This window comes from Mycoplasma pogonae (assembly GCF_054170725.1).
On sequence record NZ_JBSWZS010000007.1, the window covers coordinates 1 to 57,671 of the forward strand.

The 57,671-nt window shown below is 28.3% G+C and carries 31 protein-coding genes and 4 tRNA genes (1 of these 35 running past the window's edge); 26 read left to right on the forward strand and 9 right to left on the reverse strand.

Annotation, left to right across the window (positions count from 1 at the left end):
- Positions 1 to 202: hypothetical protein (locus tag ACW95P_RS03005; protein WP_457961757.1), on the forward strand; the 202-nt coding region annotated here is incomplete at its 5' end.
- A gap of 89 nt (positions 203 to 291) precedes the next feature.
- Here the strand turns inward: ACW95P_RS03005 and gnd are convergent.
- Positions 292 to 1,209, reverse strand: coding sequence for a phosphogluconate dehydrogenase (NAD(+)-dependent, decarboxylating) (gene gnd / locus ACW95P_RS03010; protein ID WP_457961758.1), 918 nt, complete (start codon positions 1,207 to 1,209; stop codon positions 292 to 294).
- Between the two features lie 51 nt (positions 1,210 to 1,260).
- Positions 1,261 to 2,898, reverse strand: coding sequence for a PTS transporter subunit EIIC (locus ACW95P_RS03015; protein WP_457961759.1), 1,638 nt, complete (start codon positions 2,896 to 2,898; stop codon positions 1,261 to 1,263).
- A 152-nt stretch (positions 2,899 to 3,050) separates the two neighbouring features.
- On the opposite strand from ACW95P_RS03015, the gene ACW95P_RS03020 reads away from it, so the two are divergent.
- Entirely contained in the window at positions 3,051 to 3,860 is an 810-nt protein-coding gene (locus ACW95P_RS03020) for a MurR/RpiR family transcriptional regulator (RefSeq protein WP_457961760.1), read from the forward strand.
- Between the two features lie 275 nt (positions 3,861 to 4,135).
- Here the strand turns inward: ACW95P_RS03020 and ACW95P_RS03025 are convergent, their stop codons facing one another.
- The 3 genes from ACW95P_RS03025 to ACW95P_RS03035 form a co-directional block, all read right to left on the reverse strand.
- Positions 4,136 to 4,573: a PTS mannitol transporter subunit IIA gene (locus ACW95P_RS03025; protein WP_457961761.1), complete on the reverse strand. Its 438-nt coding sequence runs from the start codon at positions 4,571 to 4,573 to the stop codon at positions 4,136 to 4,138.
- Positions 4,574 to 4,699: 126 nt separating this feature from the next.
- Positions 4,700 to 4,775: transfer RNA gene (locus ACW95P_RS03030), tRNA-Lys, on the reverse strand.
- A gap of 7 nt (positions 4,776 to 4,782) precedes the next feature.
- A tRNA-Leu gene (locus ACW95P_RS03035) sits at positions 4,783 to 4,869 on the reverse strand.
- 319 nt (positions 4,870 to 5,188) lie between these two features.
- On the opposite strand from ACW95P_RS03035, the gene ACW95P_RS03040 reads away from it, so the two are divergent.
- Positions 5,189 to 6,187, forward strand: coding sequence for a YwaF family protein (locus tag ACW95P_RS03040; protein WP_457961762.1), 999 nt, complete (start codon positions 5,189 to 5,191; stop codon positions 6,185 to 6,187).
- Positions 6,188 to 6,247: 60 nt separating this feature from the next.
- On the opposite strand, the gene ACW95P_RS03045 is transcribed toward ACW95P_RS03040, so the two are convergent.
- Positions 6,248 to 6,323 (reverse strand) — tRNA-Thr (locus ACW95P_RS03045).
- Between the two features lie 151 nt (positions 6,324 to 6,474).
- On the opposite strand from ACW95P_RS03045, the gene mnmA reads away from it, so the two are divergent.
- Genes mnmA through ACW95P_RS03065 form a run of 4 tightly spaced genes read left to right on the forward strand, consistent with a single transcriptional unit; the run spans position 6,475 to position 11,139 of the window.
- Entirely contained in the window at positions 6,475 to 7,590 is a 1,116-nt protein-coding gene (gene mnmA, locus ACW95P_RS03050) for a tRNA 2-thiouridine(34) synthase MnmA (protein ID WP_457961787.1), read from the forward strand.
- Positions 7,583 to 9,367, forward strand: a complete 1,785-nt coding sequence (locus tag ACW95P_RS03055) for a hypothetical protein (protein WP_457961763.1) — start codon at positions 7,583 to 7,585, stop codon at positions 9,365 to 9,367. Before mnmA ends, ACW95P_RS03055 begins: the two co-directional genes overlap by 8 nt.
- Before the next feature lie 3 nt (positions 9,368 to 9,370).
- A complete protein-coding gene (gene gltX, locus ACW95P_RS03060; RefSeq protein ID WP_457961764.1) occupies positions 9,371 to 10,771 on the forward strand; it encodes a glutamate--tRNA ligase in 1,401 nt (466 codons plus the stop codon).
- Positions 10,762 to 11,139 carry a hypothetical protein gene (locus ACW95P_RS03065; RefSeq protein WP_457961765.1) on the forward strand — a complete coding sequence of 126 codons (378 nt, stop codon included), beginning with the start codon at positions 10,762 to 10,764 and terminating at the stop codon, positions 11,137 to 11,139. Before gltX ends, ACW95P_RS03065 begins: the two co-directional genes overlap by 10 nt.
- 59 nt (positions 11,140 to 11,198) lie before the next feature.
- On the opposite strand, the gene rpmE is transcribed toward ACW95P_RS03065, so the two are convergent.
- Entirely contained in the window at positions 11,199 to 11,435 is a 237-nt protein-coding gene (gene rpmE / locus ACW95P_RS03070) for a 50S ribosomal protein L31 (RefSeq protein ID WP_457961766.1), read from the reverse strand.
- 362 nt (positions 11,436 to 11,797) lie between these two features.
- On the opposite strand from rpmE, the gene ACW95P_RS03075 reads away from it, so the two are divergent.
- Positions 11,798 to 12,292 (forward strand): dUTP diphosphatase, encoded by a 495-nt coding sequence (locus ACW95P_RS03075; protein WP_457961767.1) that lies wholly within the window; start codon positions 11,798 to 11,800, stop codon positions 12,290 to 12,292.
- 120 nt (positions 12,293 to 12,412) lie between these two features.
- Here the strand turns inward: ACW95P_RS03075 and ACW95P_RS03080 are convergent, their stop codons facing one another.
- Positions 12,413 to 13,252: a MurR/RpiR family transcriptional regulator gene (locus tag ACW95P_RS03080; RefSeq protein WP_457961768.1), complete on the reverse strand. Its 840-nt coding sequence runs from the start codon at positions 13,250 to 13,252 to the stop codon at positions 12,413 to 12,415.
- A 32-nt stretch (positions 13,253 to 13,284) separates the two neighbouring features.
- On the opposite strand from ACW95P_RS03080, the gene ACW95P_RS03085 reads away from it, so the two are divergent.
- From ACW95P_RS03085 to msrA, 4 genes are all read left to right on the forward strand, one after another.
- Positions 13,285 to 14,766 (forward strand): PTS transporter subunit EIIC, encoded by a 1,482-nt coding sequence (locus ACW95P_RS03085; RefSeq protein ID WP_457961769.1) that lies wholly within the window; start codon positions 13,285 to 13,287, stop codon positions 14,764 to 14,766.
- Complete coding sequence (locus ACW95P_RS03090) at positions 14,756 to 15,844, forward strand: mannitol-1-phosphate 5-dehydrogenase (protein WP_457961770.1); 1,089 nt, start codon at positions 14,756 to 14,758, stop codon at positions 15,842 to 15,844. The genes ACW95P_RS03085 and ACW95P_RS03090 overlap by 11 nt, the downstream gene beginning before the upstream one ends.
- Before the next feature lie 52 nt (positions 15,845 to 15,896).
- A complete protein-coding gene (locus tag ACW95P_RS03095) occupies positions 15,897 to 17,870 on the forward strand; it encodes a hypothetical protein (protein WP_457961771.1) in 1,974 nt (657 codons plus the stop codon).
- A gap of 128 nt (positions 17,871 to 17,998) precedes the next feature.
- On the forward strand, positions 17,999 to 18,967 hold the full coding sequence (gene msrA, locus ACW95P_RS03100) for a peptide-methionine (S)-S-oxide reductase MsrA (protein ID WP_457961772.1): 969 nt from the start codon (positions 17,999 to 18,001) through the stop codon (positions 18,965 to 18,967).
- 66 nt (positions 18,968 to 19,033) lie between these two features.
- Here the strand turns inward: msrA and ACW95P_RS03105 are convergent, their stop codons facing one another.
- Positions 19,034 to 20,449 carry a hexose phosphate transporter gene (locus tag ACW95P_RS03105; RefSeq protein ID WP_457961773.1) on the reverse strand — a complete coding sequence of 472 codons (1,416 nt, stop codon included), beginning with the start codon at positions 20,447 to 20,449 and terminating at the stop codon, positions 19,034 to 19,036.
- A gap of 392 nt (positions 20,450 to 20,841) precedes the next feature.
- Between ACW95P_RS03105 and ACW95P_RS03110 the strand changes: the two genes are divergently transcribed.
- The 14 genes from ACW95P_RS03110 to ACW95P_RS03175 form a co-directional block, all read left to right on the forward strand.
- Positions 20,842 to 21,795, forward strand: a complete 954-nt coding sequence (locus ACW95P_RS03110; protein ID WP_457961774.1) for an L-lactate dehydrogenase — start codon at positions 20,842 to 20,844, stop codon at positions 21,793 to 21,795.
- A gap of 306 nt (positions 21,796 to 22,101) precedes the next feature.
- Positions 22,102 to 22,536, forward strand: a complete 435-nt coding sequence (gene rplM, locus ACW95P_RS03115; RefSeq protein WP_457961775.1) for a 50S ribosomal protein L13 — start codon at positions 22,102 to 22,104, stop codon at positions 22,534 to 22,536.
- 2 nt (positions 22,537 to 22,538) lie between these two features.
- Positions 22,539 to 22,931: a 30S ribosomal protein S9 gene (gene rpsI, locus ACW95P_RS03120; RefSeq protein ID WP_457961776.1), complete on the forward strand. Its 393-nt coding sequence runs from the start codon at positions 22,539 to 22,541 to the stop codon at positions 22,929 to 22,931.
- Positions 22,932 to 22,996: 65 nt separating this feature from the next.
- Positions 22,997 to 23,073, forward strand: a tRNA-Ile gene (locus ACW95P_RS03125).
- Between the two features lie 233 nt (positions 23,074 to 23,306).
- Complete coding sequence (gene rpoB, locus ACW95P_RS03130) at positions 23,307 to 26,867, forward strand: DNA-directed RNA polymerase subunit beta (RefSeq protein WP_457961777.1); 3,561 nt, start codon at positions 23,307 to 23,309, stop codon at positions 26,865 to 26,867.
- Positions 26,851 to 31,122: a DNA-directed RNA polymerase subunit beta' gene (gene rpoC, locus ACW95P_RS03135; RefSeq protein WP_457961778.1), complete on the forward strand. Its 4,272-nt coding sequence runs from the start codon at positions 26,851 to 26,853 to the stop codon at positions 31,120 to 31,122. The genes rpoB and rpoC overlap by 17 nt, the downstream gene beginning before the upstream one ends.
- A gap of 129 nt (positions 31,123 to 31,251) precedes the next feature.
- Complete coding sequence (locus ACW95P_RS03140) at positions 31,252 to 32,085, forward strand: MAGa3780 family membrane protein (RefSeq protein ID WP_457961779.1); 834 nt, start codon at positions 31,252 to 31,254, stop codon at positions 32,083 to 32,085.
- A 1,050-nt stretch (positions 32,086 to 33,135) separates the two neighbouring features.
- A complete protein-coding gene (gpmI, locus tag ACW95P_RS03145) occupies positions 33,136 to 34,650 on the forward strand; it encodes a 2,3-bisphosphoglycerate-independent phosphoglycerate mutase (protein ID WP_457961780.1) in 1,515 nt (504 codons plus the stop codon).
- 129 nt (positions 34,651 to 34,779) lie between these two features.
- Positions 34,780 to 37,704, forward strand: a complete 2,925-nt coding sequence (dnaE, locus tag ACW95P_RS03150) for a DNA polymerase III subunit alpha (RefSeq protein ID WP_457961781.1) — start codon at positions 34,780 to 34,782, stop codon at positions 37,702 to 37,704.
- Positions 37,705 to 37,716: 12 nt separating this feature from the next.
- On the forward strand, positions 37,717 to 38,613 hold the full coding sequence (locus ACW95P_RS03155) for a 5'-3' exonuclease (protein ID WP_457961782.1): 897 nt from the start codon (positions 37,717 to 37,719) through the stop codon (positions 38,611 to 38,613).
- Between the two features lie 46 nt (positions 38,614 to 38,659).
- Positions 38,660 to 39,319, forward strand: a complete 660-nt coding sequence (locus ACW95P_RS03160) for a hypothetical protein (RefSeq protein ID WP_457961783.1) — start codon at positions 38,660 to 38,662, stop codon at positions 39,317 to 39,319.
- Between the two features lie 406 nt (positions 39,320 to 39,725).
- Entirely contained in the window at positions 39,726 to 42,119 is a 2,394-nt protein-coding gene (locus tag ACW95P_RS03165; protein ID WP_457961784.1) for a hypothetical protein, read from the forward strand.
- Positions 42,120 to 42,160: 41 nt separating this feature from the next.
- A complete protein-coding gene (locus tag ACW95P_RS03170) occupies positions 42,161 to 50,074 on the forward strand; it encodes a hypothetical protein (RefSeq protein WP_457961785.1) in 7,914 nt (2,637 codons plus the stop codon).
- 639 nt (positions 50,075 to 50,713) lie between these two features.
- Positions 50,714 to 57,671: the 5' portion of a hypothetical protein gene (locus ACW95P_RS03175; RefSeq protein WP_457961786.1), read on the forward strand. It continues 743 nt past the right edge of the window; the window shows 6,958 of its 7,701 coding nt (coding positions 1-6,958); it begins with the start codon at positions 50,714 to 50,716; the stop codon falls past the right edge of the window.

A 57,671-nucleotide genomic window follows, 5' to 3' on the forward strand; every position in this document is an offset into this window, starting at 1 on the left:
AGATGCCGAACGTGACAAACGTGATGCCGAAAGAGACAAACGCGATGCTGAACGCGATCTTCGCGATGCTGCAAAAGCTAAAAATGATGAAATATTTCAGAAACATGTTCTTCAACGTCTGGATCAACAAGATCAAAAAATTGATGACTTAATAAAGCGAGTAACTATTTTAGAAAGTTATCATGAGTCAGAAAAAAATTAACTAAAATTTAAATCATAATAAATATTCACAAAATAATTATTGTTGTCTAGATTGAATAATTTTAAAAAGCATAAAAAAAATAGCTCAGGCTATTTTTTTGTTTTTGTTTGTACCGCATGACCCCCAAATTGTTGACGCAATTGCGCAAGCAATTTATTAGCAAAAGGATCATTTAGTTTGGATTGCTGACGCATCATTAGTGATAAGGCAATTACAGGTGTGGGAACATCTAATTCAAGCGCTGTTTCTAATGATCATTTAGCTTCACCTGTAGCATCAACTACTCCTGAAGTTTGGGTGAAAGCTTCTAAATTCTGCTTTGCGAAAACATTGGCAGTTAATTCGATTAATCATGAGCGAATTACCGATCCAGAATTTCATAATTTAGCCAATTTATTTAAATCATAATTGAATTCACTACTTTCTAACACCGCAAAACCCTCAGCGATAGCTTGCATCATACCGTATTCAATACCATTGTGAATCATTTTTGAAAAATGACCAGCTCCAACAGCTCCAACATGCAGATACCCTTCTGGTTGTGCTAAATCTAGAAATAATTGTTCTACTTTAGCAACCGCCTCATTACTTCCTCCAACCATGAAACAAGCCCCATTACGTGCTCCACTTGGTCCGCCACTAGTTCCGGCATCAATTAATTCCACGCCATATTCTGCGCATAATTGCGCATTTTCTTTAGTTGCTTTTCAATTATTATTCCCCATATCAAGAATAATTGCCCCTTTGTCTAGTAAAGGTAATAAAGCAGTAATGGTATCTTTTGTAGGTTTTCCGTGAGGAATTGATAATAAATATACTCCAGTTTTACCATTTCATGATACTAATTCAGCTAATGAATTAGTTAGTTCAATGTTTTGATTAAGTTCAGGGTTTTGAGTTGCTATTACATCATAACCAGCTACTTGATAATGATGTTGTTTGGCATTAAGTGCAAAACCTGAGCCCATTTTTCCCAAACCAATAACCGCAATTTTTTTTAACTTCATTGTTTTTATATTTCCATTTCTAACAATTAATTTTAATTAATTATAACTTTTTTATTTATCTTGTTTTTTCTCAGTTTCATCAGCAACATCTGATTTACGCCGATGTTTTAAAAGTTGCTCATACAAACTATTATATTCATTTTTATTTAAAAACTGTTTAACGGCATAAACGTTATTTTTACCAGTTTTATCTAAAGCTAATTTTTCAAAAACATTAGTTGTAACTACTAAATCAGCATCAGCGGGAATATCTTTTAAAGCAGCATTAGTTACTTCAACATCGATATTATTATCTTTGACTCACTTTTTAATAATTCCTGCAGCCATAGCACTTGAACCGACTCCAGCATCACAAGCTACAACTAATTTTTGCACTTTAGCAAAATCTAGATTTGTTGCATTAGCTGCTTCTGCAACTGATTTGTTAACAAATTTCATTCCTTCATCAGTGAATTCAACTGTGGTATCAAAACCAGTTGCAGTATTTTGGTGTTTTCTTTCTGGTCACAATAATAAACTTGCAACAATAAAACTTACTGCCGCTCCAGCAAATACCCCTAGTAAATTAATTCCTAGTGCATAGCCACTTGGTGAGGTAGAAATTACCGAAATAATCGATCCCGGAGAAACTGTAGTTGCAGTTCCACCATCAAGGAAGCTAAAAATTGCCATACTAGTTGCTGCTCCAGCAATCGTTGCTAAAATCATTTTCGGCTTAGCAATTACGTAAACATAGTAAACTTCGTGAATTCCTCCAATTAGTTGAATCACACTTGAACCTAAAGCATTAGTACGTTCTTGACCTTTTTTGAAAACAGCGTAAGCAATTAACAGCCCAAATCCCGGTCCAGCATTACCACCATATAAAAAGAAAATTGAACGCGCTGCTTCAGTTCCAGCTTCTTGCAAACCTTGTACTTGATTTAAACCAATCGGTGATAATACACCATGGTTTAAAGCGTTATTTAAGAATATTGTTCTAGTTGGTTCAGTAAATATTGTCATTAATGGAGCAATATATTTATTTGTTCCAAACCCTTTAATGATTGATGTTAAGACAAAAGTAATTCCAAACATCACTCAAGCTCATGCAAAAAACATAATTAATCCCAATGCAATTGCGATTAAAGCTAAAGAAAAGTTTTTAATCAACATTTCAAATCCAGCACGGATTTTTTCTATGTATAAGCTTTCTACTTTTTTAAAAATTCACACACTTAATGGTGCGATAATCATCGCTCCAATAATTTGATTAGGAGCACGTCCAGATAAAGCTTTGCCATCAATTTGAATTATATCGGGGTGCATTGCTCAAACTTGATCAGTTCCAACGATAATCACAAGCACCATAAAAGCACCGAATGCCGCCCCTCGAACTCCATAAATCATTTTTCCGGCATTAACACCAATTAATAATGGAATCAATCACTTAATTCCCGGCCCTACAATTCCGCCTAAACCATTAATCCATTCAGGCGATCATGTTTGACCACTAAATCACCCATGTGATCCGCTTTTGGCATTGTATAAAAACATCGAGGTTCACAATCCTCAAGCAATAAACACAGCAATTGAAGGCATAATCATCCCAGCCATAAATGAACCGATTTTTTGGATTTTTTGCCTAATCCCGCGTGTGGCATGTTTTTCAAGTTTTGAAAAACTGCTGTTTTTTTTCATTAAAACCATCGCTCAATCCTTTACAAAAATTAAATTAAAATCCAATAAAATTATCACTGATTGAATTTAAAAAAAATGCAAATAAAAAATATTTCAAATTTAGTAAAATATTTTACTAAATTTAGAAAATTAAATAACATTGCAACTATAATGTAATTACTATGTTGCAAACCCATTTAATTAAAAAAATAGAAACCATTGCTGAGCAAAAAATTAATTTAGTTTTTGCTTCAATTGCTAAAGTGTTGCTTGAAAACATTGAAAACCTAGAACATTTTAATATTAAACAATTTGCTTTAGCAGCAAATTGTTCACCTGCATCATTTTTAAAATTTGCTAAATACTTAGGTTATAAAGGTACTAAAGATTTAATTCCGGCTTTAATTTATGAAAAACAAACAATGTATCATGAAAATGAATTAACTAAATCACAAACTAGTGGTGATGTTATGTTTGATTTTTATTTAAATAAATATGCTGAGGTTTTGTTAGCAAATTTAAAAGCAGCCAATATCGCTAATCGCCGAGCAATTTTACAATTAACAAAATTACTACAAAAAAATACTCCCATTTTTTTAGTTGGCAAGGGCGCTAATTTAGATGTTTGCAATATTTTTAGTAATTATTTACAAAAAATGGGATATGTAGTTTATTTCAGTCAGGATTTTGAAATCCAGCAAAAATGACAAGAACTTTTTACTCACAAAGCACTTTGCGTGATTTTTTCAGCGAGCGGCTCAAGTCGAAGGATTTCCAACATCGCTAAAGCTGCTGTAAAAAAACGAAGTCAAATTATAAATTTCACTTTTAATGCTAATAGTGAAATTTATAAAGCTGCTACAATTAATTTTCTTGTTCAGAACAATGAAGAAATTTTTCATGAACAACGCAATGTGCGAATTACTTTTTTATTTTTGGCAATGCAGATTGTTTTGGTACTTGCAAAACGAGCTAATCATAAAAAAAAATAAGCTTATTTTTGTATTTTCTATCTCAGTTCTACATTAAGTTTTTTGTTTTTTGCTATTAAAATAAAAAAAATTTAATAAATTTAAAATTATGATTCTTAATCCAAAAAAACGTGTTGTAATTTTAGAAGACAATATTAAATTTTTGCAATAACATCATAAAGAATCATAATTCATTTTATTTTAACTTCAATAACCTTGATAATTATTGAGGTTATTGTTTTTGTAATTAAAAATAACAGCAGCAACAAAATTACTACTGTTATTTTTAAATAATTTTAAAGAGCTTGATTAATAAAGTCTAGAAAATCATGTGGTGCTAAATCGTTTTTGTTTAATAAGCTTTCAACAGCTTCTATATCACTAAAAGCAATTCCAGCAGCTTGAATTAAATCCATTTGTTTATCACCATGAAGTGCTAAAGCCATAACGATTTGACCTTGTTCGCCATCTCAATCGATTGGATTTTTTAAGTGCAAAATAATAACTTTGTTATTGATAATGCAATCACTCATTGTTTGAGTAGCGTGAGGTAAAATTAAATAATTTCCCAAAGCTACACTTGCTTCTTGATTTCTTTGTTTCATCGCTTCTAAAAAGCAAGGTTTAACTGCGCCAGCAGCTGTTAAAATTTCTTGCACCTTTGCAAAAACTTCAGCTTTTGTTTTTAAATCTTGATCTAAATAAACATCAGTAACTGTTAATAATTGTTCCATACTTGCTCCTTGTAGCATTAAAAAATAAAATGTAATTAATATTATATAAAAGATATCTGCTAAAAACAAAATAAAAAAAGTCTTATCATTTGGATAAGACTTGATGGTCAGTTAAATACTGATAAGTGGTACGCCCTAGAAGATTCGAACTTCTGACCCAATGGTTAAAAGCCATTTGCTCTACCTGCTGAGCTAAGGGCGCTTAAAAATGGTGCTCGAGACTGGACTTGAACCAGCACAGTGTTGCCACCGAGGGATTTTAAGTCCCTTGCGTCTACCAATTTCGCCACTCGAGCAATTAAGTTATTTTTAAATTGCTAGATTATTATAAACTAATTTTTAGAAAAACAAAGTAAAAATATTGATGTTTTTTTTATTTTGTTTATTTAAATCCATAATTTAATTTGATAGTAGCATTATTATAAACAAAAATAGCGAATTTTAAAAATGATTTTGTAATTTTTTTTACTAGTACTTGAAAAGCTTCTTATTGATCATTTTAATCATAGATTAAATAAACAGTTTTAGTTTATTAGAAATTAGTAATATATTTGCAATTTAGCTCAAAATCTTTTAAAATATAAATTTTATTAAAACAATTTAAAAGGAGAAGTCATGGGTTTAAGTTCGATTTCTTGGCGAGGAAATATTAATACCTCAGAACAATCGTCGTGATTGTACACGATTTTAACAGTCTTATGTTTTGTTGCTGTAATTGCCATCTTAATTGCAAAACAACCACTATATCGGGTGTGACAAAATAAAACAACAGTTTTTAAAATACCGCGTACTTGATTTGAGCGATTGGTTGGAATTGTAATTTTATTTTTTATGATTTTGCGAATTATCTTTTTTGAAATTGATGATGCACCTTATAAATGAGAGTATATTCCATTACATTTTTGTCGCTTTTTTATTGTAGTGATTGCTGTGTCATTAATTGTTAATCGTTCAGAGTGAATTCGTTATTATGGTTTTTTTGCTTTTGTCGGCGGGTGTATTGGTTTAATTTTTTCTGATGTTAAAAATAGCCCATCAAAAATTTTGTTAGATCAAACATATAATTCAGTTCGAAACCCAGCTACTGAACGGGTAGGAAGTAACTGAGGAATGGATAATTACTTTTGATGAGACTTTATTTTAGCTCATTCCTTTGCTATTATTGCTCCAGTTTTTTTATTTATTATTAATCGGGATAAAGCAAAAGTGACTAAAAATTCATTATTTTATGCTTGTGTATCGCTAAACTTACTAACTTTTTTAGTAATTGGATTAAATTATGGAGTTGCAACAAGTCATCATCCAGGTTGAAATCCTAATTGATTTTATATGGGTAAAGATGGAATTGGAACGCTGGGAGCTTTAAGCCGTCCACCACATTCATTATATTTATTTATTATTTTAGGGTGAATTGCTTCTTATGCTGCTTTTGGTGTTTATGCTTTACAGGATAAGCTATTAATTAATTTCAGCTCCAAAACTCCTAAAACAAGTGTGAAAATTATTAAATCACACAACTGAGAAGTTTTCAAACATTCAACTTTTACTTGAAGATTTTGAACATTACCTTTATTTCAAAAGTTATGCAATTTATTACATCCTCGAGCTAATTAAAGTTAATAAAAAACCAAGTTACTAACAACTTGGTTTTTTATGGACATTTTTACAATGAAGTGGTGCCAACAACAGGAATCGAACCTGCGACCCCATCCTTACCATGGATGTGCTCTACCGACTGAGCTATGATGGCGCTTGTAAAAAACTTTTAAATTATTTTACCATAAATTAATTTTTTTAAAATTTCAAAAAACTAAAATTTAGTGTTAAATTCAAGCGCTAATTTAGGTGGATAATTCCAAAGCTTTTAATTAGCAAAAGTTTAATTTTGATATAATGACATAATTATGGCAAAAATTATTGTAGGTTTATCAGGTGGTGTAGATTCCTCTGTGGCAGCATATTTATTAAAAAGTCAAGGTCATGAAGTCATTGGCTTATTTATGCGTAACTGAGATTCGCTAATTAATAACGATATTTTAGGAAATGCCAATATTTCTCAAGATATTTGCCCTCAAGAGCGAGATTGAGCTGATGCTCAAGCTGTAGCAGCAAAATTGGGTATCCCAATTCACCGGGTAGATTTTGTGAATGAGTATTGAAATGAAGTTTTTAGTCATTTCATTGAGCAATACAAACAAGGTTATACTCCTAATCCTGATATTTTGTGCAATAAATATATTAAATTTGATAAGTTTTTAAAGTATGCTTTAAAAACTTTTGAAGCTGACTACATTGCCATGGGTCATTATGCTAAAGTGATTGATGGGCATTTGTATCGAGCTAAAGATCACACTAAAGACCAAACTTATTTTTTAGCACAATTAAGTCAAGAGCAGTTACAACATGTAATTTTTCCACTTGCTGATTTGGAAAAACATCAAGTACGAAAAATTGCACAGGAGCAAAATTTAATCACAGCTAACAAAAAAGATTCAACCGGAATTTGTTTTATTGGAGAACGTAATTTTGCCCAATTTTTACAAAATTACATTCCTTCACAACCGGGTGATATTGTTGACATTACTAATCAAAAAGTTGTTGGACAACATGTAGGGGCAATGTATTATACCTTGGGACAACGTAAGGGTTTAAATTTAGGTGGCATGACCGAACCATATTTTGTTGTTGGTCATAATTTAGCTGAAAAAATTATTTACGTTGCGCCAGCTTCACAAAAAAAATGATTAACTTCAGATCAATTATTAGCAGAAAATTTAACTTTAAATAATCTAAGTTATGATGCTAACAACCTAACAGCCAAATTTAGATATCGTCAACAAGATGTAGCTGTAACAATTGAATTGTTGGATGATCATAAATTAGTTGTTTATTATCCTCAAGGTTTTGAAGCTGTTACGCCTGGTCAAGAAGTTGTTTTGTATGATGGCGAAAAATGTTTGGGTGGAGCCACAATTAAAGAAATTTATCGCAACAAAAGGAGAATTGACTATGTCTAAGTGAAAAAAAAGCAAACTTAAATATTTGGCATTAGTACCATTTGTAACTCCAGTTTTAATCGCCTGTTCAACTACAATAGAAGAAAATATTGATGATCAAATTGCGCAACCACCAGTTGTTTTCAAACCTTCAAGCGATGTTGAGAAAAACAAAAATCTCACCCCTCAACCATCACCAAATCCAGGAATTGGTTCATCAACACAAGTTCCAACCCAACCAGTTAGCCCTACACCAACAACCATTTCTGGTTCTAATGCAACGAAACAACCCATTCCTACTAACCCACCAAAAGTAGAACCAAAACCAATAAATCCTGAAAATAATTCACCAACAACAGATAGTGAAACAAAACCTAATCTACCAGCACATCAGCAACCGACTAAACCAGAAACTCCTTCGACATCGCCGCAACAGCTTGAGCCAACTCCAGTAAATCCCGAAAATAATAACCCAATATCAAGTACTGAAGAACCAGAAAATCCAACACTTCCTCCAGCAGAAGAACCTACTGATCCTGTAACACCTCCAAGTCCAGCACCCGAACCAACACCTGTCCCTAAGTCAGAAGAAACTGCAATAGCAAAAAATGCATCTTTTGCAGAAGAATTAAAAACTAATTCTGGAAAAGATATTAATGAAGCGGTTAAAGAACAATTAAATAAAATAGTAAATTTATTTGATGGAGATGAAGAAGGAAAAGCTGATGAAATTAGAAAAATAAACCAAATATTTAATATCATGGCAAAAAAACCACACCATTATTGACAAAGTAATATTGATAGATTTCAAAATAAAAATAGCCTTATATTTATAAATAATAATTTGGATGTTAATGACGAAAATAATTATCTAAATGTTGATGATTTAAATTTTTCTACTAATATTAATGATTGAGACTTTGCTTTTCCAGCTTCAAATGAAAATTTTTTAATAAAGGCTTTTAATCAACACCGTGAATTTTTTGTAGATATGGCAAGAAGTCATTTGAATCCAGGGCTGCAAGCTAAATTTGTTTCAAAATTTAAATCAGATGCTAATAGTATTTATCCACAAAACAGAAGATTTATTCCTTTCGATATGACATTAGCTTTTGTCAATAAATTTAATGGAGTTGATGTTTCAAGTTTTAGTGACAGATTCCAAGAAACAATGTCAGCAACTATTCAATTTGGATCTTTTTGACATAAAAATGATAGAAATAATAATCATTTATATGACAGAACAAAAATGATGTTATTAACTAATAATATTTTATTAAGTTTTTTTAAAAATTATCGGGAATATTTGGAATCTTCAGATAAAAATGATCAAAATTTAAAATTAAAAAATATGATTGTATTATTACAAGCATATTATCATGGAAAAAATGCTAAAAATATTTTCCAACAATTTTTAGGTTCAGATCGTTATTACAATATAAATCAAATGCCGCAACAACTAAAAATTTACTTTAGTAATAAAGAAGGTAGATATTTAGAACCTTTAGAAAATCAAGATGTTAATAAAGTTTATGAAAATATTCTTCAATATTTAAATTATTTAACTTGAAATGAAAAAAGTCAAATACAAACTAGTGATTTTGATGGTGTGCCTCGTGCTTCTTTTGGATATCATTCTTATTTTAAGTGAGTTGCAGGAGAATCGAGTTCTTATTGAAGAGAAAAAGATAAATCCAAATATTTTAATTTAGTATTTTTATATAAACTAATTTTTAATAATAAAAATCAAATTAGTGATTTACAAATTTTCGATTATGAAGAAGAGAGTGATATTTAATATATGACAAAAAAAATTCGGACAAGATATGCTCCAAGCCCAACGGGCTATTTACACATAGGCGGTGCAAGAACTGCTTTATTTTCTTATTTATTTGCTAAACATTTTAATGGGGATTTCATCGTTCGTTTAGAAGACACTGATGTAGCGCGCAATGTTGCCGATGGCGAAGATTCACAACTTGATAATTTAGCCTGATTAGGAATTGTGCCTGATGAATCACCAAGAAATCCCAAAGTAGAATATGGTAATTATCGCCAAAGTGAAAAGCTAGAACGTTATCAAGCTTTAGCTAATGAATTAATTGCAAATGGTAAAGCTTATAAAGCTTATGACACTTCAAAAGAATTAGAACAACAACGTGCAGAGCAAAGTGAAAAAGGAATTTTTAGTTTTCGTTATGACCGAAACTGATTGCAAATTTCTGATGAAGAAAAAGCAAAACGTGATGCATTAAAACAATATTCAATTCGTTTAACTTTACCAAAAGATCATATTTATAAATGAGTTGATATTGTGCGGGGTGAAATCATTTTTAATTCCAATGATATTGGTGATTGAGTAATCATCAAATCTGATGGTTACCCAACTTATAATTTTGCTGTTGTAGTTGATGATGTTGATATGCAAATTTCACATGTATTACGTGGTGAGGAACACATTACTAATACTCCAAAACAATTAGCAGTTTATGAAGCATTTAATTGGACACCACCAGCTTTTGGTCATTTGACAATCATCACTAACATGGAAGGTGAAAAACTTTCAAAACGTGATTTTTCAGTAAAGCAATTTATTGAAGATTATAAAAATAGTGGTTATTTACCGCAAGCTATTGTTAATTTCTTAGCTTTATTAGGATGAACAGCAGCTGATGCTACAGAAATTATGGATATGACTGAATTGATTGCTAAATTTGATCCCAATCGTTTATCAAAATCACCTTCAAAATTTGATATCAAAAAAATGGATTGATTTTCAAAACAATATTTCAAAGCATGTGATAACCAAATAATTATTGATAAATTAAATACAACTAAAGACACTGCTTGATTAGAAATTTTTGTGGAAACTTTTAAACAAAGTGCTACAACTTTTAGTGATATTCAAGTAGCATTGCAGAATTATGAAAAACCTCAAGAAAAGTTAAACTATCCAGTTGAACAACTTGATAAAGAAGTAATTCAAGTTTTTGCTCAAAATTTAGCAGCTGAAAAATTTGATATTACTGGAATTGAAAATGCAATTCATAAAACTAAAGCAGCAAGTGGTAAAAGTGGAAAAAATTTATTTTTACCAATTCGGATTGCAACAACATATCAAGAACATGGTCCAGAACTGGCAAAAGCAATTTACCTATTTGGAGAAACATTAATTCAGCAAAGGTTAGCAATATGAAAATAAAATTTCACTCTACAATTACAATGAATGAAAAAACTAATGATATTAGTTTTGATAGTGATGTAATAATTAGCAAATTTAATGATTTTGATGTTTATGAATTTTCTGAACCAAATAACAATATTCAAAATCGAATTGAAGTTAGCTCTTCCCAAATTAACATTTTTTCAGGTCCATCTTCATTATTTTTAGTTTTAAATAAAGAAATTAATGTTGAATATCAGTTACCAAATGGGTCAACAGTTTACTTTATTTCATTTTTAAAATCATTAGCAAGAACAGCAACAGAAATTGTTTTTGATTACACCTTAAGTGATTTAAAAAACAATTTACTCGGAAATTATAAAATTACTTTAACCTTATCAGAGTAAAATCATAACAAAAAAACCTTCACTTATAAATTGTGAAGGTTTTTTGATAATTAAAATGGTTATTTAGTAGTTTTGGTTGATGATTTTTCCATAATACGTTTAAATCTTTCAACTCTACCTGTAGCTTTTGCCATGCTTTTGTCTCCAGTGTAGAATGAATGACATTTTGAACAAGCGTCAACAGAAACATTAGAAGCAGTAGAACCAAATACGTGCTCATTGCTACATGTTGAACATGTTACTTTAATTTCTTTGTATTCTGGATGAATTTCTTTTTTCATCACAATTCCTTTCACATAAAGCGATTTACAACTTTATATTTTTAAATTTATTTCAAAATTTTACCACAAATCAAAAAATAAATTATTAACTTCAAGTCTTTTTAAAAATCTTATTTTTAATTTTAGAAATTTCAAAAAAAGATAACAGTATTTATAAATTTGGAGTTTAAATAAAGATAATTAAAACAAAATAAAAAAAGCTTAACTAGAATAAAAAAAGTGAATTACAAAAAATTAAACTTGTCTCAATATTCGATCAGGAAGGACTTGAAGGTCATTTTTTTGTCCAAGATTATTTAAAAAAATTTTAACAATTACAAAAACCAAATTCTAGTTTGAGCTTTTTTAGATTTTAATAAATAGTTTATAATACAAATATGAAATTAGACTTAACTGAAATTTTTATATCACAAAAACAATTGGACGAAACAATTCAAAAAACTCACAATATTAAAGTTAATGAGTCTATCATCGATAAACAAATTATTGCTTTAATTGTTGAAATTGCTGAATTTGCTAACGAAATCAAGACTTTTAAATATTGAAAAAAAGATTTGCAAAGAAATGAGCAAAAAGTTTTAGAAGAATATGCTGATGTTATGCATTTTTTTATTTCTTTATCAATTAAATCGGGAATTAGCTCAGAATTTGAAATTGATAAATTTAATCAACAAGATATTAATAAAGATTTATTAAAGATTTTTAGTTTAATAAATCAATTTTCAGAAACTAAAGACAGACAATTTTTACAGCAAGCTTTTATAAAATTTTTAGAAATTGCACAATGATTAAATTATGATTATCCAAAAATTGTTGAAGAGTATTATAAAAAATTACAAATTAACTTCGAAAGAATTTTAAACAACTACTAAAAAACAAAAATCCGAATTTAAGTATCGGATTTTTTTGTAATTTTTTTTCTATTTAAGAAGAAAAAATCTAAACTAACATTTTATTGATAAAGCTTTTTAAAATTAAATGTGGAATATTTTTTATTCCAATATTGAAGTTTGGGAAAAACTTTTTTGTTGCATTTGATAAAAGTTAATGATTTGCATTAACAAATAATTAAAAACTATGCGATAACTAGTGTGATTATTCAAAACATCTTCATTTAAGTGGGTTAAAAAAACTAAATCAGAATTTTTGAACATTAAGCTATGAGCATTAGCTGTTAAAGTTACAATTATTGCTTGAGAATTTTTAGCTTTAACCTTAGTAAAAATGCTATTAATATCAGCATTATTGCCACTAAATGAGAAAAAAATACATAATGTTTCATGAGTTACTTTGGCAATATATTGATGTTGCACATCCATATCAAAAGAATAATCAACAAAAAAATTAATTTTAGAAAAATAAGTTGCAAATATTTGAATTAAAGGTAAATTATTACCCTTGCCAAATAAAATTAGATGTTTAGTATTTTTCAATAATTCCACAAATTTAACAATGCTACTTTTATTAGTTTGGAAAAAATTTTCTAAATTATGAAGATTTTGAGCATGGTAAGTTTCAAGTTCTTGAAAATAACAAGATTCATTTTTACAAACTACTTGCTTTTGTTTTTCAAAGTTTGTTCAAGCATTTTTAAAAGTAATTTCTTGTGCTAAAGCTGGCAAAAAATCTTTTAAACCATTAAAGTTTAAATGCTTAACAAATTTGGATACGCTTCCTTGGGAACAGCTTGATTCAGCTGCGATATCTTTTAATTTTAATCTAGTAAAATCACGATCCAAATTATTTAAAAAAAATTGTGAAAGTGCTTTATAAATCGCATTTTTGTTTTGCAAAGCATAAACTTGTAATTGCTCAATGATTGTTTTTTTCATTTCAAAATTATAAATTACAAGGATGAAAAACTATGAAAAATATTTTATCGGTTTTAAAAACCAAAACCCAAAGTTTAGGCTCAACCTTGTCATCGATGATCATGCCAATTATTGGTATTTTCATTGCTTGAGGAATTTTAACATCCTTTTTTATTCCAACTGGTTGAGCACCAAATGAACAACTGGCTAAAATGGTCGGAATTGGGATTGATTATGTAATCCCAATTCTGATTGCATTTTTAGGTGGTAAAAAAATTTATGGTATTCGTGGAGCAGCAATTGCAGGATTAGTTTCAATGGCGACGATTGCAGCGGTTCAATCAGCTGCATTTGCTGAAATTGTTGGCAAATCAGGTAATGCTATTTTAGGAGCAATGATTTTTGGTCCGCTTGCAGCTTTAGTTTTAAAACATACAGAAAAATTCTGAATGCATAAAATTAAACCAGGATTTGAAATGTTGGTTAATAACTTTTATTTAGGTATTTTAGGTTTTGTTTTATTATTTCCAGTTTATTACGGAGCTGTTTATGGACTTGCATATGTATCAAAATTTTTAGGAACAATTGTTGGTGGTATGCGTGATTATAAACTTTATCCTTTAATTGCATTTATTGTAGAACCAGCTAAAATTTTATTTTTAAATAATGCAATTAATCATGGAGTATTTACTCCATTAGGAGCTGAAGAAGTACAACAAACTGGAAAATCAATTTTATTTTTATTAGAATCAAATCCTGGTCCAGGACTAGGAATTTTACTAGCTTATATTTTGATTAAAAAAGACAAGGCAATTAAATCTCAAGCAGCTTCATCTTCAATTGTGCATTTATTTGGAGGAATTCACGAAGTTTATTTTCCATTTGTATTAATGAAGCCGGTTTTAATTATCGCAGCCATTGCTGGTGGTGTATTTGGTAATGCAATGTTTCAAATTTTTGATGTTGGAGCTGTAGCTGCCGTATCACCGGGATCAATTATTGCTCAATATTTACAAGTCAATAAAACAGGAATGGATATTGCGGGTTTAACAATCGGAATTTTTGGTTCAGCTTTAGTGTCATTATTTACAGCTTGAATAATTTTTTCATTTTCAAGCTTAAAAAATAAATATTTTTTCAAAAAAAATGCAGCAAATACAGAACTAAGTATAGAAGTTGCGCAAAATCTTGTTAAAGAAGCAAAAGCAAAAAGTAAAAATCAAGAAATAAATGATCAGCAGAAAATTAATTATTCACAAATTGTTTTTGTTTGTGATGCAGGAATGGGTTCGAGCGTAATGGGTGCTGGAATTTTGAGAAACATGGTTAAAAAACAAGGTTTAACTAATATTGATATTTCTAATAAAGCAATTAATAATTTAGATGGAACTGAAAAAGTAATTATCACAATTCAAAACTTAGTTGATGTTGCTAAACAAAAAAATCCTCATGCCCACTTTTTAGTTTTAGAAAAATTTTTAGACAAATCAAGATATGAAGAAATTCTAAACAAAATTATTAAAAATGAAAAATAAAGTCATTCATTTTGGGTCAGGAAATATCGGAAGAGGATTAGTAGCTCAAATTTTTAAAAACAACAATATTGACTTAATTTTTGTTGATACTAATCAAAAAATAATTGATTTATTAAATCAACAACAAAAATACAATATCATTAGCATTGATCAAAATAACACTATTGAAATTACAGATTTTAAAGCTTATCATATTAATGATAAAGATTTAAAAGCAGAAATATTAACTGCTAATTATTTAACTACTTCAATTGGAGTTAATAATTTAACCCATCTTGCTAATTTTTTAAAACCCATTTTAAAAAATAACACAATTTCAAAACAAATTATTTGTTTTGAAAATGGCTATAAAGTTAGCTCTAGTTTTGCAAAAATGCTTGGCAATTTACCGAAATTAAATTTTGTTGATGTAATAGTTGATCGTATTATTGGGCAAAAACAAAATGACAATCTTGATGTAAATGTTGAAAACTATTTTGAAATTGTAGCTGATCAAAACCAAATTAATGATAAACAATTTTTAAAAGATATAGTTTATAGTCAAAATTTAGATGCTTATATTACACGAAAACTTTTATTAGTTAATGCGTTGCATTCTACAATTGGTTATTGAGGATATAATAAAAATATTGAACATATTCATCAAGTTTTTGAAATTCCAAATTTTCAAGCAATGATTTTTAATTTTAGTAAAGAAATAGCTGAGTTAATTGCAAAGAATTTTTCAGTTTTTACTCCAGAAGAAATTGAAATATATCGTCAAAAAACTTTAGCACGCTTTCAAAATCCGCTTTTTAATGATTTTTGTAATCGGGTTACAAGAAATCCAATTCAAAAACTTAATTTTGATGAAAGATATATGATTTTGTATCAACTTTATAAAAAATATCAAAAAAATCCTACAATTTTATTAGATGCTTTAACTAATATATTGCTTTATAATAATTTAGAAGATCAACAATCACAACAACTTCAAATTCAAATCCAACAACAAGGTTTTGATGAAGTTGCAAAACAGTATTTAAAAATTACTAAAACTGATTTAGACACGTTATTAAAAAAATATAATAAAAACTAAAATTTAAAAATATTTTGTATTGCTTTAAAGCATAAAGTTATAAAATATAGACATGAAAAGCAACAAAAGAATTTTGCTGTCATTAATTGCAACCCCATTTGTACCACTAGCTCTAATTGCTTGTGGTGATATTTCAAATGTGGAGCAAAAGCAAATTAAATTAGAAATTAAACAAGAAATTGATAAAAATAATACAAACCTAAGTTATTTTCGTTTTATTGTTACAAATTTACCCAACAGTTCAAAAGTAGGATTAAACATATCATCAACTGATGATATGTTTAGTTTTTCGAAAAATTTTAATATATCCGAAACATCATTTCAAGAAACTGTTGAAATTCCTAAAAATATTGCTGAAATTAGATTAATTATCAAAGTCGATGATATTGAAGTAAAAAATGAATTAGTTTTTATTGAACATAAACCAGAAGCCAAAATACCTGAAAATAAAGAACCAAAACCAAATGATCCAATAAAACCAAAACCAGTTGAACCTAATCCACGACCTGAAATTCCTAAAGTAAAACCAGAAATAGCTTCACTATTTACAGATTTTAGTATCCAAATTAACTCACAATTATATCCAAGCCAATTTTTAGAAAATGAATCAACACTAATTTTAAATAAAAACTTTTTTAACATCAAAGTAAATCCTGCAATTCAAAACCCAGTAATTGAACTAAAAGCTTTAAGTTTTAGTGATTATAATGGTAAATTAAAATTACAAGTAAAAATTAGTTCAGGTACCAAAACAGATATAAAAACATTTGAATTTGATGACAATTTAAAACTAAATATATCAACTCCAGAAATTGAAATGAAAATTTCTAATTTGAATCTTAAAAATAAAAATATTGATGACTATTTTAATTTTTTAAATGATAGTAACAAAACTAGTGATGAAAAATTAAATAAATTAAAAGAATTAGGTTCAATCGCAATTATTGATAAATCACCATTAATAAGACCAAAAATATTAATCAAAAAGGCTCAAAAAATAAATGATATTTTATATGTCTGATATTCTTATGAAGGAAAAATGAAAAAATTAATTGAAGGTAATTCAAAAATTAGCGAAGAGTTTTATAGTCTCTTTAGTGATAATCAGTTTGAAATTAATTGAGAATCACAATTTCAAGAAATTTTTAGTAAGATAGTTGTAAAAAGTAATTTTTCAAAAGGAACAGTTTTTCCTTCGTGATTTAAATATATTTTTGAATATCCTTTTCATGAACAAGAAAAATTATTTGATACATCTGAAGAAAAAAATTTACATTACCATGGAAAACGTTTCACTTTATTAGGCACTGGATTTTCCGATATCTCATTTATTTTTAATAAAGATTATTATAATCAAGATTTTATTAGTCAATTTATTGATGGTTTTTTTGATATTCCACCTGAAATTGATTTTCAAAAAAAATATGTTATTGCAGTAAAATCAATTGATGCTGTTGATGATAAAGCAGGAACAATAGATGTTACATTAACATTTTTGAAAAAAGTTGAAGATTCAAATGGTCATTATGAATCTGGGAGTGAAATTTATCAAAAATCTTATAAAATTACTGGATTAAATAAATGAAATGATGCAGAATTTAATAATTTTCATGTAATTTTTTGATTAGATGCAAATAATGATAGAAGTAATTCATATATTCACTCTCTTTTAAATTCAAGAGAAAACAAATCTCAGATTAATGCTAAATGAGATACTAATGAAGATTATGATTTTAATACATCAATTATAAATGCTAAAAAATATGGTGATATTTTTAATTTTTTATATAAAGGCTATTCTCTTTCGTTTTCGCGTCCAGATTTATACCCATTTCCGATTTATTGATGGAATAATTTTTATGAAAATTTTAAGTTAACAAGACTTTATATTCATAATAAAAAATTACGTGCAAATGTTACATATAAAATTAAAATTTCTGGATTTGAGGAAAAGACATTCACAAAAAGTTTTGAAGTCCCAATTTATAAAAATGGAGATGATGAAAATTACAAATTTAAAATTTAAAAATATTAATCATTTGAATTGATTAAAATTTTCTAATTTTTTTAGTTAAAAAACAAATATTTTAAAGACTTAGTTAGTTATTACTTACAATGTTATTTTTAATACAAAAAATAAAAAAGGTGTAAATTGTGCAATTTAAAATGAATTCAGAACAAAAAAAATATTGAAAAATTGGAAAAGAATTTTTAGATCAACAAAGTTATGATGTTTTATATAATAACTTTACAGAATTACCGCGTCAAAATAAATATTGAAATTTTAGTGAAACTGGAATTTATGTTGATCCAGTAGATGGTACAATCTTGTTTACTTCTTATGATAAATATTTTTCAAATTGTGGTTGACCAGCTTTTTTAAAACCACGTGATAAAGCTGATTTGTTATATGTTAAAGATACGAGTCACAATATGATTCGAACAGAAGTGCGAACAAAGTCAACAAATTTACATTTAGGTCATGTTTTTAATGATTTGTCACATGATTTATTAGCAGAAGGTTATCAACGTTATTGTATTAATTCAGCAGCAATTAAATTTATTAGTGCAATAGAAATTCTTGATTCATCAAATCAATTGTTACAGAAAGCTTGACAAGAAATTATTAGAATGCATGAAGGTAAAATTTTTGATCTCTATTTAGCTGGAGGATGCTTTTGAGGATTGGAATTGTTATTCAAACAATTGCCTGGAGTGTTAAAAACACAAGTTGGTTATGCCAATTCTAATAAAGCAAATCCAAGTTATAAAGAAGTTTGCACCGGCACAACTGGAGCAACTGAAACTGTATATGTTGAATTCAATACTGAATATGTAACTCAAGAACAATTATTAGATTTAATGTTTAATAATATTAACCCAACACAATTAAATTATCAAGGTAATGATGTTGGAAGTCAATATCGTTCAGGAGTATATTTTGTTGATGAATATAGTGGCACTTTATTAGCAAAATTGTTTGTTAATAAATACCAACCTAGCATCCCAAGAATTGTGACTGAGTTATTACCATTGCAGAACTTTTATCCAGCTGAAATTTATCATCAAGATTATTTAATTAAAAATCCCAACGGCTATTGTCACATTCCCTTTAAGTACTAAAAAATTTAATTAAAGATATGAAAAAACAGTCACAATTATATGACTGTTTTTTGTTGTAAAATCCAATTATTTATTTTTAGATTTTTTAGCCATTTCAGCTTTTAGATCTGGTAGATAAGGAGCATTAGGCTTTGTTTCTTTGATGAAGAATCAAGCAATTGGAGCAAGTAGCATAAGCAATGTTACTCCGATAGTTCACCCCATTGCTCCTGTATCAGGAATATCTCTAACAAATGATAGAATAATTGTTGCAAGAGTGAAGAAAAAGTAACCAAATCCTCAAATTAGTGAAAACTGTAATCCAACTTTTTGTGGGTTAGTTCCTTCTTGTTCATGGGGGTTATTTAAAAATACCCCTTGAATTCCTCAAAGTAATAATCCTTTAATAAATCCTAAAATGTAGAATAATCATCCTCCAGCTCACATGTTTGAACCGGCTTTGTGAGCTGGTACAACCATGTAAAGAAAAGCTAAGATTGAAAAAACTCAGAAAACAATTCCTAAAAAAGTAATTCCAATAATAAATGGTTTTCTTCGTGCATTGAAACGGTTTCATAGTCCTACACTATATGGCGCAAATAAATTACTTACATGGAAGAAAATTAATCAAATAACTAATGTAACTCTTAATTGATTTGCATCTATTCCGGCAAGGGCAGGCAAAGCTGAACGCATCATAATAAATGGCATAACAACCGCCACTAATCAACCACCATAAAATAAGATTCAAATGTATGTTTCTTTTTGCTTTAATAAAGTTTTCATACTTGTTTTTGGGGTTGGTCCATTTTTATCTTCTAAAGCTTTTCTTTGTTCTTCTTGTGCTTTTTTAACTTCTTCAAAAGTATCAAACTTTTGACCAATTAAAAAGTAAGCAGCAAAAGGAATTAAAAATAATGCCGCAAGAACAGTTAAAATTACTTGCCATTGGTTTACAATTGCTGTATTTGCAACAGCATCACCTAAAAATGGCGCTAAAGTAATAATTGTTCCCAATGTATATCCTTGAGTTGAGAATAATGATAATTTCCCTTTAATTATTGGTGGAAAATAAGCAGAAACAACAGGTTGTAATAAAATAATTAAGGTTGTTGCTCCAATTGCAAAAATTGTTCTAAAACCAATAAATAATCCATAATTTGGCATTCATGGTGCCGGGATTGCGAATAGCACTAATGTAAGAGCGATCATTGTGGCTCATTTATGTGTAAATTTCACAATTAATCATCCAATGATGATTGAACCAATTCCCCGTCCAATTGTAATAGCTCAGTTAATGGCTTGGGTGAAAATTGCTTCTGGTTTTTGGTCAAAGTAACTGTTAATAATTCCCTTGTCACCGCTTCCAAAATTTCCATTTAATCCCGATGCCATTCCTCAGTTAACAATGAAAAGACAATATGATAATAATAAAATTGCTCACATTGCATAACCCTTTCATTTAACTAGGTGTGTATCGGTTTGTGTTTTTATTTTTCACATTTTTCCTTCTTTAAAATTTATAAAATCTAAAATTCAAAATTAATGACTAAAAAGAAACTTCTAATCAATATTTTTAATTTTTTTGAATTTTATAATTTAAATTATATCTATTTTTAAATCTGAAAGGTGAAAATAATTTTTAAAACTAATTTTTTATAAAAGAGCATATTTTTTCAAATAAAAATAAACTAATATGTTACTTTTTTAATAAATATGAATTTTTCTAAATCTTTACAAATAGCTATTAACATTATGATAAAATTAAAGCATATATAAGATAAAGTTATATATAAATTTATTTTCAATAAAATAACAAATTTGGTAGCTAACTTAAAAACTGTTATCAAAGTTATTTATTATTATAAGTTAATTAAATTTAGGAGAATTTTGCAATGCAAAAAAAACATACATCAAGAAAAATTGTTTTAATCGGAGCAGGAGCTGTTGGAACTTCATTTTTATACTCAGCAATGAATCAAGGATTGGCTGCTGAATATGGGCTAATTGACATGTTTGAAACACCGCTTGAAGGTAATGTAATGGACCTTGAAGATGCCTCACCTTCAGTGCCAGAAAGTTATCGTGTTTATAAAACGGATTATGACCATATTGGTGATGCTGATTTAATTGTTATTACCGCAGGGCGTCCACAAAAAGATGGCGAAACAAGGTTAGAAATGGTTGCTGACAATGTTAAGGTGATTGAAGATATTGCAGAAAAAGTTAAAAAATCAGGGTTTAAAGGAATTACACTAATTGCTTCAAACCCAGTTGATATTATTACTTATGCTTATTTACAAAAAACAGGATTTGATCCAAAACGTGTAATTGGTTCAGGAACTGTTTTAGATACAGCAAGATTAAAAATGGAAATTGCTAAACGTTTAGATATTTCTCCAAAATCAGTTACAGGTTATGTAATTGGTGAACATGGAGATAGCTCATTAGTAGTTTATTCAAAAATTAATGTTTCAGGAGTGCCATTTGATAAATTAAGTGCTGAATCAGGAGTAACCGCGGATAACTACGAAGCTGAGTTAGAAACATATGTTTATAAAAAAGCTTATGAAATTATTAAAAGAAAAAGAGCAACATTCTATGGAATTGGTGCAGCTTTAGCACAAATTGCTCGTAATATTTTTGCAGATTCGCATGCAATTATGGTTGTAGGAGCGAATCTAAACGGTGAATATGGACATAGTGGTTTAAATATTGGTGTACCAGTTGTATTATCAGGTAATGGAATTGAAAGAATTATTGAATTAGATTTAAATGAAAAAGAACAAGCGAAATTTAATCGCTCTGTTGAAATTGTTAAAAAAGTTTACCAAGACGCTAAAAAATAATAGTTTTCTACAAATTAATTTTTATGAACAAATCCTGCCCAGAGGATTTGTTTTTTATTATTTGTTTTATTTTGAAACACTTTATTATTTATATAAGTTAAATTTTGCATTATTTTTTCAAGTGAGTAGCAAGGAAATTATAAAACTAAAAATGGAGCAAAAATTTCCACTTTTATATTTGTTTTTTATTTAAAAATGTTATAATTCAAAAACAATTATTTAATTGCCAGTCCTGTTACATTAAATTAATTCTAATAAAAGAAATAAAACCAAAATCTAAAATTTTGAATGAAAGGATATTATTTCATGAGACAAACCACAATTGTGAAGCATCTTGAAGTTAACAAAAAGTGATACGTAATTGATGCTGCCGATGCTGTCTTAGGTCGTTTAGCAACAGTATCTGCTACTTATTTAAGAGGGAAAAATAAACCTGATTTTACTCCAAACGTTGACATGGGTGACTATATTATTGTTATTAATGCTGATAAAGTTGTTTTAACAGCAAATAAAGAAGAGGATAAAATGTATTACTCTCACTCAGGATACCCAGGAGGGTTAAAAGCAAGAACAGCTAAGGAAGTTAGAGCGCGTAAACCGATTATGCTTGTTGAAAAAGCAATTAAAGGAATGTTGCCAAAAACTAAATTAGGTCGTAAACAATTTAAAAATTTATTCGTTTATGCAGGTCCAGAGCATGCTCATGAAGCGCAAAAACCTGAGAAATTAGAGGTTAAATAAGTATGGCTGATGTAATTTATAGAGGTTTAGGAAGAAGAAAAGCTTCTGTTGCTAGAGTTATTTTAACTCCAGGTTCAGGGAAATTTACTATTAATAAGCGTACTGCAAAAGAATATTTAATGTCAGATATTTTTATTAAAGATGCATTACAACCGATTGTTTTAACAGAAACTGAAAACTCATGAGATATTCGTGTTAATGCTCATGGTGGTGGTTTATCAGGACAAGCTGGAGCAATCCGTTTAGGAATTGCTCGTGCATTATTAGAAGCATCATTGGATTACCGTCCAAAATTAAAAGTTGCTGGAATGTTAACAAGAGACGCAAGAATTAAAGAACGTAAAAAATATGGTTTACGTGCAGCACGTCGTGCAAGACAATTCTCAAAACGTTAATTTTTTTCACAAATTATTTGCTCATTAATACAAAATGTTGTACAATTAATAGAGCATTTTATTACGGGAGCGTAGCTCAGCTGGTTAGAGCACACGACTGATAATCGTGAGGTCGATGGTTCGATCCCATTCGTTCCCACCATATCATTGTAAAATGACCTTTGAAACACTTGAAAAAGTGTTTTTTTCTTTTTTTTATCCAAAAGTGAAAAACGCAAAATTTGGAAAAAATATTTTGCAAAAAATAATTTTTTGATAAAATTAAATAACTTTAAAAACATATCAGTATTAAGAAAGGAATCAAAGCTAGTTTGATAAAATAGCTTTTTACTTTCTTTTTTACATTTTGTTTTATCTTATATTCAAGGGGTTAAAGTGAATAAAGCAAAATTTGAACTTAAACAATTTGGACCAAAAACATTTCGAAGAAGCTATTCAAAAACTGGAACAATTTTTGAAACTCCAGATTACTTAGAAAATCAAAGAAAATCATTTAATGATTTTTTAGAACACGGAATTGATGAAGCTTTAAATCAAATTTATCCAATCAAATCAAGTAATGGTAAAGTTGAAATTCAATATATGCGTAATCGCAAGTTGAAAATTGAAAAACCTAAAAATGAATTTGAAGCAGTAAAAGAAGCTAAACAAAAAGGTGATTCTTATGTTTGCAAAGTTTATGCTTACTTAAGAAAATTAAATGTTGAAACTTCTGAGGTTGGTGAACCACAAGCGGTATTATTTGGAGAAATTCCATTAATGACTTCAGCTGGAACATTCATTATCAACGGAAGTGAAAAAGTTATTGTTTCACAATTAATTCGTTCATCAGGGGTTTATTTTGGATTAAATGTGCGTAATAAACAAGCTGACGATTTATTCAACAAGGTTGAAATCCTGCCACAACTTGGTTCATGAGTTGAAATTTACCATCGGGTAACTGGGAATACAATTGATAATGTTAAAGTAAGAATTGATAAAAACAAAAACATATCACTTGCTGTATTTTTGAGAGCTTTAGGAATTTCTGATGAAAACGGTGTAATTCATCAGTTATTTGGTAATTCACGTGTTTTACAAGAAACATTGAAAAAAGACAAAACTAACTCAATGAAAGAAGCGCAAAAAGCTATTTATCGAATTATTCGTAAAGGAGATCGTTTAACTGATGATGCAGTAGAAAACTTATTGCCAACAACATTATTTAATGATCGTCGTTACAATTTCTCAAAAACTGGGCGTTTCATGCTAAACCGAAAATTAAATTTAATCGAAAGAATTACAGACACTTTTTTAGCTGAAGATTTAATTAGTGCTCATAATGGTGAAGTAGTTTTTAAAAAAGGAACTTATATTGACAAGCATCTTGCTAAAGAAATTCAAACTGCATTTAATAACGAAATCTTAGCAAGTGTTGATATTCCCGGGGTAACTGCTGATGTTTATAAAAAACAATTAGAGCATCATCCAGAATTAAAAGACAGAATCAAAGTTATTATGGTTAAGGTTTGAGCTTCGAAAAAAAGCATGGAACAAAATGCTGAACCCATTTTAGTTATTGGTAATGATCCAAAATCAGTAGAGACTCATTTATTAATTTCAGATATTGTTGCCATTGTTTCTTACTACTTTAATTTAATTGATAATATCGGAAAAGAAGATGACCCAGATTCGTTAATTAACAAACGAATTATTGGAATTGGGGAATTATTACAAAACCAATTAAAAATTGCCTTAAGCAAGTTAGAAAAAAATGCTAAGGAAAGAATTTCATCAAAAGAAATTGATAAAATTACTCCAAGAAATATTACTAACAATAAGCCAATTTATAACCAATTCAAAACATTTTTCAACTCATCAAAACTTTCACAATTTATGGATCAATATAATCCGCTTTCAGAAATTGCTAATAAAAGAAGGGTTACTTCTTTAGGTCCTGGTGGATTGAACCGTGAAACTGCGCAGTTTGAGGTGCGGGATGTGCATCCAACTCACTATGGAAGAATTTGTCCAATCGAAACTCCTGAGGGGCAAAACATCGGGTTGATTCTTAATTATGCAACATACGCTAAAACCGATGATTATGGATTTATTCAAGCTCCTTATTTCAAAGTTAATAATGGTGTCGTTGATTATTCACAAGTAGTGTGATTAACTGCTGCTGAAGAAATTGGTTTTTCATTTGGGCAGTCAACAATTTCAGTTGATGAAAATGGTAGAATCACTGATAATGCTGTTACAGTAAGAAAAAATTCAAATTATTTAATTGTTAAACCTGAAGAAGTGGATTTTGTTGATGTTTCTTCGAAAGAAATGACTTCAATTTCTGCTTCAGCAATTCCTTTCTTAGAAAACAATGATGCTAACCGGGCATTAATGGGTTCTAACATGCAGCGTCAAGCTGTACCGCTTGTAAAAGCTGAAGCACCACTTGTAGCAACTGGAGCTGAAGCTGACATTGCTAAATATGCAACAACTAACATTCGTGCTACCACTGATGGTGAAGTTGTTTATGTTGATTCTGAAAAAATTCAAATCAAAGATGCTGAAGGTAACATTAAAAAATATGTTTTACGACTATTTGAAAAATCAAACCAAGGAACATTAATTACCCAACGCCCAATTGTAAAAATTGGTGATGTTGTTAAAGCTGGTGATTTAATTGCTGATGGCCCTTCTTCAGATGTGGGTGAACTTGCATTAGGAAAAAATGTTTTAGTCGCTTTTTCTACTTGAAAAGGTTACACCTATGAAGATGCGATTATCATTAGCGAACGTTTAGTGCGCGATGATGTCTTTACTTCGATTCATATTGAAGAACAAACAATTCAATTTCGTTCATCTAAAGCTGGAAATGATGTTTTAACTAGCGAAATTCCAAACGTATCTAACCATGCTAAGCGTCACTTAGATGCTAATGGAATCGTGATTGTTGGTTCTGAAGTTTCAGCTGGAGATTTATTAGTTGGACGTACTTCACCAAAATTAGAAGACAATCCCACTCCCGAAGAACGACTAATGAACGCTATTTTTAGTCAAAAATTATCAAGTAAAAAAGATACTTCTTTAAAAGTTAAACATGGTCATGCTGGAACTGTTATTGATGTGCAAGTGTTATCACGTGCACAAGGTGATAATTTAGAAGATGGAATCGAGCAAATTGTTAAAGTTTTCATTGCACAAAAACGGAAAATTAAAGTTGGGGATAAAATGGCGGGACGTCATGGTAATAAAGGGGTTATTTCGCTTGTATTACCAGTTGAAGATATGCCACATTTAGCAGACGGAACACCTATTGATATCATCCTTAATCCACAAGGGGTACCTTCACGGATGAATATGGGACAAGTTTTAGAGTTGCACCTTGGAATGGCTGCTAAGGCGCTGGGTGTAAAGTTTGTTTCACCAGTATTTGATGGGGTTAAATATGACCAAATTCAAGAATTATTAGAAGATGCTGGACTACCTAAAGATGGTAAAGTTGATATTTATGATGGTGTAACTGGAGAAAAATTTGATAATAAAGTTTCTGTTGGTGTCATGTATATGTTAAAACTGTACCACATGGTTGACGACAAGGTGCATGCGCGAAGCGTAGGACCTTATTCGTTAATTACCCAACAACCGCTTGGAGGAAAATCTCAAAACGGGGGACAAAGATTTGGAGAAATGGAAACATGGGCGATCGAATCTTATGGAGCTTCACATATCTTGCAAGAATTACTAACTTATAAATCAGATAACATTGATGGGCGAAACCGTTTATATAGCGCCTTATCTCAAGGTGGAAAAATTCCAACTCGGGGAATGCCGGAATCATTTAGTGTTTTAGCTTATGAGCTACGAGGATTGTGTATTAAATTAGAAATTCACGAAAAAGAAAAATCACATTTACAACAAAAAGGAGATTTTATTAATAATGAAAATATTGTCTAGAAAATATTCATCAATTGATGAAAATCAAATTAAAAAAATTTCCTTGGCATTAGCAACTAGTGATGAAGTTTTACAATGATCACATGGTGAAGTTACTAAGCCTGAAACTGTTAACTATAAATCTTATAAACCAGAACGTGAAGGTTTATTTGATGAATTAATTTTTGGTCCAACAATCGATCATAAATGTCCAGTGTGTGGAAAAAAATACAAGAAATCAAACGAAGGCACAATTTGTACTGCTACATCACAGTGTGAAGAAATTAAACCAGAAATTTTACCAAAAATTTCGCGGCGTTCAAGAATGGGTCATATCCATTTAAATGCACCTGTTGTCCATTTTTGATATTTTAAAATTGATCACTCAATTTTAGCTAAATTATTAGGACTAAAAGTAGAAGGAACTAATAATTCAGTTAATCGGAATGCAATTGAATCATTAATTTATTACAAAAGTCACATTGTTTTAGAATCAGGTGGATTAAAATCATTACCTAAAAATAAGGTTATTGAAATTTCTGATGCTGCTTTAATTTATTATGAAGCTTTAAAAGAAATTCAAGAGCGTTATGAACCAGGAACTGAGGCTTATATCGAATTAAAAGAAGCAATTGAAGATTTAGAAGAACGAGCTAATTCTAAAATTGGAAAAGATTATGGAGTTGATTTTTATGAATTAAACGAAATAATTGAAGAATATTCAGAAGCTAAAATTAATACTGGTTCAGCTGCAATTGAGTATCTATTGGCAAATATTGATTTAGTAAAAGAACGCGATGAAGTTAAAGCACAAATTAACAAAATTAATGCGCTTGATAATTCTGAAGAAAAAGTAACTAATAGTAAACGTCAAGAACGTGAAAAACTATACAAAAGATTACAAGTAATTAATTCATTCATTAATTCAAAGCAAGATCCTAAATCAATGTTAATTACTGATTTACCGGTCATTCCTGCAGATTTAAGACCCCTAATTCAACTAGATGGTGGAAGACATTCAACTAGTGATATTAATGAATTGTACCGTCGGATCATTATTCGTAATAACCGGCTAAAAAAATGACAAGAACAAGAAGCGCCGATGCTAATTGTGCAAAATGAATTACGGATGATTCAAGAAGCAGTTGATGCTTTAATTGATAATCAGAAAAAAACACCGTCACCGATTGTTTCAAAAGACAATCGTCCATTGAAATCAATTTCTGATGCCCTAGTTGGGAAAAAAGGGCGTTTTAGACAAAACTTACTTGGGAAAAGGGTTGACTATTCTGGTCGGAGTGTTATTGTTGTTGGTCCTGAATTAAAGATGTATCAAGCAGGAATTCCACGGGAAATGGCAGCAAAATTATTTGAGCCATGAATTGTTAATGCTTTATTGAGAAAAGAAATTGCACCTTCAATTAAAAGTGCTAAAAAAATGGTGGAAGAATTAGACAACCGGATTTGACCACACGTTGCTGAAGTGATTAAAGGAAGACCAGTTTTATTAAACCGTGCTCCAACTTTACACCGTTTATCAATTCAAGCTTTTGAACCGGTTTTAGTGCGGGGAAAAGCAATTAAATTGCACCCACTTGTAACTACTGCTTTTAATGCCGATTTTGATGGTGACCAAATGGCTGTTCACGTACCAATTAGTGATGAAGCGATTCGGGAAGCGCGTGAATTAATGTTTGCTAACCGAAATATTTTGGGGCCTAAAGATGGTGAACCAATCATTAACCCTTCACAAGATATTATTTTAGGACTTTATTACTTAACTAAAGAAGAAACTGGTGCTAAAGGTGAGGGGAATGTTTATAGTTCATTCCAAAATATGATGCGTGCTTATGAAAATGGTTATGTTTCATTACATGCTCGTGTAGCTTTACCATATAGCGGTTTAAAAAACATTAAAGAAGAAGCACATGATACACGTTATGTTGTTTCAACTGTTGGAAAATTTATTTTTAATAAAGTTTTCCCAGAAAATTTCCCATTTGTATTTGATGCTGATGTTAATAATCTTTTCGCAAGATTTCATGATATCAAAGAAAAATACGCTATTAATCCTGGAACAAATGTGCCAGAATTTATCAAAAACTTACCACTAAATGCTCCATTAACTAAAAAAGATATTGCCCGTGTAGTTTCACAAGTTTATACAGCTTATGTGCCAAGTGTATCGATGGATGATGTCGCTAGTGTAATTAAAAATATTAATAGTGACAATTACACCGAAACTGTTTTAGAATATGGTAATTTAAATGATTATGAAGGTAAAAAATTAGCATTAAAATCAGCTGAATCTTTAGCATTATTTACTAAAGAAGAGTTTGAAAAAATTAATCGTCGTATCACTTTAAGAAATGAAGGAGTAGAACGTAGTTTCGAACCCGAAGAACGAACTGAGTTATTAGAAAAAGTTTGATTCCGTTATACCAATGCAGTAGCTGAAGTTTTGGATAAAATTAAAGATATTGGTTTTGAATATTCAACTAAGTCAGGGATTACAATGTCAATTTTTGACATTAAAGTTGCTCCAAACAAAGATAAAATTATTCAACAAGGTGAAGAATATACTGACAAGTTGAAAAAAATGTTTAATCAAGGTTTAATCACTGATGATGAACGTTATAAATTATCAATCGAAAAATGAGCTGCATTAAAAGTTGAAGTTGAAAAACAGTTAGATAAAATTACTAGTGAAGAACCTGATAACTCAATTTTTATGATGATGAAATCGGGAGCGCGGGGAAATATTGCCAACTTTGTTCAGCTAGCGGGAATGCGGGGATTGATGGCAAATAATACCAAAGCCACTAAATCCGATGCTGAAAATGAAAGAATTGTACGTTCAACTGTGGAAGTGCCAGTTAAATCTTCATTCCTTGAGGGGCTAACTGCTTATGAATTTTATTCATCAACCCACGGGGCACGGAAAGGGCTAACTGATACAGCGTTAAATACTGCTAAATCAGGATATCTAACTCGACGTCTAGTTGATGTATCACAAAATATTGTTGTGCGTCAAGAAAACTGTGGCTCTGACTTTGGATTTGTTGTTAAAAATATTATTGACACCAAAACTGGACAAATTATTGTGCCATTATGAGAAAGAATTGAAGGGCGCTTCACAAACTTACCAGTTTATGATCCTGCAACTGGTGAAGAAATTGTTGGATCTAATGTTTTAATTACACCGGAACTAGCAACAAAAATTGTTGATAGTGGGGTAACTGAAGTAGAAATTCGTTCAATTTTAGGATGTAATGTTCGTAACGGTGTATGTAAAGTTTGTTATGGAAAAGATCTTGCTTCAAATCGTTTAGTTACAATTGGTGAAGCTGTGGGGATTATTGCAGCTCAATCAATCGGTGAGCCGGGTACACAGCTAACAATGCGTACCTTCCATACCGGAGGGGTTGCTGGGGTTGAAGATATTACCGGTGGATTTACACGATTAATTGAATTAATCGATGCTTATGATAATCCATGAGGTAAACCAGCAATTATTTCAAAATGAAATGGTGTAATTGACGAAATTGAAGTCAAAAAAGATGCGGATGGTAATGAATTAAATGAGCAACTAGTTTGAATGACTACTAAAAACGGGGAGCGTAAAGCCTTCCACATTCAAGGATCAAGAAAACTGCGGGTAAAACCTGGTGATAAAGTTATTCCTGGTTCAAAAATAGTTGAAGGACCAATCATCTTAAAAGACTTACTAAAATATGCTGATTCATATTGAGTGCAAAATTACTTACTAAAAGAAATTCAACGGCTATATAGAATGCAAGGAATTTCAATTAGTGATAAATACATTGAAATTGTAATTCGACAAATGCTTTCAAAAATTGTAATCACCGATCCGGGAGATTCTGATTTATTTGAAGGATCGATCGTTGATGTTTTAGAATACAAACGTGTGAATGGTAAGTTGTTATCAGAGGGTAAAAAACCATGTTTTGGTAATGTAATCATTAAAGGGGCAAAACAAATTCCTTTATTATCTGATTCATTCCTAGCAGCTGCTTCTTACCAAGAAACTTCAAAAATTTTAGTTCATGCTTCAATTTCAAATCAAGTTGATAATCTTGAAGGGCTAAAAGAAAATATTATTGTAGGTCATATTATTCCAGCTGGAACATCATCAAATTTTGAACCTAAATCAAAATTTGATATTAAAGATCCTGCTTCATATTTTGAAAAGCCAGCGGCTAAGCCAGCGGCAATTGTGGAAGAAATGGATGAAATTTTAAATCATAATAATTAATTTCTAATTAAAACGCTAAGTGTTATACTTAGTGTTTTTTTATCCAAAATTGCATTTTTTTTAGTAAAAGTTGCTTTTAGTAACAAGTAATTTAGTAGCTAAAAATAAAAATTTGTTAAAATTGAAAGCATGATTAAAAAATTTAAAGAACAATTTTTAACTTCAAATTGAAAAAAGAATCCCCAATTTTGAGTTTTAACAGCGGGAATCATAATGTCAATTTTGATGTTTATTTTTATTGTAACAGAAATGGTTTTAGGATCAGGATCTGTTAGAAAAGCTAAAGCCGGAGAAGAAAATAAAGTCGAAGAATATTTACGGATGGATGCAGTTTTGAAGCAAGCAGCGCCACTATTTTATTTTACTAACCAAACTAATGTATTTTTAGCAGTAACGCTTGTGTTATTAGGTATTTTTTGACATCACCAAACTAAGGCTGCTAAAATGCGTGAATTGCTATTTGTAGCTGTAATTTTAATGACAATTACTACAATTATTTATTGATCTTTAATTTCATATACTAGAAAATGAGATTTTACCACTTACAGCAGCTTCCATAGTGCAATGCGTAGTATTTTTACCCATTTAATCCACTTTGTTGTCGGGGTTACAGTTTTAATTTATGTACGCAAAGATGTAGTGATTGGCAAAAAAGCTTTATTAGTTAGTGCTGGCTATGTAATGGGATACTTCTTTTTTGCATTGATTTTATTTTTTGCATCAAAAGCAGCAAACGGAAAACCAGCAGTAATTTATAGCTTTTTAAACTTTGAAAAACCACTATTTTACAAAAAAGGTAATTTAGGAGCAGTAGTTGTACTAGATATTTTAATGTTTGTTATTGCTGCTGTAATTCCTTGATTATTTGTTTGACTTTACAAAGTGATTTTAAAAGTCAAAATTAATTTACCTTTATTAGACAAATTAGTTGCTAAATGTAAATTGAAAAAAGCACATAAATAAGAATGAACAAAAAGTAAACTTTGAACTTCAAAAGTTTACTTTTTGTTAAGCTTTAAAATATTATTTTTAATTAATAGAAAGGTTAAATTTAATTTTTAAAAATTAAACTTAAATAATGAAAAAGATACAAAAATTTTATAACTTAACAGTTTACATAAATTATTTGTATGTCATAGTTGTTTCATTGGTGCTAATATTTTATGTTGCTTTTGATTTATCAATATTTAGAAATGTAGTTGTTTGAATAAGTTTTATTGAATGTATTTTTATATTATTTTTTTTAATTTGAAACTTTGTTTATTTTGTTTTTGTCGATACAAAACTAGTTTTATATCTAAAACGAAATCAAATATTAAATTATTTCAAATTTGCTAAAATTAATAAAGCCGTTTCTGTAAATAGAACTATATTGAATTTAACTTGGTATAAAGCAGAGGGCTTTGTTTGTATAAAATTAGCAATTTTGCAGGCGATATCAAGTTTGATAATTGTTGTTAATTTGATTTATATTTTTTATACTAACAACCTTTTACTTAATAGAGGCTTGTGAAATAATAATGATATTATTTTCAGCTGATTTAAATCATTTTATTTTAATTATACAGTAGTTGTTTTAGCAACACCCTCTTTATTAACGATACTATATGCTTTTAGCATTATGCTATTGATTCATTCTTTTATACCTCAAAAAAATAGAAAATACATAGATGCAGCATATAAGGACTATGATTATTTTATTGAAAATTTAGAAAAAAACGAAGACCCAAATTTAATTTATGCTCTAAAATATAAAAAAAACAGTTAAATTTAATTATATTGCTCAGAAAATTTAATGCAACTTAAATGTTTATAAAAATAATTAATGCATAAATTGGTTTAAATTTTTTATCAAAAATTTTAAAATTATATTTTTTAAAAGTAGCTAAGTTATTTAAGCTACTTTTTTCACGCTTTTTTAGCTCTAAATAAATTAATATAAGTTATAATTTTCATTACTAAATTTTTACACTATTTTTAACAGAAATTACAAAAAAATTGCAAAGGAGCGCAATGAAAAAACCTTTAATTTTAACAGTTATCGATGGTTTGGGTTTACGTGATGATGAGCAAGGAAATGCTTTTAAATTAGCTCACACCCCAACATTTGATCAATACTTCAAAGAATACCCTTATGCTTTAATTCAAGCTTCAGGACAATACGTTGGTTTACCTGAAGGTCAAATGGGAAACAGTGAAGTAGGTCATCTAAACATCGGGGCTGGAACTGTTGTTTATACAGGGTTGTCATTAATCAACAAAACATTAGTAGATGGAACATTTGGAGAAAATCCTAAATTTTTAAAAGCTTTTGAAGCGGCGAAAAAAAATAACTCAACCTTACACCTTATGGGGCTTTTATCTCCTGGTGGAGTTCACTCATTAGAAGATCATCTATTTGGTTTAATTGAATCAGCTTGAAAACATGGAGTTGAAAATTTATCTGTGCATGTTTTTGGTGATGGGCGTGATGTAGCACCACAATCAATTTTAGAATCATTAGCAAAGTTAGAAGCCGTGCTAGCTAAAAAACCAAACTACAAAATTGCTTCGATTTCAGGAAGATTTTATGCTATGGATCGTGACAAAATGTTTGATCGAGTAGAACAAGCTTATGATGCAATTCTTGGAATTTCAAAAAATCATTTTACAAGCGCTAAGGAATATGTTTTAGCCCAATATAGTGAAGGAATTTTTGATGAATTCTTAAAACCGGCAATTAATTCAGACCCACATACCCACTTTTTAAAAAATAACGATGCTGTAATTTTTTTCAACTTCCGCCCTGACCGCGCAAGACAATTAACACATTTAATTATTAAAACTCCATTATATTCACATAATCCCGCTAATAAACGGGTGCAAATTGCCGAATTTGTTTCAATGATGAAATACGAAGGAATTGATTGTGATATTGCTTTTGAAGAAATGGAAATTACTGAACCGATTGGTAAAGTTTTAGAAAAAGCTGGTGTAAGTCAATTACGTTTAGCAGAAACACAAAAATACGCTCATGTAACCTTTTTTATGGATGGTGGTAAAGATGTGGAATATCAAAATAGCAAACGTATTATGGTGCCTTCATTAAAAGTTGAATCTTATGCTACAGCACCACAAATGTCAGCTAAAGAAATTACAGATGCATTATTAGCTGAAGCTAAAAATTTTGATGTTGTAATTATGAATTTTGCTAATCCTGATATGGTGGGGCACACAGGAGATTTACAAGCTGCCATCAAAGCTGTTGAAGTATTAGATCAACAACTTGGTAGAATTAAAGAATGGGTTGAAGGCAATGATGCGGTGCAATTTATTACTGCAGATCACGGGAATGCTGAATTAACTGAAGATGAAAAACATAAGCCCGCAACAAAACACACTTCTTTCCCAGTTATGTTAATTACAACTGATAAATCATTGAAATTAAAAAATGGAAAATTAGCAAATATTGCACCAACAATTTTAGACTATTTGGGAATCGAGAAACCAAGTACAATGGATGCTGATTCATTAATTGTAACAAAATAATTTTTAAATAATTACCTCATTTATTAATGAGGTTTTTTATTAAGTTCTTTTTAATTAATTAAGATTTTACAAAATAAAAAATGATTATTTCAATCGAAAAATTACTAACATAGCTATAATTAACTTAATATGAATTTTAAACTAATTAACTTCCACAATAACACCGAATACTCATTTTTAGAATCAACAATTACATTAAAATCATTATTTGATTTCGCTATACAAAACCAGCAAAAGTATTTAGTAATTACTGATCACAACAATATGTTTGGCGTGGCGCCGTTTTTAAAATTAGCTCAAAAACACGCCATCACCCCTATCATTGGTTTAGATTGTGATGTTGATGATTATCGTTTAATTTTAATTGCTAAAAATTATCAAGGATTTTTAGAACTAGCTCGTCTTTCTAATCGCAAAATGAGCAAAGAGAATATTACACTTAATGACATCAATGTGACTAATTTAATTGTTATCGACCATCCTTCTAAGGGTTATTTTGCAATAACCAAAAAACAACTAGCAATTCCCAATTATTATGTTATTGCAAATGACCTAAGCATCACTAATGCAATTTGGGTTCAAGAACATGTTATTAATAAAACAAATGAAAATCAGTATCTAAAAACATTACAAGCAATTGCTGGAAATGAAGTCGATCTAAAATCGCAATTCCGAGGCTTAAGCTATATTCCTGAAGATTTAAACCCCGAAATTATTAGTCGCACTAATGCTTTGGTAGAACAAATTGATTTGCAATTTCCAGAAGTTAAAAATCCTTTACCACATTTTCCTAATGATTTAGGAATTGATTCTTTTAGTTATTTAAAAAAAGTTTTAGAACAAAGCTTGCAATCTAAAAAAGCAGAATTAATAGCTTATCCAGAATTAAAAGAACGTTTAAAAACTGAATTAGAAGTTATTAAGACCTTAAATTTTGCTGATTATTTTTTAATTATTTGAGATTTTATTAAATGAGCTAAAAATAATGAAATTGTAATTGGTCCTGGGCGGGGATCTTCGGCGGGCTCATTAGTTTGTTATTTATTAAATATTACAGAAGTTAATCCATTAAAATATAACTTATTGTTTGAAAGATTTTTAAATATTAAACGGGTTTCAATGCCAGATATTGACATTGATATTCAAGATAATCGCCGGGAAGAAATTATTAATTATGTGATTAATAAATATGGTAATGATAATGTTGCTTCCATTGTTACTTTTCAAACATTAGGTGCTAAAATGGCATTGCGTGACGTAGCACGAGTTTTGGGAATTAGTATTGCAGAAGTTAATGAATTATCTAAAATGGTGCCATCAATTCAAACGCTTGAAGAAACTTATGAAAAAATTGCTAAGTTTAGAGCTAAAATTGATAGCAAACCAATTTATAAAGAACTTTATGAAACTGCTAAATTTTTAGAGGGTTTACCACGCCAACACGGAACTCATGCAGCCGGTGTGATTGTTTCGGATAAAAAAATTATCGATATTATTCCAACGATGTTTTTAGAAAATGGTCAACAGCAAACTCAATTTTCAATGGATTATTTAGAAGAGTTTGGTCTATTAAAAATTGATTTTTTAGGATTAAAAAATTTATCAACTTTAAAAAATACTTTAGATTTAATTAACCAACGCCACCATTTAAATTTAACAATTGCTCAAATTCCATTGAATGATGTTAAAACCAAACAACTACTATCTAGTGGAAAAACAATAGGAATTTTTCAGCTTGAATCGCCAGGAATGATTAATACAATTAAGGCTGTCAAAATTGATCAGTTTGAAGACTTAGCTGCTATTATTTCGTTATTTCGTCCTGGTCCAATGGAAATGATTCCAACCTATATTAAAAATAAAAAAAACCCAGATTTAATTCCATTTGTTTCTCAAGAATATAATCAAATTTTGAGTTCAACTTATGGGGTAATTGTTTATCAAGAGCAAATTATGGAAATTTGTCAAAAGTTTTCAGGAATGAGTTTTTCTGATGCTGATATTTTACGGAAAGCAATCTCTAAAAAAGATTTTAGTGAAATTGCAGAAGTGAAACAAAAATTTTTTCAAGGAGCACTTGCAAATAATTATTCTTTAGCTTTGGTGAACCAAATTTTTGAATTAATTGAAAAATTTGCGGCATATGGTTTTAATAAGTCGCACGCTATTTCTTATGCAATGTTGGGATATAAAATGGCTTATTTAAAAAGTGAGTACCCACTTGAGTTTTTTGCTTCAGCAATCAATACAGCCAACGGAGCTCAGGCGACTGTAGAAAAATATTATTCTGAAGCTAAAAGTTTAGGTATTAAAATTGAATCACCATTAATTAATAAATCAAGCTCTGAATGTTTTATTGAGGATAACAAAATTTATTTACCTTTAAACATTGTTAAAGGTTTAGGAAAAGTTGCTATTGATAAAATTGAAAGTGAAATTGGGAAAAATGGTCCTTTTATGAGTTTCTATGATTTTATTGTCCGAGCTGAATTAATTAATTTAGGTCGCGCTAATATCACAACGATAATTGAATCTAATGCTTTACGCCAATTTGGCAATATCAAAACATTACTAAATAATTTAGATGCAGCTTTTTCTTATAGTGATTTAGTAACTATAACTAACCCATTAGATAAGACGCTTAAAACTGTTGATCACAGCATTGCAGCTAATCTTGAAATTGTTTTAAATGAAGTTGCATTGGACGCTGAGTTTGAGCGTAAAATGGAAGAAAAATATTTAGGCTATGCTTATAATAATGTCATTATCAATCCTTTCGAAACTGAAACATTACTAGCTGACTTAGCTGAACAACAAACTATGCGTTTAGCTCTTGTTGTTAATAAGATTAGTCCTTTTTATGATAAATATCAACGCGAAATGGGACGTTTAATTTTAAGTGATCGTAGTAAAACAATTAATGTTTTAGTATTTTCCACTCAATGAAAAAATTTTCAAAGTTTACCACAAGGAGAGATTGTATATTTTGATGTCACAAACAAAGGCGATCGGTATATAGTTGATAAAAATTGAATGATTGCAAAACTTAATTAATAAAGGCGAAATATGAAACAAAATTACATTCTTTTAGTTGATGGTAATTTGTTGATGTATAAATCGTTTTACTCAACATATTATCAAAACCCTAATAATTTACTAAAAAATTCACAAGGAATTCCGACACAAGGAATTCATATTTTTTTCACAACATTATTATCAGTTATTCAAAATTTTAATATTTCGCATTGTTTTATTGCTTTTGATGCCGGTTCTCAAACTAGTAGACACGAATTTTTTGCTGACTATAAAGCTAACCGAGCTAAAGCGCCTGATGATTTATTTGTTCAAATGGAAATTGTGAAAAAATTATTAACATTAATGAATATCAAAATTATGCAGCAACCACTAGTTGAAGCTGATGATTTAATCGCTTCATTAGCATTAAAAGCAAAAAAAGATCCCGAAAATGAGATTTTTATTTTATCAGCAGATCAAGATTTATTGCAACTTGTGCAAGATAACATTTCTATCATTTATCGTCCTAAAAATAGTTATGTTTATGATTTGAAGACAATTAATAATTTTTATGAATTACATCAAATTCATCCCAATCAAGTAATTGATTATAAAGCTATTGCTGGAGACGTATCAGACAATTTACCTGGCGTTAAAGGTATTGGTGAAAAAACAGCTAAAAAATTACTAAACGAATACCCTAATTTAGAAGCAATTTATGAAAATTTATACCAACTAAGTCCCAAAATGCAAGAAAAATTTTTAGAATCAAAAGAAGTTGCTTTTCTATGCAAAAAATTAGCAACTTTAAACTATCATGTTGTTTTGGATTTGGAAATTAAAGATCTTGCACTTGATATCACTTTAAATCAAACATTAGAAGCCGAATTAAATCAGCTTGAACTAAATAAAATTAAAACATTAATTTTAGGAAAAAATTCATATTAAAAAATTAGTTGTTTTTATTTTTGAAAAAAACATTAAAATAGTACATATGAAAAATGATCAAATCAAAATGTTTTTAAATAATTGTAAGCAAGAAGTTTTATCTTTAGCTTTTTATACTAAACGTTCACACGCAATAAAAGCAACTAACTTTATTTTTGAAAAATCCATTTCAACAAAAAAATTATTTAAAAAAATTTTAGCAATCTTTTTGTGACTAATGATTTTTACAGCTTTAGGGCTAATTTCTTATTATCTAATTGATATTATTTTGCAATTTATTGTTGTCCTTATTAATAAAGCAGGCGAAATTTTAACTGATTTTTTAGTTTATTTTCAATGAGTTTTAACGATTTTTAATTTTTTAACAATCATCTTTTTTATTAGAAAAAAATTTTCAAATAAAAAATACCGAGGAACATTTTTGTTGGAATTCCAACAAGGATCCCAAATTTTAGTTGAAAAAATTAATTTAGTAATTACTAATTTGGATAAGCTCAATGATCAAGCAATTCAAAAATATTTACGTGAAATTCAAGTTATGCTACAAGTTTTTATTAAAGACTCTAATTACAATATTCCATTTTATATTCGTAATAAATGAATTTTAGAAACACTTTTTCCAACTAACCAGGATCGCCAAAAACAATATAGCATTCATGTCGAAAATATTAAAACATTAATTACTAAAATTAATACAGTGATGTAAATATAAATTCATTAAAAGAGGAAAGTAATAAGACTTTGCTTTTTTAATAATATTCAATTTTTAAAATACTTATAAAAAAAACAAAAACTAATAATTCTTTTAAAATTTTCTACAAAACATGAAGTATTTTATGATTTTGCTAATAATGGCTTTATATATATATATATATATATATATATATTAGAATTACAATAACTATTGCTTTATATTCAATAATTTTTATTTTGAAAATTATGTAGTAATAGTAAATTTTTTATTATAAATTTGCAATGATCTAAATAATTGATTTAAGTTATAAATGCAAAAATAAATTTAGAGATTTATTGATTTTTAAATAAATTATAACATTAAAAAACAGTTAAAACAGGCTTTTGTAACTGAAAAATAATGTTTGAAATGAGGGCTTATGAAAAATTCAAGTAGTACAAGTAAAAAAATATTATTAATTAAAAAAACATCATTATTTGTTTTATCTACGCTTCCTTTATTTGCTTCACTATCTACAATAGTTTCAGCAACTATGCAATATAGTGATGGATATTCATGATGAGCTAAAGAATCAAGTGAAACTACTGGAGATTGAATTCGCAAGAATAATCTTTCTAATTTTACAAATTGACAAATGCAAGAATTAGAAAATTATCCTTATGATAATACTTATGGTGAATGAAAAACAGCAATATTTATTTCTAAATTAAATGATAAAATGAGTTTAATGCGGCAAATGCATAAATTTATGGATGAAGCTGTAAACACTAAATCAGATTTTACTCCACATTTTTCAAAAGCTAATAATTCAGGTGAAATAGATCGATTTGCTATTGACTTATCAAGAGTTGGAAATATTTTATTAAAAGATGATTTTGGAACCGGGGTTTCTCCGATCGATGAAAATAATATTGATCAAACGTTAATAAAGCTTAATGCATCTTGAAGTGTATTAAATGGTTTTTCAGAAGAACTTAAACAAATATTTAGCAAAACATCTAGCGAAACAAACAATTTAACTGCTCAACAAAAAGGTGTCTTTTATAATAAAATAAATGAATTTAAAAGATTTGTTGAAGGGTTAAAAATTCAACCTTTTACTAGTACAGGTCAATTAAATAAAAATTATATAAATCAATGAAATCAAGTTTTAAATAAATATAAAGAAATTAAAAATAATTTTGAAACAGAAATGTACAAAGTTAATAATGAAATGGCAAAATTAAAAGCTTTTGCAAATGAGTATGAAGCTAAGAAAAAGCTTAGAAAATATACAGCCACAAGTGATGCATCATTGAAAAGGAAATTTGATGAATCACTTGAAGAACCTTTTCGACCTGATTATGCATCTATTAGTTTAAGCAGAATAAAAGAATCTGAAACAGAAATCGTTAATGCATATAATGCTCTTAATGGCGCAGAACCAACAGATTGAATTGATAAAACCTTAGAACAATTAAGAACAAGAGTTGCAGATTATGATAAATTGTCTTCCGAATCAATTAAAACTCTTATTCAATCAATTGAATCAATTAAAACTTTAGCAAGAACTAGAAGGTGAACTAGTGATACTCCTGAGAATAGAAAAAATCTTGAAGATTATATTACTACATATGAAGCTCGGTTAAAGGAAAGAAATAATGAATTTAATAAACTTGAAGAAGCTTTTTTAAAATATCGAGCAAAAATTGGTACTATAGCATATGATCAGGCTACAAATAAATCAATAGAAGACGAAAAAGTTTTTAAAGCACTAGAAAAAATTCTTATAGATCCAGGTAGAACTGGCGAAGAAGCTAAAACACTTTGAAGACCAAGAAATGGTTTATTAAACAAAAGTTATCACATAACATATTTAAAAATAAGAAATGCTATTTCCACAACTCAAATAAATAACGCAATTAAAGAAATTAATGATGCAACAGCAGCACTTAATGGTGAAATCGCAGATGCTTTAAAGTATTATTTAAATGCAATTGGTAGAAGTAAATATGATACAGCAACAAATCAAAGTCAACAAAACACAATTGTTTTTAATACTTTAAATGATATTTTAGAAAATGCAGTGACTCAACCCACACAACTTACAAAAACTTTTTCAATTGGAAATAACTCAATTAAAAAGGGCAAAACTAATGCTGAAATAACAGAAGCTGCTACTAAAATAAAGCAAACTAGAGATGATCTTAATGGTAGTGAGCTAGGGACTAAAAAAGAAGAATTAAAAAATAAATTAAATGTTGAACCTTTAAATGAATTAAATTCAGTAACTAAAGAAACAATTATAAAAGCTATTGATGATGCTAACACAAAAAGCCTATTAGATGAAATTGAAACAAAGTTAATTCAGCTTGCTAGTGATTTTAGTGCTGCAAATGTTAAATTAACTGATTTGCAAAATTATAAAACAGCATCAGCAACTGAATTGAATTATCGATTAGCTGATGAGAGCTTAAAAACAGCTTTTGACGAAAAAGTTACTATATTAAAAAATAAACTAGATAATGCAAAAAAATCTAGCGGAACAAATATTTGAAACAATGATGATTTTGCTAATATTGTTAAGGAAACAAATGTGGCTAGTGGTAGTTTAAATGGCACAATAAATAAAAATGCTGCATTTAGAAAGATAGATTCATTAGTAAAAATTGCTGATACTACAAAGCAAGAGCTTAAGAATCAAATTGAAAAAAATAACAAAACTGAAAAAGTAGATAATAAAGCTTCAATGGAAAAATTAGTAACTGATCTCGAAAATGCTAATAATAAATTTGTTGATTTAAAAGTTGAGCTAAAAAATATACGGATTTAATTAATACTCCCAAACATACTTTAAGCACTAATAAAGATGTAATGGATGCAAATATTAAAAATGCATTAAAAACAATTGTTGATGTATCAGAATTTACAACAATTAATAATTCAACCTCAATTGATGGAAAAAAAATAAAAGCTGCTAATGATGCAGCCGTTGATGTTGCAATAATAATTATTAGAAATTCCATTAAAGGTCTTAATGGTGATAAAGTTGCAAAAGTGGAAGCTGCTAAAACACTTATTAATAATTTAAATAAATTAGAAACTGCATTGAAAACTAATTTTATTAATCAACTAAATGCTTTAAATCTCAATGATACTTCTGAAACATTAGAAGTTTTTGAAACGGGGAAAATTAATCCAATTACAAATAAAGCTAATGAATTACAATCTGAATTTACAAAAGTTAATGCAGCTTTAGTGGCTTTTAGAGATAAATATTATGCATCTCCCGAAGGCGCAGAAGCAACAAATCGTGATAGTGAATGAAATAATGTTATTAATCAATTAAAATCAGTAATTTCAACTTCGCTAGATAAAAATATTTCTTCAACTTATGAAATTCAAACTAATAATAGTGTCATGTTTAAAAATGAAATTTCAATTGATGATGTAAAAAAAGTTATTAAAGAAATTAATAAATCTAAAGATGCTTTAAAAGGTTTGGATGAGTTAAATGCTAAGAAAGCTACTTTAAAAAATGAATTAGAAGTGTCTCCATTTAACAAATTAAATTCAGCAACAATTATTGCTTTTAAAAATAAAATTACAGCAGCTTCTAGTTCAACTCAATTACAAACAATTAAAGCTAAGGTACAAGAATTAGCTAGTGAAATGGATACCTTAAAAGCCAAAATTGTTGAAGGAGACAAGGCCTTTTCTGATGAAAGCTATACACTAGCCTCGAATGATAAAAAAACAAACTTTGAAAATGCTTTGAATGCCTTAAAAGCTAAAATTAATAATGAAGATATTTCTGAAAAAACAGTTTCCGATTTAAATGCATTAGCTTCCAATGTAGATGCAACTTTGAATGATTTAGATGGATCACTAAATAAGATTAAAAATACTCTAAGAACAAAACTTACTACAATACCTTTTAACAAATTAAATTCAGCAACACTTACATCAATTAATGTTGAAATTAATAATGCAAAAAATGCAGAAACTATCAATGCTCTAGACACAAAAGTTACTAATTTAGCATCTGCTTTTAATACAGCTCAGACCACAGCAGAGACATTGAAAACCTATAAAACAAATGCAAATTATAAATTAGCAAATAATGATAAAAAAATAACATTTGATGAAAAATTACAAGCTTTAGAAAATCTTGTTAATAATAGCTCGAGCATTTTAGATACTAATTTAGCAGATTTTAATAATGCCAAAACTACAGCAGAAACAGCCAAAAATCAATTAAACGGAATTCTTAATAAAACTGATGCAACTAATAAAATTAATAGTTTAGATAAACTTAGTGATATTATTAAAAATAAAATTCTTAATGAAAAAATAAATCAATTAGCTGTAGTTGATAATAAAACAAAACTAGATAATGAAGTAGCAAAACTTAGTGAAACTAATAACAAATTTGATGAATTAAAAATAACATTAAAAAAATATACCGATACTATCACAACACCAAAGCACGATTTAGATCCAAATATGGCTGCCATGGATGAAAAAGTTAAAAAAGCATTAAATGATATTTTTGGGGCAGATTCATTTTCAACAATTAATAAAACAACAAATATTAATAGTAAAAAAATAAATGTTACAACTGCAGCTGAAGTGGGAGTGGCAATCAACACTATTAATGATGCATACAATGCACTTAATGGAGAAAATGCATTAAAAAATCAAAAGCAAAATTTAGTTGATACATTAAAAAGAGAAATTAATGCTTCAACTTATTTATCTTCAACTGAAAAATCAAATTTTGTATCAAAACTAAATGCTTTAAATGTTAATGATTTAAGTGAAAATTTGTATGCTTTTAAAGTAAAAGTTGATACCTTTAAAACCGAGGCAAAAATTTTAAATGATTTAAATAAAGCAAAAACAGATTTAAAAGTTAAATTAAAATCTGCTCCTTTTAATAAACTAAATGCAGAAACTATTAAAGCAATTGAAACAAAAATTGACAGCGTTACTAGTCAAAGTAATTTAACTCCAATTGAATCTAAAGCAAATGAATTAGCTAATAAAGTTAATGAATTAATAGCAAAAATAACTGAAATGGAAGGAATGAAAACATCAGAAAATTACACCTTAGCATCAAGCCCTGGAGCTAAAGATAATTTTGATGTTGCATTAAATGCCTTAAAAGCTAAAGTTAATACTGATAATATTTATGATGAAACAAATTCAACATTAAATGAATTAGTTTTAAATGGAAGTTCAGCAATTAGCAATTTGGATGGTACTTTAAATAAACGTAAAGCAGAATCAAGGGACAAACTGGGTAACACTCCTTTAAGTAGTTTGAATGAAGCGACAAAAAAAGTTATCAATGATGCAATTAATGCCGCCACTTCTATAGAAGCATTAGAGGCATTAGATGCCAAAGCCTTAAATATTGCTACAGCATTTGAAGCATTAAAATCTAAGCTTATTGAGCTAGAACCTTATGCTGAAAATTTAAACTATAAATTAGCTGATGATGCTAAAAAAGCTAATTTTAGTTCCAGTCTACAAGCATTAAAAGATGAAATAGCAAAATCAGTAAATATTTTAGATGTCAGTTCTTCAACTTTTACTAATTTAATAGAAGTATTACAAACTGCTAAAGATGAACTAAATGGAAATACAAACTTAACTAATGCCCAAACTGCAATCGGACTTTTAGAGCATTTAAGCGAAAAGCAAAAACAACAAGCTAATAACAAATTAATAGACTCATTAAAAGTTAATTCTAAATCTGATTTAATTAATGAACAAACATTATTTATTGATATTGATAATAAACTAGGTTTAGCAAAAAAAGTCATTAATGATACTAGCAATTTAAATAATGCTGAAAAATCAGGTTATATAACTAAACTAGCTGATATTAACATTGAAGATATTACAGCTTCACAAGCTAATGACAAAATTGATGAAGTGAAATTAGAAGCTAAAAAAACTGCTTGAGTTAATGGAGCAATTAATGATGTTGATGCTCTAATTCATTTATCACCATCTTTAATTCAAAAAATTAAAGATGAATTAAATAGTTTTGATAAAACTAATGCTATTGAATTTGAGATTAATTTTAAAAGTAAAGTTGATAGTATTAAAGATAAAGCTATAAAATTAAACAACCAATTTACAAATGAGATTGAAGCTAAGTTCAATGACTATATAAATACAATTGGGACTGTTAAATATGATGAAGCTAATAACAAAGATTCAAAAAATGATGAGGTATTTGCTGCTTTAAATGAGATTGTAAGTATAACATTAACAAAGCCTTCTGAATTAACAAAAAGTTATAAAATTAATACTTTAAAAATTGGCCCAACATCTACCACATCAAATATTACTATGTTATTGGATCAATTATCCACTAAAGCTAGTGAAGTTGCTGCAAAAATTGAAAATGCTAAAAATACATTAAATGGACAAGATGTTTTAGCTGATAAGGTCGCTAAGAAAAAAACCGAATTAAAAACTAAAATTAACTCTACTCCTGAATTTAATGAATTAGTTACAAATGTATTAGATGATATCAAAAATAAAATTGATAAATCAACTTCTCTAACTACATTAGAAAATATTGAAAAAACAATTAATGATACTGCACTTGCTATTGGTGAAATTAAACAAAGAATTAAAAAATTAAAAGAAAACCAAAATCAAGCAAATTACAAATTATCAGATTCTTCAAAACAAGCTGAATTTGATGCAATTATTGAAAAATTAGAGAACCATTTAAAACAAGATTTATTTGACGAAACTAAAAAAAGTATTGCCCTTGCTGATTTAACTAATTCAACAGAAACAATTGCTGAAAGCATGTTGAATGGTGATGCTAATTTAATAAATGCCTTTAATGCTGTAAAAAGATTAACCAATTTAAGTGAAGATCAAAAAAAAGCTGCTGAAAATAAACTTCGTGATATAACAAAAATTGATTCCAAAGTAAAATTAGATGCTGCTAATGATTTGTTTTCTGCTCTTGAGACAAAAATTGAAACGGCAAAAAATAATATTAATCATTTAAGTAATTTAACTAAAGCAACAAAAGATGATGCAATTGCAGAATTAGGAAAAATTGATATTTCTAATCTTGATGAAGCAACAGCAACAACAAAAATTGATGAAATCATTAATGCTAATACAACATTAAATATTTCATTGGAAGAAAAATTAACAAAATTAAAAGAAGCTTTAAAAAAATATGTCGATGAAATTGGCGATAAAAAACATGATGTTACAGAAAATATTGCAATTATTGATCAAGAAGTATTAACTGCTATTAAATTAGTTTTGGCTGATATCTCTGCAACAACATTAACTAATAGTTTTAATATTAATGACAAAAAGCTATCTACTAATGTTATCAAGGAAGTCGAAGCAGTAACTAAAAAAATTGATGAAGCTTTTTCTAAATTAAATGGTAACCAAAAAATTAATGAAATAATTGATAAATTAGAAACAGCACCTTGAAACACGCTGAATACAGCAACTAAAGCAACTATTAAAGCAGCAGCTAATGCTACGACATCTTATGAAAAACTTCAAGAAATTGTTAATCAAGTAAATGAAACCTTAGTTGATGTAGCAACAATTAAAAATAGAGCTAAAGAATTAGAAGAAATAAAAAAATTAGCTAATTATAAATTAGCTAATGATGATCTAAAAACTACCTTTGATACTGAGGAAGAAAAATTAAGTAATAAATTAACTAATGATGATTTATTTAATAAATCTTCTGAAATAAGTAATATTTTAAAGTCTGTTAATGATGCATCTAGTGCATTAAATGGTGGTAATAATCTTACTGCTGCAGAAACCCATATCAAAGATTTAACTAATTTACTAGTAGCCACTCAAAACGCAATTATTAGTGAATTAAAAGATTTAAATAAAATTAATACTAAAACTAAATTAGAAAATTTAGTTAATAATTTTAGTGAAATTAATAATTTTATTGAAGCTAAAAAAGTTGAAATCAAAGGCTTGACTCACCTTTCACTAGAACTTCAAAATGAACTAATAGCCGATTTATCTAATAATAGTGATTTATTAAATCAATCAAAAGATACAACTAAAGCTGAAATTACTGCAAAAACTATTAATGCAGTTGCAATTAATAACAAATTTAATGATTTACAATCTAATGTTGCTAAATATAAAGCTATATTCACAAAACCGGAATATACCGAAGCAACTGAGGATAATAAAATTGCTCAAAATAATAAGGTTAAAACAGCTTTGGAATCTATTTTAAAAGATAAAACTTATAGAAATATTGAAACAGATTTAGCAAAATTAACAACTGAGACTTATAAATCGGGCACTACCTTAACATCTGTAGAAGCTGCAATTACTAGCATTAAAGACGCTCTTGATTCTTTAAATGGATTAACTAAAGTTAATGAAGAAAAAGATAAACTTAAAGCAAAAATCGAAAATGCATCTGGTATTTACAATAGTTTAAATCAATTAACTAAAGCTGCTATTTTAGATGATCTTAATAAGGATGAAACAGATACTAAAGCAGAAATTACTGCAATTGACACCAAAGCAACCAATGCTTTAAATATACAAACCCAGTTACAAGCTAAAATTAATGAATTAAAAAAATATCAAACGGAAGATAAAAACTACAAGTTAGCTAGTTCAACGGAAAAAACTGCTTTTGTTGAAGCGTTAAAAAAACTTGAAGAACAGTTAGCTAAAAATTTATATGATGATGGGATGCAAATTGAAACAACTGGATTAATTACAGCAGCTGAGATAGCAAAAACTAATCTTGATGGTAACGAAAATCTTGAAAAAGCTAAAGCTGATATTTCTAAATTAACTAATTTATTAGCCCAAACTAAAAAAGATATTGAAAATAGTTTAGAAAATCTTAATAAATTCAGTGATAAGGCAACCTTAGAAGCTGAAGTTGCTAAATGAAATGCAATCAATAACCAATTAGAAGATCTAAAAAATTCATTAAAAGCTGATGCAACAGTACCGCTTGAGCATTTATCGCAAGCAGCTAAGGATGCGCTTTTAGCAAAAGCACAAACAATTGCAGATTTAAACGCCAATCAAGCAGACATTGAAGCTAAAATAGCTCAAATTAAATCTGATGCTGAAAATACCAATGCAGCTTATGAAGATTTAAAAACTGCATATGATGCTTATAAAGTTAAAATACCAACTGCTGATTATGTAGATGCAACTGAAGGTAAAAGATTAGCAGCTGATGAAACAGTGAAAAAATCATTAGAATCTATACTAGATGCTTCAACTATACCTGGTGCAAATAATAAATTACAAGGCAAAATTAAAGCTGATATTGATGCTGCAAAAATTCAATCAGCTAAAGCAGAAATTGAAAAAGCTATGGAATCATTAGATGGTGATGAGAATTTAGCAATTTTAAAAGCAAAGATAAAAAATCATACTCAAACTGGTGGTGATTTTGCATTACTTAGCAATGCTACAAAAGCAGCAATTAATCAAGTCGCCGATAATGCTAAGTTTGTAAATGAAATAAATGAGGTTAAAAATAAAGTTAATGAAGCGTTGAAAACATCAAAAACAATTGAGGAAGAAATTACAAAATTAATAACCGCCAAAAAAACTACTAACTATAATTTATCAGGAAAAGCGGAGCAAAAAGCTTTGGATGATGTATTAAAAGCTTTGCAAGATTTCAAGGAAAATAATTTATTAGATGCTACAACTTCAGCAAAATTAGTTGAAGCTAAAAATAATGCAGAAGCAGCAATTAATGGCTTAAATGGTATTCAAAATTTAAAAGCTGCTCAAGATAAGGTTGATAGTTTCATTCACATTCCTGAAATGGAAAGAAATAATGCACGTGATACATTACCTACCACATCATTAAATGATTTAAACCAAAGGATTGAAGATTTAGAAGAAATCAATAATACTATTAATTCTAATAAAAGTATTATTGATAAACTTATAAATATTGATAAAGATACAAAAAATAAATTTAAAGATGATGTAGCTAAAGTGGATTTAACTAAATCAAAAGATAAAAATATTGAAAATTCAAATAATATTAAAGATATGGCTATAGCATTGAACGCAAAGTTTTATAATTTTAAATTAGATTTAGATGAATATCTATCAGTTCAACAGACTCCAACATATATAGCTGCTACAAATAAAAATGAAGTTAATAAAAAAGTTGTAGGAGCAATTAATAACATTCTTTCAACAAAAATTGAAAGTGCAATGGATGTTAAAACAAGCAGTACTTTTAAATACGGAATCACTAATGATGATATTAATGCAGGATTAAAAATAATTAAAAACGCAATTAAACAATTAGATGGTAATTTTGAAGTTGAAAAAGCAAAAAAAGAACTAGCTAATCAAATAAACAGTGAGGAAAAATATAAATATTTATCACATTTAACAAAACAAAGTCTTCAAGAAATGATTAAAGCAATTGATAGTAATCAAAATACTTGAAATAAAAATTTAAATAAAGTTATCGAAGAAGCTAATTTAGCATTAAAAAAAATGAATGCAATTAATCAAGCTATTTCTAATGCGAAACAAATAGGTGATACTGATAGTGTTATTAATTTAAAAGAATCTAAAGAAGCGGATTTAACTAACTTTAAAAAAGCTTTAGATACAGAAAATTTTTCAAGCAATAAAAATGTAAGTTCAAATAAACTTTGATGATTATTTACTTTATTGGCCCTTATTCCTATTTCTATTTTTGGATTTTTTGCTACTAAATGAAGAAAAAAATATAAATAATTAAATATTACTTTAAAAATAATTAAGTGCACATTACATCTAATAATATTTTCTAACTTACTATTCAATAACAAAACCGTCACACAAAACTTATATTTATAAGTTTTGTGTGTTTTTTTGAATTATAAAATTCCTACTTTAAAATTAAGTTTCCAAAATAATAAGTAAAAAAACTTAAATAAATAAAATATGATTGATTTTATCTCATTAATTTGCTATAAATTAAATAATCATTAAAAAATATCCTTATATTATTGTAACTATTGAAATTAATTCCGTTTTATAATCAACTATTTTAATTAAAATTAAAACAAAAAACAAAAACTTAAATAAAATTTTCTGTCTAATTTTAATTATTCTGCATTTTTGTTACTAATTTCTATATATATATATATATATATATATATATATTAAAATATAAACAACTAATAATTTCATAGATAAACTAGGATAAAAAGTTTTTAATTATTAGTTATTTTTTGTATTTAAAATTTTTAAACTTAAAAATTAATTACAAAAAATAATAGATAAAAAGCCAGTTTTTTAATATTTTTTTGCATTAGCTTCACCCTAAATTATTTATTTCCATAGTTGATAATTTAAAAGATAGGCTTTTGAAAGTTTTGAAAGAAGGTTTTTATGGATGTTATCAATAAAAAAAATTCAAAAACTAGTATAGCAAAAAAATCTGCGCTATTAGTTTTATCTGTAACACCACTTATAATATCTTTTACTGCAATTTCAGCAATTGATAGTATAAAAGAAGGCGAGTCATTACTTAGTTGAATTAATCGTAATTTCACACATTTAACACACGGACAAAAGGAAGCTTTTGCCACAATTCCTAGATTATGAGGAAAAGATAGAACCCAGTCTCTTATAAAGTTGAATAACATTATGAAAGAATATCGTGACACTTATGAAAAATATCAGGATTATATCAACAATAATTCAAGCCCACTTTATAATCATTTTTGACAAGCTGATACTTGATTGCAGCAAGCTTACCAAAGATCTCTTAATGATTTTTACAAAGTTTTAGATAAAGATAAGGCAGAATTTAGGATGACTGATATCGGTGATCTTAATAGAAGGAAATCAAACCTTACTATTGCTTGAAATAATTTAAATGGTTTTTCTAAAAGTTTAGTTAGTTTTGTTGAGGAAATGAGCAATTTAACAAAAGGACAAAAAGATTCTCTTAAAATTTTAATTCTTGATAAATTTAAGGCGGTTAGTGGTTCTAGTGTAGATAATGTAAATATTTCTTTTATTAATGAAATTAATAAATTAAGAGAACAAATTACTGAATTTAATACAATGATGAAAAAAATTAAAGATGAGTTTGTGGAATTTAGTAAAAAAGAAAATAATTCCAAATTTTACAATTCATCTTCAGAAGCGCAAAATGCATATAACACCATATTTGAAAATGCAGAAAAAGCAAATTTTTCAACATTTATTCCTAATAATTTCGAAAAAGAGCTTGCAAATATAAAAAATGTTTTGCAAATTATGGAAAAAGCTGATTCTAAATTAGATGCAGCAAGCCATATTCAACAATTAGTAGCTACTAGACAAGCTGAAATAAGAAAACTTGATCATTTATCAAGTGAAGCAAAAGTAAAATTTAATGAAAAAATAGAAAATTTATTGCTAGCTGATTCAGGCATAACAAGATATGATGGATACAATGAAGCAATGAATCAAGTTGTTGTTGAAGCAACTAGTGTTAATACCTCTTTTTCAGATTTAGAAAAAGCTTTTTTAGAATATAGAAATGCTTTGTCTACAATTAATTACACAGAAGCAAATAATAAAAATATAGAAGATGAAAATGTTTTTAAAGCTCTTGAAAAAGTGCTTTTAGATACTGGACGCACTGGATCAGAAGCTAATACACTTTGAAGACCATCCAATAAACTTTTAACAACAACTTATGATATTAGTAAATTAAAAATTAAACCAAATGTATCTGCAACTGATATTCAAAATTCTATCAAAGCAATTAACGATGCAAAAGCGGCATTAAATGGAATAGAAAATCTTAGAAATCAGAAAGTTGCAAAACGAAATACAGTAAAAGGTGAAATCAATCGTTTAAACCGATTAAATAGTGACCTTAAAAAACAATTTACTGATCAAATAAATGCATTTAATGTTGATGATGCAACTGAAACATTAGCAAGTTTTGAAGCAAAAATAACTCCAATTAAAGAAAATGCTGTCGCAATAAATGAGACATGAACTAATTTACTTGATGCTTTTTTAAAATTTAGAACAAAATATCATAAAAATCCAGATGGCACAAGATCATCTGTAAATCGATGAAATGAATGAGATAAAGTTAGAAGGAATCTAGAAACATTAATTGGAACTCTTTGAAATGGTGGTTTTGCCAATAATTATAAAATTGATGATGCTTGGAGACAATATAAACCGGGAACTACAGTTGAAAAAGTTAATGAAGTAATTAAAAAAATTGATGAATCTACAGCAGCTCTAAATGGAGCATTTGTTGTTGCTAGAGAAAATTTATTAAATAAATTAAATCATTCTCCACTTAACACACTAAACCAAAAAACTAAAGATGCAGTTACTGAAAAAATTAATTCAAGGGATACTAATTCAATAGAAAAATTACAAGCAATAGAAGAAAAAATTACATCATTAGCATCTGTTGCAAAGACTATTAATACAAAAGTTGTTGATATGAATTCTTATAAATCCAATCAAGATTTTACATTTGCAACTCCGAATTTACAAACAGCTTATCAAACAAAATTAGCAGAATTAGCAATAAAAAACACTGAAAACATTTTTAGTGATAGTACTACAGATCTCAATGCATTGATTGCTGCAGTAGATAGTGCTAAAAATGCTTTAGATGGCAATAGTGTTCGTGATAGTTTAGTTAATTCAGTTAAAACTAACATTAGCAATTTAACTCATTTATCAAGTGAATTGATAAATGAATTTAAAACTAAAGTTGATAATATTTTAAAAGATAATCCAACTGTATCAAAAACTAATTTTGAACAAAAATTAAATGATGTTGAAACTCAAGCTACAAGACTAAATGATGAACATGCAAAAATTGCAGCAGCACTTGCAGCCTATCAAACTACAATGACAACAGAAAAATATACTCGTGCCACAAATGGCGCTAGTGAAGATGAAAATGTTTTTAAAGCATTGGAATCAGTTCTTCTAGACACGACTCGTACCGGATCAGAGGGAAGCACACTTTGAAGACCTCGTAATGGACGTTTAACTAGAGAGTATGAGGTTAATAATTTAAAAATTAAACCTGGAATTGATATTGCAACAGTAACAACGGCAATCACAAAAATTAATACAGCTAAAGATGCATTAAATGGAGATGTAGTTGCTGCAAAAGAAGCTTTAAAAGCTAAATTAAATCAAGCACCATTAAATAAATTGAACGATCAAACTAAGTTTGCAATCATTTCAGAAATTGATAATGCTACAACAGATACTACTAAAAAAGTTAAAACAATCGAAGATAAAATAACACCTTTAGTAGCTCCTACTGAATCTATTGCTGCAAAAATTGCTGAAATGGAAGCATATAAATCTAATGTTGATTACACATTGGCAAATGCTGATTTAAAAACAGCTTATGATAGTGCCTTGAATACATTAAAAATTAAAAATACTGCAAACATTTTTAATGACACTGTCCACTCACTAACAGCATTAGTCCAATTGGGGACAACAACAAAAGATAATTTAAATGGTACTGAAAAACTTCAAAGTCAAAAACAAGCAAAAGCTGAGCAAGTTAAATTAACAATTAATAGTTTAAATAAATTAAATAACAATTTAAAAAATGAATTCAAGCAAAAAATTGATGATTTATTAACAGCTACTACATCTTTAGAATCGCTAGATGAATTTAGCAATAAAATTATTTCAATCCAAACTAAAGCAACTACATTAAATAGTTCATTTACTAATATTAATGCTGCTTTAATTAAATTTAGAGATAAATACTATGTAGAACCAAATGGCAATCTCTCAACTAATTGAGGCACTGAAAAAGAAAAAGTTTTATCTGCAATTGATGAAGTAGTAACAATTAGATTATCTAGAGATCTTACCCGCACTTACAATCTCCAAAATAATAGTGTTGTTATGTTCAAGCCTGGAGCAACAACTGAAAAAATTGAACAAATAATTGCTAAAATCAACACTGCTACAGCTGCCTTAAATGGAGAAGTAATAGCTAAACAAAATGCTTTAAAAGCAGAATTAGCTCAAGACCCTTTAAATAAATTAAGTTCTACAGTTATTCAAAAAATTACTCAAGAAATTAATAGAGCAACAACATTAGAAGCATTAAGTTCAATTGAAACGAGAATTAATACAGCTAAGTCAGTTGTGGAAAAAGTTGATCAAGAAATTACTAAATTAAATACATTTAAAAATTCAAATAATTATAAATTATCTGATGATGCTAAAAAAACTGCATTTGATGCAATTTACACAAATATTACAAGCTTTCTAAGTAAAGATTTATTTGCTGATGCAAAAATTTCAGAAGCAAATACTAAGTTAGACGAAGCTAAATCAATTGAATTAAATGGTGATGCTAATTTAAGAAATTCAAAAGCTAAAATTGATAGGTTATCAAATTTAAGCGTTGTTCAAAAAGCACAAGCAAATGCTAAATTAGATGATCGCTCAAAAATTGATACCAAAGCAAAACTTACCATCGCTGATACAACATTAAATGATATTAATACAATTTTAGGTATAGCAAAATCTGAAGCTTCAAATTTAAATCATTTAATGGATGCAACCAAGAATAGAGTAGTCAGTGATTTAGAGGCAATTGATATTACCAACATCACAAAAGAACAAACTCAAACTAAAATTAATGAAATATTAGATAAACAAAAAGCTTTAAATAATAAATTTGATGCTTTAAAAAATGCTTTAAAAAATTACACTAATTTAATTGGTGAAACTAAACATACATTTGCCGATAATAAAGTTGCTGTTGATAATGAAGTGCTTGAGGCTTTAAAATCAGTACTTAGCGGCTTTGCTAATACAACACTAACTAAAATGACATCAATTGATAGTTATAAATTATCAGCAGCTGATACAACTGCTGTTGATACAGTTATAAGTGCAATTAATGCTGCAGTTAATAAATTAAAAGGTGATGAAGAATTAACTAAAGCTGAAAATAAAATTAATGCATTAACTAATTTAAGTTCAAAACAAAAACAGCAAGCAATTGCTAAAATTAAGGATGCTACTAAAGTAAATTCTAAATCAGCACTTGACAGTGCTGTAGCGATATTCACTGCAATTAATAATAAATTAGGCCAAGCAAAAACTGATCTTAATGGATTGAGTCATTTAAATGCTACAGCTCAAACTACAACAACTAATAAATTAAATGATATTGATATTACGGATTTAGATGCTAATAGTGCTCAAAGGGCATTTGATGCAATTGTTAATAAAGAAAAAGCATTAAATGATAAATTTAGTGATTTAAAAGCCGCTTTAAAAACTTATATAGATGGAGTTGAAACTCCAAATCATGTACTAGCGACTAATAAATTTATTGATGATAAAAAAGTAATTGATGCTTTAAAAGCGGTGCTTGAAAACTTTACAAGTGATACTTTAACAAATCCACTTAATATTGATAGGTTTAAATTTTCAGCAATAGAAACTACTCAAGTTGAATCAGCAATTAATAATATTGATGCTGCATTTGCTAATTGAGATGGAAACAACAATAAAACAAATGCTATTAATTCAATTAATAGCTTTGCAAATATTTCAAGCGGTAAAAGAGCTGATATTTTAGCTAAAATTAATAATTTATCTGAAACAAATAGCAAAGCTAAATTAGATGATTTAGTTGCAAAATTTAATGAAATTAACACTGAAATTGGCACTAAAAAAACAACATTGCGTGGATTAACAAATTTTTCAAACACACTAAAAAACAGTTTTGAAACTATATTAGCTGATATTGATATTAATCAAGATAAAAACACTATTAAAACAGGATTGCAAACTACAGTTAATACAGCAACTGCAGTTAATAATAAATTTAGTGAATTAGAATCTGCTTTAAATAGTTATATAGCTACAATTGGCACACCAAAGCATGATTTAGCAACAACTAAAAATATACAAGATAACAAAGTAAAAACCGCTCTTAATGGTGTAATTGCTGCACCTAATTTTGCTAATATCTCAAAAACAACAACATTGACTGGGAAAAAACTTTCTGCTAATACAGTAACTCAAGTTGAATCAGCTATTAATGAAATTAAAGCAGCATTAACCGCTCTTAATGGTAATGATGTTTTAAAAGATAAAAAATCAGCATTAGTAACTGCTGCCAAAACAGAAATTACTAAATTAGACGAATTGTCACAAGCACTAAAAAATAATTATGAAAGACAATTAACTGTTTTAAATACAAATGATGCATCAGAAACTGAAGAGCAATTTAAAATTAAAGTTAATGCAATTCAAAAAGCTGCAAGTGATTTAGCAGCAAGAAAAAAACAATCAAAAGAAAAATTAAAAGCAATTCCATTAAATGAATTAAATACTAAAACAATTACAGAAATTGAGAAACAAATCAATGATGCTACAAATACTTCAGCATTAGATACTCTAGATACAAAAGCTTTAAATGTAGCAAATAAATTTAAAGCTCTAAAAGATAAAGTATCTAAGTTGGAAGATTACAAAGCAAATGATGATTATATATTTGCCAAACAAACTAAAAAAGATACTTTTGATGCAAGCTTAACTGCATTAAAAGCTGAACAAGATAAAAATGAAAGTATTTTAGATACCAATCCTTCTAACTTTGATGGTTTAATTAATGCAGCAGAAACTGCAAAAAATAATTTAGATGGAACTGAAAATCTCGCTGAAGCAATAAGAAAAGTTAATGCATTAACTAATTTAAGCACAGCTCAAAAAACTCAAGCAAACAATAAATTAAAAGATCAAACAAAAGTAAATAGTCAAACAACCTTAAATAATGCTGTTTCAACATTAACAAACATCGACACCAAATTAGCAGCAGCTAAAACTGTTGTTAATAATTTAGATCATTTAAAAGATGATGTTAAAACTGCGCTTATTACACAATTAAAAAAAATTGATATTACTGATTTAACAACTGAAAAAGTACAAGAAAAAATTGATAGTATTATTAGTGAACCAAAAGCATTAAATGATAAATTTAATGATTTAAAATCAGTAGTGAAAAATTATACTAATCAAATGGGTGAGGCAACCCATTTACTAGCAACAACAAATCCAATAGCTACCGATAATGAAGTACTTAATGCAGTCAAGTCTGTTTTAGATGGAATTACAGCTTCGACATTATCAAAAAATTTTAGTATTGATGACAAAAAATTTTCAGCAACTTCAGCAAGCGTAGTTCAAACTACGATCGACAATATTAAAGCAGCTTTTGCCAAACTAGATGGCAATAGTAATTTAATTGTAGCTGAAAATACTTTGAAAACATTAACTAATTTATCTACAACTCAAAATAATCAAGCTATTGCTAAAA